This window comes from Vreelandella vilamensis (assembly GCF_031451755.1).
Lineage (GTDB): Bacteria > Pseudomonadota > Gammaproteobacteria > Pseudomonadales > Halomonadaceae > Vreelandella > Vreelandella vilamensis.
This window is the reverse complement of record NZ_JARWAN010000022.1, coordinates 1-57671: the sequence shown is the minus strand read 5'-3', so window position 1 is coordinate 57671 and position 57671 is coordinate 1. Positions and strand designations below refer to the sequence as shown.

General features: G+C 55.3%; 50 protein-coding genes and 1 pseudogene (1 of these 51 running past the window's edge). 14 read left to right on the top strand and 37 right to left on the bottom strand.

Annotation, left to right across the window (positions count from 1 at the left end):
* The 7 genes from QC823_RS12895 to QC823_RS12865 all read right to left on the bottom strand — a co-directional run.
* On the bottom strand, positions 1-343 hold the start of the coding sequence (locus tag QC823_RS12895; protein ID WP_309656760.1) for an enoyl-CoA hydratase/isomerase family protein. 776 nt of this gene lie to the left of the window's left edge; 343 of the gene's 1119 nt are visible here — the first part of the coding sequence; it begins with the start codon at positions 341-343; the stop codon falls past the left edge of the window.
* Positions 344-377: 34 nt separating this feature from the next.
* Positions 378-1532, bottom strand: a complete 1155-nt coding sequence (locus QC823_RS12890) for an acyl-CoA dehydrogenase family protein (RefSeq protein ID WP_309656759.1) — start codon at positions 1530-1532, stop codon at positions 378-380.
* A 195-nt stretch (positions 1533-1727) separates the two neighbouring features.
* A complete protein-coding gene (locus tag QC823_RS12885) occupies positions 1728-2744 on the bottom strand; it encodes a branched-chain amino acid ABC transporter permease (RefSeq protein WP_309656758.1) in 1017 nt (338 codons plus the stop codon).
* A complete protein-coding gene (locus QC823_RS12880; protein WP_309656757.1) occupies positions 2745-3632 on the bottom strand; it encodes a branched-chain amino acid ABC transporter permease in 888 nt (295 codons plus the stop codon).
* 109 nt (positions 3633-3741) lie between these two features.
* Positions 3742-4965, bottom strand: a complete 1224-nt coding sequence (locus QC823_RS12875) for an ABC transporter substrate-binding protein (protein ID WP_309656756.1) — start codon at positions 4963-4965, stop codon at positions 3742-3744.
* A gap of 151 nt (positions 4966-5116) precedes the next feature.
* Positions 5117-5872, bottom strand: coding sequence for an ABC transporter ATP-binding protein (locus QC823_RS12870; RefSeq protein ID WP_422823659.1), 756 nt, complete (start codon positions 5870-5872; stop codon positions 5117-5119).
* Positions 5869-6660, bottom strand: a complete 792-nt coding sequence (locus QC823_RS12865; protein WP_309656755.1) for an ABC transporter ATP-binding protein — start codon at positions 6658-6660, stop codon at positions 5869-5871. The genes QC823_RS12870 and QC823_RS12865 overlap by 4 nt, the downstream gene beginning before the upstream one ends.
* A 322-nt stretch (positions 6661-6982) precedes the next feature.
* Between QC823_RS12865 and QC823_RS12860 the strand changes: the two genes are divergently transcribed.
* The 9 genes from QC823_RS12860 (at position 6983) to QC823_RS12820 (ending at position 17373) form a co-directional block, all read left to right on the top strand.
* Complete coding sequence (locus tag QC823_RS12860) at positions 6983-7447, top strand: MerR family transcriptional regulator (RefSeq protein WP_309656754.1); 465 nt, start codon at positions 6983-6985, stop codon at positions 7445-7447.
* Positions 7448-7477: 30 nt separating this feature from the next.
* Positions 7478-8647, top strand: coding sequence for an isovaleryl-CoA dehydrogenase (locus QC823_RS12855; RefSeq protein ID WP_309656753.1), 1170 nt, complete (start codon positions 7478-7480; stop codon positions 8645-8647).
* Positions 8648-8657: 10 nt separating this feature from the next.
* On the top strand, positions 8658-10265 hold the full coding sequence (locus QC823_RS12850) for a carboxyl transferase domain-containing protein (protein ID WP_309656752.1): 1608 nt from the start codon (positions 8658-8660) through the stop codon (positions 10263-10265).
* A 10-nt stretch (positions 10266-10275) separates the two neighbouring features.
* Entirely contained in the window at positions 10276-11112 is an 837-nt protein-coding gene (locus QC823_RS12845) for an enoyl-CoA hydratase/isomerase family protein (protein WP_309656751.1), read from the top strand.
* Positions 11109-13160, top strand: coding sequence for an acetyl/propionyl/methylcrotonyl-CoA carboxylase subunit alpha (locus QC823_RS12840; RefSeq protein WP_309656750.1), 2052 nt, complete (start codon positions 11109-11111; stop codon positions 13158-13160). Before QC823_RS12845 ends, QC823_RS12840 begins: the two co-directional genes overlap by 4 nt.
* 11 nt (positions 13161-13171) lie before the next feature.
* Positions 13172-14077, top strand: a complete 906-nt coding sequence (locus QC823_RS12835) for a hydroxymethylglutaryl-CoA lyase (protein ID WP_309656749.1) — start codon at positions 13172-13174, stop codon at positions 14075-14077.
* 118 nt (positions 14078-14195) lie between these two features.
* Complete coding sequence (locus tag QC823_RS12830) at positions 14196-15896, top strand: AMP-binding protein (protein WP_309656748.1); 1701 nt, start codon at positions 14196-14198, stop codon at positions 15894-15896.
* Positions 15893-16711: a class I SAM-dependent methyltransferase gene (locus tag QC823_RS12825; RefSeq protein ID WP_309656747.1), complete on the top strand. Its 819-nt coding sequence runs from the start codon at positions 15893-15895 to the stop codon at positions 16709-16711. Before QC823_RS12830 ends, QC823_RS12825 begins: the two co-directional genes overlap by 4 nt.
* 83 nt (positions 16712-16794) lie before the next feature.
* Positions 16795-17373 (top strand): hypothetical protein, encoded by a 579-nt coding sequence (locus QC823_RS12820; protein WP_422823658.1) that lies wholly within the window; start codon positions 16795-16797, stop codon positions 17371-17373.
* A gap of 16 nt (positions 17374-17389) precedes the next feature.
* Here QC823_RS12820 and ppc read toward each other — a convergent pair whose 3' ends face one another.
* The 5 genes from ppc to cysM all read right to left on the bottom strand — a co-directional run bounded on the left by ppc (position 17390) and on the right by cysM (position 25657).
* A complete protein-coding gene (gene ppc, locus QC823_RS12815; RefSeq protein WP_309656746.1) occupies positions 17390-20038 on the bottom strand; it encodes a phosphoenolpyruvate carboxylase in 2649 nt (882 codons plus the stop codon).
* The gene (gene mazG, locus QC823_RS12810; RefSeq protein ID WP_309656745.1) at positions 20035-20892 is read right to left on the bottom strand and encodes a nucleoside triphosphate pyrophosphohydrolase; all 858 of its coding nucleotides are present in this window, start codon (positions 20890-20892) and stop codon (positions 20035-20037) included. The genes ppc and mazG overlap by 4 nt, the downstream gene beginning before the upstream one ends.
* Positions 20892-23168: a GTP diphosphokinase gene (gene relA / locus QC823_RS12805; RefSeq protein WP_309656744.1), complete on the bottom strand. Its 2277-nt coding sequence runs from the start codon at positions 23166-23168 to the stop codon at positions 20892-20894. The genes mazG and relA overlap by 1 nt, the downstream gene beginning before the upstream one ends.
* Before the next feature lie 101 nt (positions 23169-23269).
* Positions 23270-24742 carry a 23S rRNA (uracil(1939)-C(5))-methyltransferase RlmD gene (rlmD, locus tag QC823_RS12800; RefSeq protein ID WP_309656743.1) on the bottom strand — a complete coding sequence of 491 codons (1473 nt, stop codon included), beginning with the start codon at positions 24740-24742 and terminating at the stop codon, positions 23270-23272.
* Positions 24743-25657 carry a cysteine synthase CysM gene (gene cysM, locus QC823_RS12795; RefSeq protein WP_309656742.1) on the bottom strand — a complete coding sequence of 305 codons (915 nt, stop codon included), beginning with the start codon at positions 25655-25657 and terminating at the stop codon, positions 24743-24745.
* A 93-nt stretch (positions 25658-25750) separates the two neighbouring features.
* Between cysM and QC823_RS12790 the strand changes: the two genes are divergently transcribed.
* Positions 25751-28450: an ATP-binding protein gene (locus tag QC823_RS12790; protein WP_309656741.1), complete on the top strand. Its 2700-nt coding sequence runs from the start codon at positions 25751-25753 to the stop codon at positions 28448-28450.
* 2 nt (positions 28451-28452) lie between these two features.
* Here the strand turns inward: QC823_RS12790 and acpS are convergent, their stop codons facing one another.
* From acpS to rpoE, 12 genes are all read right to left on the bottom strand, one after another.
* Positions 28453-28845, bottom strand: coding sequence for a holo-ACP synthase (acpS, locus tag QC823_RS12785; protein ID WP_309656740.1), 393 nt, complete (start codon positions 28843-28845; stop codon positions 28453-28455).
* Positions 28842-29663 carry a pyridoxine 5'-phosphate synthase gene (gene pdxJ, locus QC823_RS12780; RefSeq protein ID WP_309656739.1) on the bottom strand — a complete coding sequence of 274 codons (822 nt, stop codon included), beginning with the start codon at positions 29661-29663 and terminating at the stop codon, positions 28842-28844. The genes acpS and pdxJ overlap by 4 nt, the downstream gene beginning before the upstream one ends.
* A gap of 32 nt (positions 29664-29695) precedes the next feature.
* The gene (recO, locus tag QC823_RS12775) at positions 29696-30424 is read right to left on the bottom strand and encodes a DNA repair protein RecO (protein WP_309656738.1); all 729 of its coding nucleotides are present in this window, start codon (positions 30422-30424) and stop codon (positions 29696-29698) included.
* A 24-nt stretch (positions 30425-30448) separates the two neighbouring features.
* Complete coding sequence (gene era / locus QC823_RS12770) at positions 30449-31348, bottom strand: GTPase Era (RefSeq protein ID WP_309656737.1); 900 nt, start codon at positions 31346-31348, stop codon at positions 30449-30451.
* On the bottom strand, positions 31345-32046 hold the full coding sequence (rnc, locus tag QC823_RS12765) for a ribonuclease III (protein WP_309656736.1): 702 nt from the start codon (positions 32044-32046) through the stop codon (positions 31345-31347). The genes era and rnc overlap by 4 nt, the downstream gene beginning before the upstream one ends.
* 87 nt (positions 32047-32133) lie before the next feature.
* Complete coding sequence (gene lepB, locus QC823_RS12760; RefSeq protein ID WP_309656735.1) at positions 32134-32937, bottom strand: signal peptidase I; 804 nt, start codon at positions 32935-32937, stop codon at positions 32134-32136.
* Between the two features lie 15 nt (positions 32938-32952).
* A complete protein-coding gene (gene lepA, locus QC823_RS12755; protein ID WP_309656734.1) occupies positions 32953-34770 on the bottom strand; it encodes a translation elongation factor 4 in 1818 nt (605 codons plus the stop codon).
* Positions 34771-34975: 205 nt separating this feature from the next.
* Complete coding sequence (locus QC823_RS12750) at positions 34976-36400, bottom strand: DegQ family serine endoprotease (RefSeq protein ID WP_309656733.1); 1425 nt, start codon at positions 36398-36400, stop codon at positions 34976-34978.
* A 111-nt stretch (positions 36401-36511) separates the two neighbouring features.
* Positions 36512-36991, bottom strand: coding sequence for a SoxR reducing system RseC family protein (locus tag QC823_RS12745; protein ID WP_309656732.1), 480 nt, complete (start codon positions 36989-36991; stop codon positions 36512-36514).
* Between the two features lie 5 nt (positions 36992-36996).
* Positions 36997-37968 carry a MucB/RseB C-terminal domain-containing protein gene (locus QC823_RS12740; protein ID WP_309656731.1) on the bottom strand — a complete coding sequence of 324 codons (972 nt, stop codon included), beginning with the start codon at positions 37966-37968 and terminating at the stop codon, positions 36997-36999.
* Positions 37969-38055: 87 nt separating this feature from the next.
* The gene (locus QC823_RS12735) at positions 38056-38835 is read right to left on the bottom strand and encodes a sigma-E factor negative regulatory protein (RefSeq protein ID WP_309656730.1); all 780 of its coding nucleotides are present in this window, start codon (positions 38833-38835) and stop codon (positions 38056-38058) included.
* 247 nt (positions 38836-39082) lie between these two features.
* Positions 39083-39682 carry an RNA polymerase sigma factor RpoE gene (gene rpoE / locus QC823_RS12730; protein ID WP_309656729.1) on the bottom strand — a complete coding sequence of 200 codons (600 nt, stop codon included), beginning with the start codon at positions 39680-39682 and terminating at the stop codon, positions 39083-39085.
* Between the two features lie 332 nt (positions 39683-40014).
* On the opposite strand from rpoE, the gene QC823_RS12725 reads away from it, so the two are divergent.
* Positions 40015-41091 (top strand): 3-deoxy-7-phosphoheptulonate synthase, encoded by a 1077-nt coding sequence (locus QC823_RS12725; protein ID WP_309656728.1) that lies wholly within the window; start codon positions 40015-40017, stop codon positions 41089-41091.
* Between the two features lie 44 nt (positions 41092-41135).
* Here QC823_RS12725 and dinG read toward each other — a convergent pair whose 3' ends face one another.
* Both dinG and rhlB read right to left on the bottom strand, forming a co-directional pair.
* On the bottom strand, positions 41136-43262 hold the full coding sequence (gene dinG / locus QC823_RS12720; RefSeq protein ID WP_309656727.1) for an ATP-dependent DNA helicase DinG: 2127 nt from the start codon (positions 43260-43262) through the stop codon (positions 41136-41138).
* Between the two features lie 5 nt (positions 43263-43267).
* Positions 43268-44542 (bottom strand): ATP-dependent RNA helicase RhlB, encoded by a 1275-nt coding sequence (rhlB, locus tag QC823_RS12715; RefSeq protein WP_309656726.1) that lies wholly within the window; start codon positions 44540-44542, stop codon positions 43268-43270.
* A gap of 195 nt (positions 44543-44737) precedes the next feature.
* On the opposite strand from rhlB, the gene QC823_RS12710 reads away from it, so the two are divergent.
* Positions 44738-44977, top strand: coding sequence for a hypothetical protein (locus QC823_RS12710; protein WP_309656725.1), 240 nt, complete (start codon positions 44738-44740; stop codon positions 44975-44977).
* Positions 44977-45816: an exodeoxyribonuclease III gene (gene xthA / locus QC823_RS12705; RefSeq protein WP_309656724.1), complete on the top strand. Its 840-nt coding sequence runs from the start codon at positions 44977-44979 to the stop codon at positions 45814-45816. The genes QC823_RS12710 and xthA overlap by 1 nt, the downstream gene beginning before the upstream one ends.
* On the opposite strand, the gene QC823_RS12700 is transcribed toward xthA, so the two are convergent.
* The 11 genes from QC823_RS12700 to ltrA all read right to left on the bottom strand — a co-directional run bounded on the left by QC823_RS12700 (position 45788) and on the right by ltrA (position 56294).
* Entirely contained in the window at positions 45788-46885 is a 1098-nt protein-coding gene (locus QC823_RS12700) for a hypothetical protein (protein ID WP_309656723.1), read from the bottom strand. The two genes, xthA and QC823_RS12700, sit on opposite strands and share 29 nt — an antisense overlap.
* Positions 46886-46890: 5 nt before the next feature.
* Entirely contained in the window at positions 46891-47670 is a 780-nt protein-coding gene (locus tag QC823_RS12695) for an energy transducer TonB (RefSeq protein ID WP_309656722.1), read from the bottom strand.
* Positions 47667-48074, bottom strand: a complete 408-nt coding sequence (locus tag QC823_RS12690) for an ExbD/TolR family protein (RefSeq protein ID WP_309656721.1) — start codon at positions 48072-48074, stop codon at positions 47667-47669. Before QC823_RS12690 ends, QC823_RS12695 begins: the two co-directional genes overlap by 4 nt.
* Complete coding sequence (locus tag QC823_RS12685; protein ID WP_309656720.1) at positions 48067-48624, bottom strand: MotA/TolQ/ExbB proton channel family protein; 558 nt, start codon at positions 48622-48624, stop codon at positions 48067-48069. Before QC823_RS12685 ends, QC823_RS12690 begins: the two co-directional genes overlap by 8 nt.
* A 1-nt stretch (position 48625) precedes the next feature.
* Positions 48626-49987, bottom strand: a complete 1362-nt coding sequence (locus QC823_RS12680; protein WP_422823660.1) for a MotA/TolQ/ExbB proton channel family protein — start codon at positions 49985-49987, stop codon at positions 48626-48628.
* Between the two features lie 29 nt (positions 49988-50016).
* Complete coding sequence (locus QC823_RS12675) at positions 50017-50817, bottom strand: DUF3450 domain-containing protein (RefSeq protein ID WP_309656718.1); 801 nt, start codon at positions 50815-50817, stop codon at positions 50017-50019.
* Between the two features lie 192 nt (positions 50818-51009).
* Positions 51010-51966 (bottom strand): class 1b ribonucleoside-diphosphate reductase subunit beta, encoded by a 957-nt coding sequence (nrdF, locus tag QC823_RS12670; RefSeq protein ID WP_309656717.1) that lies wholly within the window; start codon positions 51964-51966, stop codon positions 51010-51012.
* 9 nt (positions 51967-51975) lie between these two features.
* Positions 51976-54084 carry a class 1b ribonucleoside-diphosphate reductase subunit alpha gene (gene nrdE, locus QC823_RS12665; protein WP_309656716.1) on the bottom strand — a complete coding sequence of 703 codons (2109 nt, stop codon included), beginning with the start codon at positions 54082-54084 and terminating at the stop codon, positions 51976-51978.
* Positions 54077-54466: a class Ib ribonucleoside-diphosphate reductase assembly flavoprotein NrdI gene (gene nrdI / locus QC823_RS12660; RefSeq protein WP_309656715.1), complete on the bottom strand. Its 390-nt coding sequence runs from the start codon at positions 54464-54466 to the stop codon at positions 54077-54079. Before nrdI ends, nrdE begins: the two co-directional genes overlap by 8 nt.
* The gene (gene nrdH, locus QC823_RS12655; RefSeq protein WP_309656714.1) at positions 54463-54681 is read right to left on the bottom strand and encodes a glutaredoxin-like protein NrdH; all 219 of its coding nucleotides are present in this window, start codon (positions 54679-54681) and stop codon (positions 54463-54465) included. Before nrdH ends, nrdI begins: the two co-directional genes overlap by 4 nt.
* Positions 54682-55016: 335 nt before the next feature.
* The gene (ltrA, locus tag QC823_RS12650) at positions 55017-56294 is read right to left on the bottom strand and encodes a group II intron reverse transcriptase/maturase (protein WP_309656713.1); all 1278 of its coding nucleotides are present in this window, start codon (positions 56292-56294) and stop codon (positions 55017-55019) included.
* A 579-nt stretch (positions 56295-56873) separates the two neighbouring features.
* Here ltrA and QC823_RS12645 point away from each other — a divergent pair.
* Positions 56874-57580: pseudogene (locus QC823_RS12645) on the top strand (IS3 family transposase); the annotation flags it as partial.
* Between the last annotated feature and the right edge of the window lie 91 nt (positions 57581-57671).

Below are 57671 nucleotides of genomic sequence, written 5' to 3'. Positions count from 1 at the left end.
TGCCGTTACCCCAACAAATCACCGGTTTGGCGTAAGTATGTAAACGGTAATCCAGGCGATACTCGCGTTCAAAAAACTGCTGAGGGAAATCCGGGTCGCCTTCGCCAATAATGGCTTTGTAGAGATTGACCACGTCACCGCCGGCACAAAACGCTTTTTCCCCAGCGCTATCGAGCATAATCGCAACAATTTTATCGTCCTGCTCCCAGCTTTCGAGCCGAGGCAAAATTTCGTCGATCATCTCAAGCGTTAGCGCATTGAGCGAACGTTCAGCGTTGAGCTTAATCTCAGCGATGGCATGACCATCATGGGTCGGATGTTCGGTAAAAATCACACTACTCATTCAGCGCTCCTTATAAATTACGGGTTACCTGAGCTTATAGCTCGGTGGCGCTGTCCGCCAAGACCCGGCGAGAAATGATTAAACGCATGATTTCATTTGTCCCTTCAAGAATGCGGTGCACGCGCGTATCACGCACATAGCGCTCCATCGGGTATTCCTTGATGTAGCCGTTGCCACCGTAAAGTTGTAGCGCCTCATCACAAACATTAAAGCCCACGTCAGTGGCAAAGCGTTTTGCCATAGCACAGTAGGTCCCGGCATCGGCATGGCCGGCGTCAAGCTTGGTTGCAGCTAAGCGTACCATCTGACGCGCCGCCACCAGATCCGTCACCATATCCGCTAGGCGGAACTGCAGTGCCTGGAAGTCAGCCAGCTTTTTACCAAACTGCTTACGCTCCCGCATGTACTCGCGTGCTTTGTTAATCGCTTGCTGGGCCGTACCAATGGAACAAGTGGCAATATTAATGCGGCCACCGTCCAAGCCTTTCATGGCAATTTTAAAGCCGTCGCCTTCGTTACCCAGCATGTTGATCGCCGGTACGCGAACGTCTTCAAAAGTAATCATGCGTGTAGGCTGGCTGTTCCACCCCATTTTGTCTTCTTTGCGGCCATAGCTAATGCCCTCGGCTTTGGCATCTACGGCAAAAGCGGAAACACCGCTGGCGCCTTCCCCACCGGTGCGCGCCATCACCACGAGAAAGTCCGTGCTACCAGCGCCAGAAATAAACATTTTGCTGCCGTTGAGCACAAAGTCATCGCCATCTCGTTTAGCCGTTGTTTTGAGTGAGGCGGCATCAGAGCCAGCGTTGGGCTCGGTGAGGCAGTAAGACCCTAATAGCTCGCCGGTGGCGAGTTTTTCGCCCCACTGTTCCACCACTTCCGGCTGGCCGAAGTCCGCCAGCATCCACGTCACCATGTTGTGAATGGTGAGATAAGCTGTGGTAGAGGTGCAGCCCATGGAAAGCTGCTCAAAAATGATGCTGGCGTCTAAGCGGGATAAGCCTAGCCCTCCAACGCTTTCCGGTGCGTACAGCGAGCAAAACCCCAACTCGCCAGCCTTACGGATCACATCAACAGGGAAGATGGCGTTTTGATCCCACTCGGCCGCGTGGGGTTCTAGCTCATTCTCAGCGAAAGCGCGTGCCATATCGGCAAAGGCGATTTGATCTTCGTTTAGCTCAAAATTCATGAGTGTCTCCGCTTCTATCAGCCAGCGGCTGATCGGTTGCTGTTATCATTGTTGGCATACTTAATTGACGTTTACGTTAACTTATTATTTTGCGCTTCTACAAGCAACGCTTTTGCATCTACGACTTTTGGCGTCTCACCCAATAAAAAAGGCGCCACAAGGGCGCCAACACAACGGACAGACTCGCAATTTTATTTACTTAAAGTTTTTATTGTACATACGCGCTAGCTCACCAATGATGCCGCTACGGAAACTCAACACGCAGACCACAAAGATAACCCCCAAGATCACACTCACCCAGTTACCCAAAGGCGATTGTCCAAGCACGTGCTGCAAACTTACGACGATACCTGCCCCAGTGATCGGCCCCAACAGAGTCCCAACACCGCCAAGCAACGTCATCAAAATCACTTCGCCGGACATATGCCAATGCGCATCAGTCAATGAGGCGAGCTGGAACACCACGGTTTTGGTAGAACCGGCAAGCCCGGCTAGCGCGGCAGACAGCACAAAAGCCACCAGCTTGTACGCATCAGTGTTATAGCCTAGAGACACCGCTCGCGGCTCGTTTTCACGAATCGCCTTCATCACCTGCCCGTAAGGCGAATGCACCGTACGCTGAATCACTGCGAAACCAAAGATAAAGATGGCAAACACAAAATAATACATTGCGAGGCTATTACTTAGGTTGATGAAGCCAAAAAGCTCACCGCGAGGCACGCCGTGCAGGCCGTCTTCACCGCCGGTAAAGGGTGCCTGAATGTAGACAAAGTACACCAGTTGAGAGAGAGCCAAGGTCACCATCGCGAAGTAAATACCTTGGCGACGAATCGATAGAATCCCAAATACCACCCCTATTGCGGTAGCCACTAATGTGCCGGCAATAATCCCCAGTTCTGGCGTGAGCCCTGGATAGCTTGCCAGTAAGTAACCGGTAATGTAGCCGCCGGTAGCGAGAAATGCCGCATGCCCGAAGGAAAGCAAGCCCGCATAGCCCAGTAGCAAGTTAAACGCGCTGGCAAAAAGAGCAAAACACAGCACCTTCATTAAAAATACTGGGTAAGCGACAAAAGGTGCCACAAGCCCAACCGCCACTAAGGCAAGATAAAACAAGTTGCGACGTATCTTAGCGCGACGCTGACGCTCTAAAACAGCAGACGCCTGGGAAGATGCATGTGAAGGTGTTTGCGAAAGAGATTGAGAGTCAGCCATTTAAGCCTCCTTACCGAACAGCCCGACAGGGCGTAATAAGAGCACCAGAATCATCACTAAGAAGATCACGGTATTTGAGGCTTCCGGGTAATACACCTTGGTCAGACCTTCGATAACCCCCATGGCTAAACCAGTAATAATGGCGCCTAAAATTGACCCCATACCACCAATAACGACCACCGCGAATACCACAATCAAAAGACTTGACCCCATGGTAGGTGAAACCGGATAAAGCGGAGCAGCAAGCACACCGGCAAACGCGGCTAACGCCACACCAAAACCGTAGGTCAGAGTAATCAACAGCGGCACATTAACGCCAAACGCCTGCATCAGCTGAGAGTTTTCAGTACCGGCACGCAGATAAGCCCCCAGTCGTGTGCGTTCGATCATAAACCAGGTAAAAAGACACATTGCCAGTGCCGCGACAAGCACCCACGCGCGGTAGGTCGGCAGGAACATAAAGCCTAAATTCAGGCCACCCTGAAACACTTCAGGTGTTGGGTAACGCGCACCGGACACCCCAAAGAAATTGACGAGCGTACCTTCAAGAATGAGTGCCAAACCAAAGGTCAACAGCAGGCCATACAAGTGGTCAAGATGGGCAATACGGCGCAGCAAGTAACGCTCTAGCACCATACCGAAAATCCCGACTACAAGCGGCACCAAAAGCAACGCCAGCCAGTAGTTAATGCCCAGATACTCCAAGCCTAACAGCGCGGCAAATGCCCCAAGCATGTACTGTGCCCCGTGGGCAAAGTTAATGATTTTAAGCAGGCCAAAGATAACGGCCAGGCCCAAGCTGAGCAGTGCATAAAAGGCACCGTTTACTAGGCCCAGTGTTATCTGGCCCATAAACACTGCCAATGGCACGCCAAATATCATCGTCATATTACGACTCTCCTCGCCGTCAAGCAGGAGGCAACAAGGCCTACTGACCTTTATCGCCTCCCTTTGTACTTATGATTTAGTACTTATGACTTATGAATTGCTTTCCGGCTTAGTTCTGCACCAGGTCGCACTGGCTTTCAGACAGCGGACGGTAGGCTTCTTCTGCAGGAATCGTGCTTAGAATCTTGTAAAGATCCCATTCACTGGTGGATTCTTCCGGTGTTTTCACCTGGGCGAGGTACATATCGTGAACCATACGACCATCTTCGCGAATCTGACCGTTGCGGGCGAAGAAGTCATTAATAGGCTCTTCCGCCATCTGCGCACGCACCACTTCAGGGTCATCGGTCCCTGCCGCTTCTACCGACTTGAGATAATGCATGGTGCTGGAGTAGATACCCGCCTGCACCATGGTCGGGCGTGCACCCACTTCTTCGTAATAGCGATCGGCCCAGGCGCGAGCTTCATCATCCATATCCCAATACCAACCGGTTGTCAGAAGCAGGTTCTGGGTTGCTTCCAGACCCAGCGCGTGAACGTCATTCAAAAAGATCAGTAGGCCGGCCAACTGCTGCCCTGATTGCGTTAAGCCAAACTGACTAGCAGTGGTAATGGCATTGACTGTATCTGAGCCAGCATTCGCAAGCCCCACAATCTTGGCACCAGACCCTTGAGCCTGAAGGATGTAAGAGGAGAAATCATTAGTGGGGAACGGGTGGCGAATCGTGCCCACGATCTCACCACCATTTTCTTCCACTACTTTGGTCACGTCACCCTCAAGTGCATGGCCAAATGCGTAGTCTGCGGTCAACATAAACCACGTATCACCGCCCTGCTCGACGACCGCTTTGGCGGTACCGTTAGCCAGCGGGTAGGTGTCATAGACGTAGTGAATATGATTAGGCGTGCAGTGCTCGTTGGTAATACTGGAGGCTGCCGACCCCGACACGATAGCGAGACCGTTGTTTTCCTCAATCACTTTGGTAACCGCAATGGATACCGACGACGCCACTAAGCCCCCGACCATGTCAACGTTATCGCGGTCGATCCATTCACGCACGGTATTGGCACCCACATCAGCACTGTTGCGATCGTCGGCGCTGAGAACACTAATCTGAGCACCGTTAACGCTACCACCGAAATCTTCAATGGCCATTTCCATGGCCGTCAGACCGCCGGGGCCGGCAAGATCACGATACGTGCCCGACATATCGGCCAGGTAGCCAATACGTACCTCGTTATCGCTCATTTGTGCCTGCGCCGCGGTAACCGCGAACGTGGATGCTGCGGCAAGCGCAATGCTGGTGGTAAGTGTTTTTTTGATGAAAGTCATGCTCGTCTCCTACCCGTATGGGTATTTGTTGTTGTATTACGACGCACAAAGCTTCTTGCCAAATCGGCTCGCTCCATGCGCTCTTACGACTTGCGTTCTTACGAGTTTCGTTCTTATAAATTCGCTGCGTGGGCAGCGTTTGCGAATGGCGCTAAACCCCCAACATGGAGTTGAGATGCTCACGCCGAGATGGCAGCTGCGCCGCCGTAATCTCTTCAACAATTTGCCCGTGATCCATGACGTAATGGCGATCGGCTAGAGGAGCCGCAAAGCGGAAGTTCTGCTCCACCAGCACAATGGTCATGCCACGCTCTTTAAGCATCATCAGCACCTCGGCGAGTTTTTGCACAATCACCGGGGCCAACCCTTCGGTAATTTCATCCAGCAACAAAATACGCGCGCCGGTGCGCAGAATACGTGCCATGGCTAGCATTTGCTGCTCACCACCGGAAAGGCGAGTACCCTGGCTTTTACGCCGTTCATACAGATTAGGGAACATGGCGTAAATTTCATCCAGCGTCATGCCATCAGAGCGTACCGTCGGCGGCAAAAGCAGGTTCTCGTGAACATCAAGACTGGCGAAAATACCGCGCTCTTCTGGGCAGTAGCCAATTCCTAACCGGGGGATATGGTGCGGCTTCATGTCGAGAGTTTCGTTGCCGTTTACCATGATCGAGCCAGTACGACGTCCGACCATATTCATGATCGATTTAAGCGTGGTGCTTCGCCCAGAACCGTTACGGCCCAATAGCGTCACCAATTCGCCGCGTTTCACATCAAAATCCACGCCGTGAAGAATGTGCGACTCGCCATAAAACGCATGCAGATCTTGTACTCGCAACATCTCCGCACTCTGCGGCCGCGTGGCGTCTAGCTGCTCCGGCGTCAATTGTTCAGCGGTATTCATGCTTGCGCTTCCTCTTCTTCAGCGGCGTCGCTTCCCATGTAGGCTTCACGCACTAGCGGGTTGCGTGACACATTTTCGTAATCGCCTTCAGCCAGTACAGCGCCACGGGCCAACACGGTAATGCGGTCACACAGACGGCTAACCACACTCAAATTATGCTCAACCATGAGAACCGTGCGCCCCTTGGATACACGCTTGATCAGCTCAACAATGCGGTCGACGTCTTCCGCCCCCATGCCCTGAGTAGGCTCGTCGAGTAGCATCATGGTCGGGTCTAGCGCCAGCGTTGTGGCGACTTCTAGCGCTCGCTTGCGTCCATAAGGCATCTCGACAGTTAGGGTATCGGCGTACTCGCGCAGCCCGACTTCTTCCAATAGCTCTAGCGCGCGTTCATTGAGGTGCTCAAGGGATTTTTCCGATTTCCAAAAATGGAAAGACGTACCCAACTCTCGCTGCAACGCGACACGCACGTTTTCGAGCGCCGTCATGTGGGCAAACACCGCCGAAATCTGAAAGGAACGAACTAATCCCATCCGCGCAATCTCATTAGATTTCATGCTAGTGATGGGTTTGCCACGATAAAGAATCTCACCGCGTGTTGGCGGCAAAAATTTAGTAAGCAAGTTGAATACGGTGGTTTTACCGGCGCCATTAGGACCGATAAGAGCATGAATGTGCCCTTCCTGAACTTGCAGGTTGACGTCGTCGACCGCGGTAAAACCGCGAAATTCTTTGGTCAACCCTCGGGTTTCGAGAACATAGGTCTCTCGAGCTTCGTCTGCACTCATAAAGTAACAAGCCTCTTTGTTGTTATTGTGCTGACTTTTCACCGACCGAGAAATGTTCGCATGCCGGCGCTCTAGCCTTACCTAAACGTAAGCTGTAGATGCAAACTAGCAACGCTTGAGGGGGTGTGACAATTAGAACTTTGGTCTATCAAAAAGAATTAGCACTTTAGATAGACACACTATATCTATAAAAATCAGGGAGTTACCGACTTTCAACGCCAGTCAACATTATACTATTAGCACTTTACGTTAACGTGAACTTGTTTTAGCCTCGTTGACAATGTTCCATAGGGACATATCCCCTATTGCGAGAAACATCATTATGTGCAAAACCTACTCTATTAGCGAGCTGGCCAACGAATTTGACGTCACCACGCGCAGCATCCGCTTTTACGAAGATCAAGAGCTTCTGCACCCCGCACGACGTGGACAAACGCGCATCTACAGCAGTAAGGATCGTGTTCGTCTCAAACTCACGCTGCGCGGTAAGCGACTTGGTTTTTCTCTGGCGGAAATTCGTGAATTGTTTGAGCTATGGGACGAGACCCGTAGCGGCAGTGAAAAGCAGTTGCACCTAATGCTGAGCAAAATCTCTGAGCGCCGAGCGGCGTTAGAGCAGCAGATGAAAGACATCACCATGGTGCAACTAGAGCTTGAAAGCGCTGAAATTCGCTGCCGTCAGGCGCTAGAAGAATTGCATCAAAAACTCGAAGAAGAAGACCGCGCAGCGGATAACAACAAAACAGCCAGTCCTAAACGCGCATCAACCTCCGCGACCATGCATTAACGCCTACTAACCCAAGCAAAGGTGATCGACATGTTTACCCATTATTCAGAACTTAACTTCGGCCTTGACGACGAACTCAATATGCTGCGTGAGCAGGTCAACGCCTTTGCTCGCGACGAAATCGCCCCGCGCGCCGCTGAAATCGACGAGAAAAACGAATTCCCCAATGACTTGTGGCAGAAGTTTGGCGACATGGGGCTTCTGGGCATCACCGTTTCAGAAGAAGATGGCGGCACCGGCATGGGGTATCTCGCCCACTGCATCGCCATGGAAGAGATCTCGCGGGCCAGCGCCTCCGTTGCGCTTTCTTACGGCGCGCATTCAAACCTTTGCGTGAATCAATTAAAAATCAACGCAAGCCCTGAGCAGAAAGCCAAGTACTTACCCAAACTGATCAGCGGCGAGCACGTGGGTGCGCTAGCGATGTCCGAACCGGGCGCCGGATCGGACGTTGTTTCCATGCAGCTGCGGGCACGCAAAGAAGGCGACAAGTACATCCTCAACGGCAACAAAATGTGGATTACTAACGGCCCGGATGCCGATGTTCTGGTGGTTTACGCCAAAACCGACCCGGACGCCGGCTCCAAAGGCATCAGCGCCTTTATTATTGAAAAAGGCATGCCAGGGTTCTCCACTGCGCAAAAGCTCGACAAATTGGGCATGCGCGGCTCCAACACTTGTGAGCTGGTGTTCCAAGATTGCGAAGTACCAGAAGAGAATATCCTAGGTGAGCTCAACCGTGGCGTTAAGGTGCTGATGAGCGGCCTAGACTACGAGCGCGCCGTGCTGGCGGCAGGCCCCATTGGCATTATGCAAGCCGCCATGGACGTGGTATTGCCCTACATTCACGAACGCAAACAGTTCAACCAATCGATTGGTGAATTTCAGCTGGTACAGGGCAAAATCGCCGATATGTACACCACCATGAACGCTTGCCGTGCTTACCTTTATGCCGTAGCTGGCGCCTGCGACAAGGGCCAAACCTCGCGCAAAGACGCCGCCGGTGTGATTCTTTACTGCGCCGAAAAAGCGACGCAAGTCGCGCTCGATGCCATTCAGCTGCTTGGTGGCAACGGCTACATCAACGAGTACCCCACCGGGCGCTTACTGCGCGACGCCAAGCTGTATGAAATCGGCGCCGGCACCAGCGAGATCCGCCGCATGCTAATTGGCCGTGAACTCTTCAACGAGTCGAAATAAGGGGTTCGCCATGAGCACATTAACCACACAAGTGAATCTCAGAAGCGACGTTTTTCAAGCCAACGAAGCCGCGATGCGCGCCGAGGTGATGAAGCTTCGCGAGCTCACCGCCGCCATTAGCCAAGGTGGTGGTGAGAAAGCGCGCGCCCGTCACGAGTCACGCGGCAAGCTTTTCGTCCGTGACCGTATCGACCACTTGATCGACGAAGGCTCGCCGTTTCTGGAGTTTTCCGCGCTGGCCGCGCACAACGTCTACGAGTCTGATGTACCCGCCGCGGGTGTGGTCACGGGCATTGGCCGCGTGAGTGGCGTGGAGTGCGTCATTGTCGCCAATGACGCCACCGTCAAGGGCGGCACCTACTTCCCGATGACGGTGAAAAAGCACATTCGCGCCCAAGACATCGCCCGCAAACACCGCCTGCCGTGTATTTACCTAGTCGATTCCGGCGGCGCCTTTTTGCCCCGCCAGGATGAGGTCTTCCCCGACCGCGACCACTTCGGGCGCATCTTCTATAACCAGGCAACCATGTCTGCCGAAGGCATTCCGCAAATTGCCGTGGTGATGGGCTCCTGCACCGCTGGCGGCGCCTACGTGCCCGCCATGGCGGACGAATCCATCATCGTTAAAGAGCAGGGTACGATTTTCCTCGGCGGGCCGCCCTTGGTGAAAGCCGCGACCGGCGAATCCATCAGCGCGGAAGACCTTGGTGGCGCCGATGTTCACACCAAAAAAAGCGGTGTGGCCGATCACTACGCCGAAAACGATGCTCACGCCCTGCAGCTGGCGCGCGCGTGTGTCTCGCGCCTGAATTGGCAAAAGCGCGGCGAACTCAACATGCAAGCCCCCAAGCCGCCCAAGCTCGACCCTAACGAGCTCTACGGCATCGTGGGGACCGATCTGAAAAAGCCGTATGACGTGCGCGAGGTCATCGCTCGCACGGTCGATAACTCCGACTTCGATGAGTTCAAACGCTACTACGGCGATACACTCGTCACCGGCTTTGCCCATATTCACGGCTACCCGGTGGGCATTGTCGCCAATAACGGCGTGCTGTTTTCGGAAAGCGCGGTGAAAGGCGCGCACTTTATTGAACTCTGTGCGCAGCGCAAAATCCCGCTGATCTTTTTACAGAATATCACCGGCTTTATGGTCGGCTCCAAGTACGAGCATGAAGGCATCGCCAAGCACGGCGCCAAACTGGTTACCGCGGTGGCGTGCGCCAAAGTCCCCAAGTTCACCGTACTGATCGGCGGCAGCTTCGGTGCCGGCAACTACGGCATGTGCGGTCGCGCCTATGACCCGAACCTATTGTTCATGTGGCCCAACGCACGTATTTCCGTGATGGGTGGCGAACAAGCAGCCGGCGTGCTCGCCCAAGTCAAACGCGAGCAGATCGAGCGCGAAGGCCGCGAGTGGACCGACGCCGAGGAAGAAGCCTTTAAACAGCCGACGCGTGAGCAGTACGAGCACCAGGGCCATCCTTATTACGCCAGCGCCCGCCTCTGGGATGACGGCGTGATTGACCCGGCCCAAACCCGTGACGTGCTTGGTCTCTCGCTTGCCGCCGCCATGAATGCCGAAATCGAAGAAACACGCTTCGGCGTGTTCCGGATGTAAGGAGCAACCCATGGCTTTTTCATCTCTTGGTATCGATACCAACGGCGTTGCCTGGCTGACGCTAAACCGCCCAGACGTTCACAACGCCTTTGACGATCACTTGATTGCCGAGCTCAACGCGCACCTCGATGAGCTACACACTTTGGCACAGCAAGGCGAGGTGCGTGCCGTCGTACTGGGCTCGGAGGGCAAAAGTTTCTCGGCGGGCGCGGACCTTAATTGGATGAAGCGCATGGTCGATTACGACCTTGACGACAATCTCGCCGATTCGCGCAAGCTATCACAACTAATGCATAGGCTCGACACGCTGCCCTGCCCCAGTGTTTGCCGCGTCCAAGGCGCGGCTTTTGGCGGCGCGGTGGGGCTAGCGGCATGCTGTGATGTCGTGGTCGCTTCCGAAAAGGCCAAGTTTTGCCTCTCAGAGGTCAAGATTGGCTTATCTCCTGCTGTTATCAGCCCTTACGTTCAGCGCGCCCTTGGCGAGCGCCAAATGCGTCGCTACGCGCTGACCGCTGAGGTCATGGACGCCCCCACCGCCTTGGCGCTTGGCCTCGCGCATCAGGTCGTCGCCGCTGAAGAACTCGACGTTGCGGTTGACGCAATGCTGACCACGCTCCTTGGAGGCTCCCCGCAGGCCCAGCGCGCCACTAAAGCCTTACTGGCCAGTGTCGCCAAAGCGCCTGACGCGGATGCCACCCGTGAGCACACCTGCCAGGTCATCGCGCGCCTACGGGTAAGCGATGAAGGCCAAGAGGGATTGGCCAGCTTCTTCGATAAACGCCGCCCGGCCTGGGTAGAACAAGACTGGGCTGCACGCAATAACAACGCCACGGAGCCCCGTTCATGACCACTAAAATGAACAAGTTCGACACCCTATTGATTGCCAACCGTGGCGAAATCGCCTGCCGCGTCATGCGCACCGCCCGCCGCATGGGGCTAAAAACCGTGGCGGTCTATTCAGACGCCGATGCCAACGCCCGTCACGTGCGCGAAGCCGATGAAGCGGTGCGTTTGGGTCCTGCCTCGGCGCGCGAGAGCTACTTGAATGTCGACGCCGTGATTGAAGCGGCTAAGCGGACCGGCAGCGGCGCGATTCATCCTGGCTATGGCTTTCTTTCCGAAAACGGCGCCTTTGTTAAAGCCCTAGACCAAGCCGGCATTACCTTTGTTGGCCCACCTTCTTCGGCGATTGCCGCGATGGGCGATAAATCCTCGGCCAAAGCACGGATGCACAACGCCGGCGTACCGCTGGTACCGGGCTACCACGGCGACGAACAAGGTGATGATTTGCTGCGCGCCGAAGCCGATAAAATTGGCTACCCGGTGATGCTCAAAGCCAGCGCTGGCGGCGGCGGCAAAGGCATGCGCGTGGTCGAATCGGGTGATGCCTTTCAAGCGGCGCTCGACGGTTGCCGCCGCGAGTCCAAGGCGGCCTTTGGCGATGACCGAATGCTGATTGAGAAGTACCTGGTTCAGCCGCGTCACGTTGAGGTTCAGGTATTTTGCGATAGCCACGGCAACGGCGTTTACCTATTCGAGCGCGACTGCTCGGTACAGCGTCGCCACCAGAAAGTGCTTGAAGAAGCCCCCGCGCCGGGCATGACGCCTGAGCTTCGCCGCGAGATGGGCGAGGCCGCTGTTCGCGCCGCCCAGGAGATCCACTACGTCGGCGCGGGTACGGTTGAGTTTTTGCTCGACGTCGATGGCTCGTTCTTCTTTATGGAGATGAACACCCGCCTACAGGTCGAGCACCCCGTCACCGAAATGATCACCGGGCAAGATTTGGTCGAGTGGCAGCTGCGGGTGGCCATGGGCGAGCCGCTTCCGCTGAACCAGGAAGAGCTCACCATTACCGGCCACAGTTTTGAGGCGCGCCTCTACGCCGAAGATCCCGAGCAGGACTTCCTGCCCGCTACCGGCACGCTTGAACGCTTCGCGCTGGATTTGGCTGGCGCTGGGTTAGCGTCCGACCAAGTGCGTTTGGATAGCGGCGTGGAGAGCGGCGATGTGGTCTCCATGCACTACGACCCCATGCTCGCCAAACTGATTGTTCATGGCATTGATCGCGATGCGGCCCTCGCCACTCTCAACCGCGCCCTCGCCGCATTGGACGTGCAAGGTGTGGTGACCAACCGCGCGTTTTTACAGCGCCTGGCAACACACCCGGGCTTCAAGAACCTCGACCTTGATACGCGCTTTATCGAGCGCAACGAAGCGACCCTTTTTGCCCCCAAAGCATACCGCTTGGAAGAGTACGCCAGTGCGGCGCTCATCGGCCTTGGTCAGCTCGCCCGCGAATGCGAAAGCGACTCACCTTGGGATCGACACGACGGCTTTCGCTTGAACGCGCCGCACACCATTCGCATTGCCCTATGCGACCCGGCACGCGTCCAGGATGTCGATAGCGACGCCGTGGTCGTCGTGGAAGGCACCCGCGAAAGCGACGCCGACCCGTGGAACCTAACGCTTCACGGCGGCAACGTGGAGGGCGCCACCCTGACGGCTCGGCTTCAGCAGCTGGATGGCGACGCGGTCGCGGTCACGCTCAACGGCCATCGTCGCCGCTTGCAGGCACGCCGCGACGGCCATGTGGTGGTGCTGTCTGACCCGGCGGGCGAAACGCGCCTTTTCTGGCGGCGCATCGATGCCATCGATCATGGTCACCACGAGGCAGAATCCACGCTTACCGCTCCCATGCACGGCACCGTGGTAACGCTTTTGGTCGCACCAGAGCAGCGCGTCGAAAAAGGCATGCCGCTAATGGTGATGGAAGCAATGAAGATGGAGCACACCATGACCGCGCCGGCGGATGGTTTTGTTGAGGTATTTCACTTCGCCGCTGGCGATACCGTTGGCCAAGGTGATGTGCTCTTGGACTTCGCCGCAGACGCGTAAGGAGATCAACCATGACACTGCCCTCTTCCGTACGGCTTTTCGAAATGTCACCGCGTGACGGGCTGCAAAATGAGCCCGGCGCGCCGGTGCCCACGGCAACCAAAATCGAGCTTATCGAGCGCCTGGCAAACGCCGGTATGTCCCACATCGAAGCGGCGAGTTTCGTCTCGCCCAAGTGGGTACCGCAAATGGGCGATGCTGGTGGCGTCATGGCCGGCATCAGCCGACGCCCTGGCGTGGTGTACTCCGCGCTTACCCCCAACCTAAAGGGCCTGGAAAACGCCCTAGAGGCCAAGGCCGATGAAGTCGCGGTGTTCGGTGCGGCCTCGGAGGCGTTTTCGCAGAAAAACATCAACTGCTCGGTGAGCGAATCGCTTGCACGCTTTGAACCGGTGCTCGCGCGTGCCCGCGACGCCGGTTTACGGGTGCGCGGCTACGTCTCTTGCGTGCTCGGCTGCCCCTACGAAGGTGAGATTTCGCCGGCCAAAGTGGCGGAAGTGGCCAAAGCGCTTTATGACATGGGCTGCTATGAAATATCCCTGGGCGATACCATCGGCGTAGGGACGCCGCTGGCAGCCAAGCGCATGATAGACGCCGTAAGCCGCGAGGTACCCATGGAATGCTTAGCGGCGCATTTTCACGATACCTACGGGCAAGCGCTGGCCAACCTCTACGCCGTGCTGGAAGAAGGCGTGAGCGTGATTGACGCCTCGACCGCGGGTCTTGGCGGCTGCCCCTACGCCAAGGGCGCCTCGGGCAACGTCGCCACCGAAGATGTGCTTTACCTGCTAAAAGGTTTAGGTATTGAGACGGGTATCGACCTACAAGCCGTAATCGATACCGGTTACTGGATCACCGCCCAACTTGGCCGCACGCCGAGTTCCAAGGTCGCGTTAGCCATGGGCTGCCAGCAGTAGGCAGCGCCCGAGCAAGATATTGCAATCATAATAAAAAACGACGCAACGAACGTTACGCGGACAACACCAGCTTTTTACATCAGCATTACGAAGACAACAATACGTTGGAGAGACACTCATGGCTTTACAACCACAAGCGCCTATTTTACCCAGCTACACCAGCAGCACGGCGGATAAGCCGCTGCTGGGTATGACCATCGGCGATAAGTTCGACCAGATTGTCGCCCAATACCCGGACAATGACGCGCTGATCGTACTCCACCAGGACATCCATTGGACTTACAAACAGCTGCAAGACGAAGTCAATCGCGTGGCGCGGGGCCTTCTCGCGCTGGGCGTGCAGGCCGGTGATCGCGTCGCAATATGGGCGCCCAACTGCAGCGAGTGGACATTAACTCAGTTCGCTACCGCCAAGATCGGTGCCATTTTGGTTAACATTAACCCGGCTTACCGTACTCATGAACTGGAGTACGCGCTAAATCAGTCCGGCGCACGCTTTCTCATTACCGCCGACAGCTTCAAGTCGTCAGACTACCGCGGCATGCTGGTTGAACTCGCGCCAGAGCTTAAAGCCAGCGCCGAAGGCAAACTTAAATCGCAAAAGCTGCCAGAGCTTGAAGGGGTGATCAACTTAAGCAGCGAGAAGTACGACGGCATGTGGCGCTGGCAAGACCTGCTCGACCACTCCAACCAGATTAGCCAAACCGACGTTGACGACCTGCAAGCCACCCTGCAGTTCGACGACCCGATTAACATTCAGTACACCTCTGGCACCACCGGCTTCCCCAAAGGCGCGACCCTTTCGCACCACAACATTCTCAACAACGGCTTTTTTGTCGCCGAAAGCATGGGCTTTACCAGCGAAGATCGTCTGGTTATTCCTGTGCCGCTCTACCACTGCTTCGGCATGGTAATGGGCAACCTTGGCTGTGTAACGCATGGCGCGGCGATGATTTATCCTGGTGAAGGCTTTGATCCAGAGTCAGTGCTAAAAGCCGTTCACTCCCAGCGCGCCACCGCCCTTTATGGCGTGCCGACGATGTTTATCGCCGAGCTTGATCATCCGGATTTCTCAAGCTTCGATCTTTCTAGCCTGCGCACCGGCATCATGGCCGGCTCCATTTGCCCCGCGGAGGTCATGAAGCAGGTCATCGATAAGATGAACATGAAGGGCGTCCAGATCGCCTACGGCATGACCGAGACTAGTCCGGTTTCCACCCAGACCGGCGCTGACGACAGCATCGAAAAGCGTGTTTCTACCGTGGGGCGTACCCAGCCACACCTGGAAAGCAAAATTGTCGACCCGGGCAGCGGCGGTATTCTTCCGCGTGGCGAAATTGGCGAGCTCTGCACCCGGGGTTATAGCGTGATGCTCAAGTACTGGAGCAACGAAAAGGCGACCGACGAAGCCATTGACGAAGCGGGTTGGATGCACACTGGCGATTTGGCCACCATGGACGACGAGGGTTACGTGCAAATTGTGGGCCGCATCAAAGACATGGTGATTCGCGGCGGCGAAAACGTCTATCCCAAAGAGATCGAGGAGTTCCTCTATACCCACCCGGCGGTTTCGGAAGTCCAAGTCACCGGCGTACCGGACAAAAAGTACGGCGAGGAGTTGATTGCCTGGGTCAAGCTTAACGGCAAACAAGACGTAACCGACGAAGAGCTGCGCGAATTTTGCAAAGGCAAAATTACCCACTTCAAGATTCCGCGCTACTTCAAATTTGTCGATGAATTCCCGATGACGGTGACCGGCAAAATTCAGAAGTTCAAAATGCGTGAAATCTCCATCGAAGAGCTAGGACTTGAGAAGTGAACACGCTGACGCATCATTACCAGCAACATTTACGCGTGAATGACGTGCTCGGCCAGGTGGCCGAGCATTACCCGTCTGGTCCGACGCTTTTTGAGCTGGCCCCACTTGATCAACTGCATATTGGCGGGATTAAGGCATCTGCCAAGCTAATTCAGCTACTCGACGCCAAAACCCATCCCCGCGTTTTGGATATCGGGGCCGGCGTGGGCGGACTCATGCGCCAAGCAGCTGAGCTGGGGTTTGTGCTGGTGGGGTTGGATATCACTCACGGGTTTAACCGCTTAAACCAAGGGCTCTCGGTGCTTTCTGGATTAGAGGAACGAGCGCAATGCGTGACCGGCGATGCCACCCACCTGCCATTTGCCACTGCCAGCATGGACGCGGTGCTGTTTCAACACAGCTTTCTTAATATGCCCGACGGACAGGCAGTACTGAGTGAATGCCGTCGCGTTTTGCGTCCTGGCGGAAAGCTCGTCATGCATGAAGTGGTCAGCGGCCCTAACGCTCTGGCGATGCGCTATCCGGTACCTTGGGCCTCAGATGCCGCTCACTCACACTTAGAAAGCGCCGCCTCGCTCAAAACACGCCTACGCGACGCCGGTTTCTACCTAAATCACTTTAACGACTGGAGCGAAGACGCCCTTGCCTGGCGAAAGCGCCAGCGCCAGCGCGAAAAAGAGACGCAAAATCAACGCCAAGCACACCTTTCTCCGCAACTGGTATTTGGCGAACGTTTCCTCACCATGGGAAAAAACTTGGTTGCCAACTTAGCCGATGAGGCCATTAAGGTGGTTGAAATCGAAGCGAGTTGCTAAGCTATTTCATGGTAATCAAATAAAAATCCTGATTGATGGGATTGTCACTGTGCGTCACGCAGTACGCACTTGGAGCCATCAACGTGAAACGCATCGCTACCAGCCTGTTTTGTTGTCTGCTGCCATTAGGCGCCAGTCATGCAGATGATAAAGACGACAATGCGCCCATTGCCTCGCCTTTAGCCTACACCGCCCCGGACAGCGAGCTGCTGCAGCTCAACAACGGCGTGATTCTCGAAGGCAGTGATCTAAGTGGGTTGGATACTTATTCATCAGGCTTTCGTGTGACCGCTGGCTATTCGCCTGTTTATTTGCCCCAATTTGATATCGGTGCGGAAATTGCTTATCGCGAAAGCGACGAAGTGCCTATTGCCTCGGGCCCCAATTCCATGCTGATAAATACCATGAGCCTAGGGGGTGCCTTAGTCGCAGGCATACGCATGGGCACCTTCAGCGTTTATGCGAAATCAGGCCTAACGGAGTGGCGTGGCGAAACCTACTCACCACATAATCTCGATGACAGCGGTACATCGACGCTGCATGGGTTTGGCGCCAGCGTTCGCGTTAATCGCTTGGTCAGTCGTTTAGAGTATGAACGCATTGATGCATCAACTCTCAACCACTTAAACCAGCTAAGTGCTTCCCTGCACCTGCCTTTTTAAGCGTTAACGTTACGCGTTACCCGGTGTTACGCAGTCCGGCGGCAATCCCTGCCATGGTCACCATAAGCGCACGGGAAAGATCGGCGCTAATCGCCCCATCAGCATCGCGATTACGTTGCAAAAGCTCTGCCTGTAACCCGTGGAGTGGGTCAATATAGGGGTTGCGTACCTCGATTGCTTGACGAATCAGCGGTGTGTTCTCCAATAGCGTCTCCTGCTTCAGCACTTCTAACACGGCCTCTTCCAGACTCTCGAAACGCTCACGCAGCTGCTTGCCCAACGCCTTAAGTGACGGCTCATCCACCAAGCGGTGCTCGTAGTAAGCGGCAATACCCACGTCCGCTTTGGCTAACAGCATTTCCAGCATATCCAAATACGTGCCGAAAAAAGGCCACTGATTACGCATCTCTTGCAGCACTTCGCGTCCACCGGGCTGCGCCAACCGCCGGGAAAATGCCTCCCCGCTTCCTAGCCACGCCGGCAGCATCAAACGTATCTGCGTCCAGGCAAAAATCCAAGGGATAGCTCTTAACGTTTCCACCCCGCCGTCTTGACGTCGCTTGGTGGGCCGCGAGCCAAGCGGCAACCTACCTAGCGCGCTTTCTGGTGTCACCGAGCGAAAATAAGGCACAAAATCGGGATCTTCGCGTACCACTTTGACGTAAGCAGCATGGGCAATGTCAGCAAGTTGATCCATCTCTTCACGCCAGTGCGGCTCGGGCGCCGGCGGTGGCAACAGCGTCGCTTCGAGTACCGCACACGCATAAATTTCCATTGAGCGTAGCGCGATTTCCGGCTGACCAAACTTAAAGCGAATCATCTCGCCTTGCTCGGTAACCCGCAGGCTGCCATTTACCGACCCCGGCGGCTGAGAAAGAATCGCGGCGTGCGCTGGGCCGCCGCCGCGCCCGACCGTGCCACCGCGGCCATGAAAGAGCGTTAAATCCACGCCGTGTTGTTCGCAAACATTCACCAGCGCTTCTTGGGCACGATACTGCGCCCAAGCGGCCGCAAGCTGCCCGGCATCTTTCGCTGAGTCCGAATAGCCAATCATCACTTCCTGGCGATCGCTAATGAGCGCTCGATAGCCGGGAAGCGACAGCAGTTGATTGACCACATCGCTGGCGTGATCAAGGTCGTTGAGTGTTTCAAACAGCGGCGCAATAGGTAAGGCTACCTTTCCGCCGACCTCTTTCATCAATAGGGCAACCGTGAGCACATCAGAAGGCTCAGCCGCCATGGAAATAATATAGGTACCCAGTGCTTCGCGATGCTCTTCAGCCACAACCTTGAAGGTATCTAACACCTCACGAGACTCGGCGGAACACTCCCAGCGGCGCGGAATCAACGGCCGTTGAGAATCAAGCTCGTCGAGCAAAAAGCGTTGACGCTGCGTTTCATCCCACTGCTGGTAGTGCCCAAGCCCCAACGCCTCGGTGAGCTCTTCCATCACCTGCGCGTGGCGGCTCGCCTCCTGGCGCAAATCAAGCTTGGTGAGGGTGACGCCGAACACCGCGACGCGGCGCAAGGTATCCAATAGCGCGCCATTGGCGATGGTGTCGAGCCCCACATCGCAAAGCGAGCGGTAACACGCTAAAAGCGGCGCGTAGAGCTGATCACGGGTTTCGATAATCGGGCCACCCTCAAAGCTGCACCCATCGAGTCGGGCCTTGGCCCAATCGCGGGTTGCTTCAACGCGAACCAACAACCGCTTTAATAGCTCACGATAAGGCTCGTTCACATCGCCCACTTCCGCTTTCAGGGCGCTATTGGCCTTCCACATCGAGAGTTCGGTTTTAAGCTGCTCCAAATCACGTAGGTAGAGATCCGCTGCCATCCAGCGGCCTAACAGCAACACTTCACTGGTCACCTTGGCGGTGACATTGGGGTTGCCGTCACGATCCCCGCCCATCCATGAAGCATAGCGAATCGGCGCAGCATCCAACGGCAGGCGCTCGCCCGCGGTTTCCACCAGTAGGTTATCCAGGTCACGATGAAAATCGGGCACCGCTTGCCATAGCGAGTTTTCAATCACGGCGAAGCCCCATTTGGCTTCGTCCACCGGCGTGGGGCGCTCGTGACGTATTTCGTCGGTATGCCATGCTTGGCTAATCAGCTCTTCCAAGCGCCCCTGAGCGCGAGCACCGCGCTCGGGGTAATCCTCCGAGTTTTCGATAGCGGTCAAGCAGCCATCGATGGCATCGTACTTTTGAATCAGCGTACGGCGGATAACTTCAGTCGGATGGGCGGTGAGCACCAATTCCACGCGCATCGTGGCGAGTGTTTCCACCAGTTTGCGCGGCGAATTGCCGGCCTGTTTGGCGCGCGAGAGCAAATCCCCAAGCGCCGGCTGCGTACCAGGTTTGTAATCCTCTACGTGGCGAAAACGGGCACGATAGTGCTGCTCGGCAATATTCGCCAGGTTCAAAAACTGGTTGAACGCGCGGGTGACGGGTAAAAGGTCACGCTCAGGTAGCTCGCGCAAATACTCGATCAGTTCACGCTGGCGCAGCGTATCCCCCTGGCGCCCCTGCTTGGCGTGAGCGCGTATCGCTTCGATTTTATCCACGAAGGATTGCCCCAAATCATCGGCGATGGTCCGGCCTAAGCTATCACCAAGAATGCGCACATTGTCGCGCAGCGATTCATGTAAATCGTGACTCATGACGTAGCCTCCTTGCAGGGCTCGTGTGCTGCATCAACATTAACTTTCGCCGCTTGCCAATGGGCTTCCATCTCGTCGAGCGACGCCTGCGTAATTGACCGACCTTTTACTGCCAATCTTTGCTCGACGTAATGAAAGCGGCGCTCAAACTTGCTATTGGTGGCACGCAAGCATTGCTCGGGGTCGGCGTTTAGCGTGCGAGCTAGATTGGTCACGGCAAACAGCAAATCACCCACTTCGTCTAGCGCGTGGCGCTGATTGCCGGCCTCAAGTGCCGCGTCAACTTCGTCGATTTCTTCGCGAATTTTGGCCAGCACACCGCGCGCGTCCGGCCAATCAAAGCCTACGCGTGCGGCACGTTTCGAGAGCTTGGCTGCGCGCGAAAGCGCCGGCAGTGTGCGCGGCACATCGTCTAACGCTGAAGCCGAATTGGCAGTTCGCGCGTCACGCTCTTCGGCTTTTAGCGCCTCCCAACGCTGCTTGACTTGCTGCGTCTGAACCTCATCGGCACTCACGCCGGGCGGACGGCGCGACGCCAACGTGCCATCCGGAAAGACATGCGGATGGCGGTGCAGCATCTTTTTCACCAGCGTATCGACGATATCGGCAAAGTCAAAGCGCTGCTCCTCAGCGCCGAACTGCGCGTAATACACGACCTGAAAAAGCAAATCCCCCAGCTCGCCAGGCAGCTCATCAAAAGCGCGGCGCTCGATAGCGTCGGCAACCTCATACGCTTCTTCAAGCGTGTGCGGCACGATACTGTCCCAGTCTTGTTTGATATCCCACGGGCAACCTTGGTCAACGTCGCGTAACACTTGCATCAGCGTGAGCAGATCTTCCAGCTGGTAACGCATTATGAGCCTCCTTGACGAGTGCTTTTTTCCGGATCGGCATTGCGCAACCGCCGCACTTCCGTGACGTTGGGCAGCTGCTGAATACGCGAGAATAGCCGCCCGAGGGCTTCCAGCCCTTCGACTTCCAGCGTAATGCGCAGACGGGCAATGCCTTCGTCGGTATCGGTGAGCGTGTTGACAGCCAGCACGTTGACTTTCTCATTGCCCAGCAGACCGGTCACATCGCGCAATAGTCCCGAACGGTCCCAGGCTTGAATTTCGATGGTCACCGGGTAGCGGGTTTGCGCTCGCTCGCCCCACTCGACTTCGATAATGCGTTGCGGCTCATCGCCACGCAATTGCAATATATTGGGGCAATCTTCCCGGTGAACCGTTACCCCACGCCCTTGCGTGATGAATCCGACGATAGGCTCTCCCGGCACCGGCCGGCAGCAGTTAGCCATGCTGGTTTTTAAGTTGCCTACGCCCAGCACGGTAATCTCACTTTTGGTCGCCTTACTCGACTGGCGTTTGGGCTTAGCCAGCAAACGGCCAAGTTGCTCCTGATCGTCGGTTTCACCAAACAGGTGCTGGGCTTGGTTTAATACTTGACCGATGCGCAGATCTCCGGCCCCGAGCGCGGCATACATATCTTCAGCGCTAATGTAATTGACCGCCGCCGCCAGGCGTTTACGGTCAAGCCCCTCAACATCTAGGCGCTTCATTTCGCGTTCAAAGAGCGCTTGCCCCTCTTCGACGTTTTGATCCCGCGCTTGGTGTTTAAACCAGGCTTGAATCTTGGCCCGCGCGCGGGACGTACGCACATAGCCAAGGCTAGGATTGAGCCAATCGCGACTCGGCCCGCCTTTGCTTGCGGTGAGGATTTCGACTTGCTGCCCGGTTTTGAGCTTATAGGTCAGCGGCACGATACGGCCGTTGATCTTGGCCCCACGGCAGCGGTGGCCGATTTCAGTGTGCACGCGATAGGCAAAATCGATGGGCGTGGCGACCCGTGGCAGGTCAATTACATGGCCATCCGGGGTGAACACATAGATACGATCCGGTGCTACGTCGCTTGAGAGCCCTTCGCGCAGGTCGCCAAAATCGCCCACTTCGTCTTGCCACTCCAATACTTGGCGTAGCCAGGCAATTTTCTCTTCGTAACTGCGGCTTTTGGCGTTGGTATCGTGGCCTTTATAGCGCCAGTGAGCGCAGACTCCCAGTTCGGCTTCATCGTGCATGGCAAAGGTGCGAATCTGGATCTCCAGGACCTTATTTTCTGGCCCGATGACCGCTGTGTGCAGCGACTGATAGCCATTACGCTTAGGGTTGGCAATGTAATCATCAAACTCACTAGGGACGTGATGCCAGCGCGAGTGCACAATCCCCAGCACGGTATAGCAATCGGTGATTTCAGGGACCAGCACCCGAACGGCGCGGATATCGTGGACCTGCGAAAAGTCGATTTTCTTGCGCTTCATTTTGCGCCAAATAGAGTAAATATGTTTGGCGCGGCCGCTGACGTCGTAGTGATGTATGTGCTGCGCTTCCATCAGCTGCTTAAGCGTTTCCACGACTTCATGAATATAGTGGTCGCGGTCAAGACGCCTTTCCGCCAAAAGCTTGGCGATGGTTTTATACTCGGCTTCATGGAGGTAGCGAAAGGCCAGATCCTCAAGCTCCCATTTAATCTGCCCAATCCCTAAGCGGTGTGCCAACGGCGCATAGATATCAACGACTTCCCGCGCGACCTGCAGGCATTTTTCCAGCGGGGCGTCTTTGACTTGACGTAGCGCACAGGTGCGTTCAGCGATCTTAATCAGCGCCACGCGCACGTCATCAATCATATTCACCAGCATTTTGCGCAGGTTTTCCTGCTGATTATGCTGGCCCATGCCGTGATTGGGCGCTTGCGGATGACTGATCGCCGCCATCTGTAGCACGCCATCAATTAATCCCGCGACTTCAGCACCAAAGCGCTTGGTCACAACGTCTAAACCTAACCGCCCCTCGCGCACGGCCCGGTAGAGCACTGCCGCTTCCAATGCCGGCTGATCCAACTTGAGTTCGCCGAGAATATCGGCCATTTCCAGCCCCATGCGAAAACTCGAACCAGGCGCAAGCCAGGCGCGATGGCCCTTTTTGGCCTCATTCTCAAGCGACTGCGCCAGCTCGCAAGCTTGCGCCAGACGATCAGGGTCGCGTAGGCGCACATCCTCTTGCAGACGCGCTAACCACTGCGGAATATCAACCCAACCGCTCGGGGTGAGCGGCTGGTCTTCTCGCACTTTGACCATGGTAATTACTCACCTTTCTCGATGCGACGTTGACAGCGACGCACCCTACAAAAATAGCGCGAACGGGTACGTTTGACTTCTTGACGACAACGTTTGACCCGTTATGCCGGCGGTTCCAAAAGCATCAGCGTTTCCATATGCGCGGTATGCACAAACATATCCGCCATAAACACATGTGCAATACGATACCCTCCATGCACAAGGTATGCCGCATCACGCGCTAGTGTCGACGGATCACAAGAAATATAGGCAATACGCGGGCGCGGATGGGTCTTAGTGGAGATCGTCGCTAACGCCTGACAAACGCTCTCTGCGCCGCCCCTTGGCGGGTCGAGAATGACCGCTTCGGTTGGTGTCTCTTTCAGCAATGCATCAACGCTCTTTCGCGAATTCAGGTTAGCTTGCTGAGCCATTACCGGCAGATCGTGGTGGTGAGCGTTCGCGGCGAGTTGTGCCACCATGGCGGGATTACCCTCTACCGCCTGCACCTTCGCCCCAGCGGCGGCCATCGGTAGACTGAAGTTACCAATGCCGGAATACAAATCCAGCAGTTGCTGCCCTTTTTGCGGCGCGAGCCACTGCATCACCTGCGCCACCATTTGCTGGTTCACAGCGGCGTTCACTTGAAGAAAATCGCCCGGGGAAAATGCTAGGGTTAGCGGTTCAAACCCAGACAGCGCCAGCGTATCGTTAAGCATCGGTGGCGCACCAACCCAGTGCAATTCAGGGGCATCTGCCTGGCTTTTTGCCCGTTCCGGGTTATCACGGTTGAGGCTGTCGCGATCAATGCTATCTCGCCCTGAACGCATTCCTAACGCCACACCCTGCTCTTGAGCAAAGGCTTTCCAACGTTCGACATCTTTCGGCTGGTCTTTGAGTTGCCTGACGACAACCACCTGGGTATCTGACGTGGACAGCAGCTCAATGTGCCCGACGTCACGCGGCGACTGAAGCGTGCCCAACAAATCGCGCAGCGGGGTGATCAATGCCTGCAATTCGGGCACCAGCACGCAACAACTCGCAATATCCACCAGGCGGTGGCTGCGCTGAGCGCGAAAGCCCATCAATACATGCCCTTCACGATCGACGTTTACCCCCAAGCGCGCGCGACGGCGATAAGCGTCAGTGTCGCTTTTAAGCGTACCGATATCGCCCTGCCAGGTCAGCCCTTGGGCCAGCAAGTCACGCACGACTTCGCGCTTGTGCTCACGCTGCGCGGGCACACTCATGTGCTGTAAATCGCAACCGCCGCAGTGACCAAAGTGCGGGCACGGAGGGGTTACCCTCTCGGCAGCAGTGGAGAGTCGCTCGCGTATATGCGCCTCGTCAAAGCGTTTACGCGTTACGTGCGTGGCGATTTCAACGTGCTCACCCGGCAGCGCCTGATCGACAAATACCGCCTTGCCCGACGGTAGATGCCCCACGCCACGGCCATCATGCGCGAGGCGTTCAATGGTGAGCGCTTGCTCGCGGGCGGTTTCCGCGTTAGGCGTTTGTTTTGCACTTTCTTGACGCGCCAAGCCCGACTTATTCGAGGCGGGACGTGACGGGCGCCGCTTGCCCAACATGGCCATCTATCCTTCCACCTCTGGGGCAAACAGTCCCGTGGAGAGATAACGATCCCCTCGGTCGCAAACGATAAACACGATGGTCGCATTTTCGGTTTGCTCTGCAATACGCAGTGCTCCGGCGAGGCATCCACCAGAAGAAACGCCAGCCAGAATACCCTCTTCGCGCGCTAGGCGACGCATGTGCGTTTCGGCTTCTTCCTGACGGATATCCAATGTGACATCCACCCTTGGCGACTCAAAGATGGCCGGAAGGTATTCCTCAGGCCAACGGCGAATCCCCGGAATGCTGGCGCCATCCGCGGGTTGCAAACCGACGATCTGAACAGCGGAGTTCTGCTCTTTGAGATAGCGCGAAACGCCCATGATGGTGCCTGTCGTCCCCATGGAGCTCACAAAGTGAGTCACCTCACCACCGGTTTGTTGCCAGACTTCTGGGCCGGTCGTGCGGTAATGCGCCAGCGGATTATCAGGATTGGCGAACTGATCCAGCGGCTTGCCTTCTCCCCGTGAGATCATCGCATTGGCGATATCGCGCGCCTCTTCCATGCCGCCCTCTTTACTCGCCGCTACCAGCTTCGCGCCATAAGCCGCCATCGCTTGCTTGCGCTCGGCTGAGGCATTCTCCGGCATCACGAGCACCATGTTGTAGCCTTTGATCGCCGCCGCCATGGCAAGCGCGATGCCGGTATTACCCGAGGTTGCTTCTATCAGGGTATCGCCGGGGACAATATCGCCGCGCGCTTCGGCTTCGGTAAGCATCGACAGAGCCGGACGATCTTTCACCGAACCGGCGGGATTATTGCCTTCAAGCTTGGCCAACAGCGTATTGTTGCGCCCCGCCGTGATACGCTTTAAGCGCACCAGCGGTGTATTGCCCACCACGTCTTCGAGCGTGGGATAGCGTGTGGAATCGTTCATCATGCGTTCCTTATCATTACCGTTATGCGGCATTATATCGGCGCAAGCCAAGGCTTTATAGGCAACCACTTTGAATCACCGGGCGTTTTTTTCATGTCTTTGAATACTCGACTTCTCTTCGCGTTGATGGGCATTCCGTTATGCGTCTACGCGGCCATGGCGGTTTTCCTTGTGGTGAACAGCGATCACGCTTCACGCCAAGCGCTTCAAGAGCGCTTGCAAGGTAACAGTGAACTTATTGCGCCAAGCCTTGGCCAAGCCCTCTCAACGGCTAACCCTGAGGTGCTAACGCAACTCACTCGACGCCTATTTGAACAAGATGAATTTCGCGCCGTGGCGCTTTATAGCGCTGGCGGCGAGCGTTTGATTTCCCTTGGGCATGCGATGCCTCCCACGCCCGTGACACAAGCCCCCCATGAGTTTCAGTTAAATACCAACAACGGTGTTTGGCAACTTCGCCAGCCGCTGCCTGCCGACAATGATGCCTCACGCCACGGCTGGCTAGAGGCTGAAGTGGAGACCCGCACACTAACACTTGGGTACTATCGCTGGGTTGCCACCTTAAGCTTAGTGGGCATGCTACTGGGTATTGCACTTTTTTTAGTTGCTTTTGCGATTAGCCGCTTCACCACCCGCCCGCTAGAAGAGGCAAACCTTGCTTTATATCGCCTATCACGTGGGGATTATCGCCTTCATCTTGCCGATGCCTCGACTCACGAACATCAACAGTTAGCGAATAATATCCAGGCGTTGGCGCAGACCATGCAGCGCGCTCAGCATGAGATGCAAGCCCAGATTGAACAAGCCACAAGCGAGCTGCAAGAGTCGATGGAGACCATAGAAGAGCAGAATATTGAACTTGATATGGCTCACCGCAACGCATTGCGCGCCAACGCGGTCAAATCAGAATTTTTGGCCAATATGAGTCATGAAATTCGCACGCCGCTTAACGGGATTATTGGCTTTTGCCGTTTACTCGGTCGCTCCAAGCTCGAACCGCGCCAGCAGGAATGGTTGCAGCACGTACACCGTGCTTGCGATAACTTGCTTATGTTGGTCAATGACGTGCTGGATTTCTCCAAACTAGAAGCCAACCGCCTGACGCTTGAAGAAGCGGATATCGACATGGTCACACTGATAGATGAGGTAATAGGGCTCCACGCGCCGGAAGCGCAGCGTAAAGAACTGCAGTTGGTCGCGATGGTATACGACGATGTCCCCACGCCGGTGCGCGGTGACCCGTTGCGTCTGCACCAAGTGTTAAGCAACCTGCTCAGCAACGCCATCAAATTCACCCATGAGGGTGACGTCATTGTGCGGGTGATGTTGGATAGCGATGATGACGCTCAGCCTCAAAGGGCACAGCCCGTGCTACGTATCAGTGTCAACGACACGGGAATTGGTTTAAGCCATAAGCAACAAAAACAACTCTTTAGCGCATTTTCTCAGGCCGAACCCAGTCACTCGCGGGAGTTTGGCGGCAGTGGCTTAGGCCTTACCATTTGCCAGCAGCTGATTCAGCGTATGGGCGGTGAAATTAGCGTCGAAAGCGAACCAGGAAAAGGCGCTACGTTTGCTTTCACCCTACCGCTGCTCGCCCCCAACGTACAAGAAAGGCCGGTGGAGCTCACGCTGCCCTCCCCCACGATTTGCTTGCATGAGCCACACGAGCCGACCCGCTTTGTACTGTCTCATTTAATCGAGCGCTGGGGAGGAAAATCACGCTCTTTGGCCGCGCTAGAAACGAGTCAGTTATTCGTGCTTGGCGTTACAGCAAAAGAACTCCACGGCTCGGCTATTGATACGCTACAAACCACCATTGATGCCGCGCACTGTCCCGTACTGGTACTTGCCAACGTTCCCAACCTCGATGCACCAAGGCTGACATTTCCTTGTGGTGGTGAGATTTTAGCCAAGCCAGTCACCCGCGCCACATTGGCCAATGCACTCAAACGCCAACTGCTTAACACACCGTCAACAGCGCTCGCTGCCCCTGCAGAGACGCACAGCAAGACACACCACCTTCACATATTGGTTGTCGATGATAATACGTCCAACCGTGAGCTCCTCAAGGCGATGTTAGAGCGCGACAACATGGTCGTTACCACGGCAGAAAGCGGACAGCAAGCACTGGCACTCGCCAAAGACGCCCCGATACCTTTTGACATGGTGCTCATGGATATCCGTATGCCCGGCATGGATGGCGTACAGACCACTCAGGCACTGCGCCGCTTGGGCGGCCCGTGGGCCTCCTGCCCAGTGATAGCCGTCACCGCTCATGCGCTTAACAACGAGCGCCAACAATGGCTTAACGAAGGGCTGGATGAAGTGCTCATAAAGCCTATTGACGAGGCGAAGTTGCACCAACTGTTACAGCGTTTTTTAGGCGTAACAGTCGAAACGCTCAGCGCTAAAGCCGCCGCACCCAGGCCAACTCATGCGCCGGAAACGCTTGCGATTGTCGATTTAACGTTAGGGGAACAGCTGGCAGGTGGGAGTCTAGCGCGTGCGCATACACAGTTGATCGCCCTGATCGATAGCCTTGACGCCAGTGAAGCCCACATTCGCCACGCGATGGATGCTCAAGATGAAACGGCACTGCTGGATGCCGTTCATCATCTTAACGGCGCTAGCCGTTACTGTGGTGCGCCGGAACTTGCCTTATTGGTGGAAACCTTAGAAACGCGCCTGCGAACGCGTGGAATGGCGCAAGCCAAAACGCTGGTGAACGACTTATATGCGTCAATGACGCGTCTAAGGAAAGAACGTCAGCGCTTAACGGGCGTTTCTTAAGTTTATCCCTTGTGGTCTGCTTGCTCTAACACGACAAAAGCGATGGCATACTCAGCCTCATCGCTGAGGCTTACGTGGCTTTTGTCCACCCCTAAAGCAGCCGCGTGCTGCGCCGCTACGCCATGTAATTGAAGATAAGGTTTTCCCAACGACTCGTTAAGAACTTCAATTTCGCCCCACTGTATGCCCAAGCGAAGCCCTAGCCCCAAGGCTTTGACAAACGCTTCCTTGGCAGCAAACCGTTTCGCAAGAAATGCTGCCGGCTGCGGATGCCCAACAAAACGGCTTTGCTCATTCGGGCCCAGTATGCGCGCTGCAAAGCGCTCCCCATGGCGGGTCATTGCCGCGTCAAAACGCGCTACCCGCGCGATATCGGAACCAATGCCGACAATCATGCGTGCCCGCAGCAGCCGTGGTGTTCGTCGTGTTGATCATGCTCGTGATCATGGGCATCGAGTGCCGCCATTAGCCCTGCCTCTTGGCCAGCGACAATCAGTCGTTTCATTTCCACCACTGCCTCTTTCAAACCGACAAACAGCGCGCGCGCCATAATCGCATGACCAATATTGAGCTCATTCAAGCCGGGGATGGCCGCAATAGCCTCGGCGTTATGGTAATGCAAGCCGTGGCCAGCATTAACCACTAACCCTGCGTCATTGGCCAGTGTCGCGGCTTGGGTCAAGCGGTGATACTCTGCATTGGCTGCATCGCTTCCTGGTCTGGCTTCAGCGAACGCGCCAGTGTGTAATTCAATCGTGGGCGCGCCCGCACGCACAGCTGCCTCAATTTGTGCTTCATCGGGGTCAATAAATAAAGAGACGTCGCAACCAACGGCGGCCAGACGCTGACAGGCTTTAGCAATAACATCAAAGCCACCCACTACATCGAGGCCGCCTTCGGTGGTCAGTTCTTCGCGCTTTTCTGGCACTAAGCACACATTCGCCGGGCGAATTTCCTCGGCAAGGGCCAGCATGTCTTCAGTGACGGCCATCTCAAGGTTCATACGCGTATTGAGCACCTCGGCAAGCAGGCGCACATCGCGAGGTTGAATATGGCGGCGGTCTTCACGTAAGTGCACGGTAATACCGTCAGCGCCAGCCTCTTCCGCCACCAGGGCAGCTTGGACCGGATCGGGATAACGCGTGCCACGCGCTTGGCGCAGCGTCGCAATGTGATCAATGTTAACGCCTAACAAAATACGGGGGGGATGCATAACACCTCCAAAATAAAACACATCGGATAAGGCTAAGAAGAGGGAAACGGGCCAACAGATGTAGGTGCTGAAACGTGACGTCGCCGCGCTAAATCCAACATTAAGTGCCGCGAGCGTAGCTCTTGTGACCCTAAAAAAGGCGCCAACGCCGCCCGCATCAACGCTTTGAGTGCGTTAGCAAGGCCCGGGTGATGCCAGTTACCCTGCTCAATATAGCGAAGGGTGCGCCCTTCCCATCCTCGCTCAGCGGGAACGAAAGCGCGGTTAAGCGCATCGAATTGATAGCGCGCGTGCGGGTCAAGCGCGGAACCGTTGGGGGTAGTAAAACGCGGTGTCGCCCCCAGCGCCTCTAGCAGTGCCCACTCATAGCGGCGCAGCGCATGTGCTCGCTCGGCAGGTAGTGGCAATTCCTCCATCAAGGCGGTGTAGAACGCAAAAGTGTCATCTGCCGGCATCTCTAGGGGTAGCAGCCGTGTCGCAATTTCATTGGCATACAACCCACACAGCAGCCCCTCACCCACGAGCAGTGCCGTATGTCCACGCGACTCCATCAGCATCAGCCGCTTGAGCTCGCGCTCGCCCCGCCAGGTAACAAACAAGGGGGTAAACGGCTGAAGACGCTGGCGCGACTTAGACCCCGGCCGCTGCACGCCATGGGCAACGGCACGGACTCGTCCGTGGTTGATCGTCAATAGATCGACCAGCGCACTGGTTTCGCGATAGGGGCGCCGATGGAGCAAAAAAGCCGGCTCGGGAGTCATAAAGCTCTCAATGACAAACGTCGCTTAGTCGAGGTCGTAACCTAAGCTTTTCAAGGCGCGCTCATCGTCCGACCAGCCACGTTTTACCTTAACCCACAGGTTCAACATTACTTTGGTACCTAGCACGCGCTCGATATCCAGGCGTGCTTCACGGCCGATATTTTTGATCCGCTCGCCATTATCGCCAATCAAGATCACTTTCTGCCCTTGGCGTTCCACCAGAATCAGCGCGCTAATATGGGTCACACGCTCCGTTTCCCGGAATTCCTCAATCTCGACGGTCACCTGGTATGGCAGCTCATCGCCGAGCTGGCGCATGATTTTTTCCCGCACCAATTCCGCCGCCATAAAGCGCAGACTTTTGTCCGTAATTTGATCTTCAGGAAAGAAGTGCACACTTTCTGGCAGGTATTTAGCCACTTCTTCTTCAAGCGTATCCACTTGCGTGCCATGCTTGGCGGAAATTGGCACAATGGCCGCGAAGTCACGGCGGGCACCCACTTCTGATAACCACGGCAACAGCGTCGCCTTGTCCTGCAAGCGATCCACTTTATTGACTGCCAAAATAACCGGCGCTTTAACGTGCTCTAAGCGTTTTAATACCGCTTGATCTTCGTCACTCCAGCGGGTGCGATCAATAATAAATACGACACAATCGACATCACGCAGCGCCTGAGTGGCAGCCTGGTTCATAAAGTGATTGATGGCTTTATTGCGATCTTTCGACATGATGTGCATGCCGGGAGTATCGACATAGATAAACTGCGCATCGTCTTCGGTTTTAATACCCATCACCTGATGGCGTGTGGTTTGTGGACGCCGGGAGGTGATCGAGACTTTTTGCCCCAAAATACGGTTCATCAACGTCGATTTGCCAACGTTGGGGCGCCCAACGATCGCCACGAATCCGCACGTCTGGCTCATTGGGTTTCTCCATTTTCTTCAGATGAGGGTTCTAAATAGTGTAGCGCTTCGTTAGCCGCTTGCTGTTCAGCGTGACGGCGACTTGGCCCTTTGCCGGTTGTATGCTGATCAAGCAAATCAATATGGCATTCAACCGTAAAAGTTTGCGCATGGGCTTCCCCTTTGACGGTCACGACTTCATAGCGTGGAAGTGCTGCCTGACGCGATTGCAAAAATTCCTGCAAGCGGGTTTTGGGGTCTTTTTGCGTGTCTTGCAGGGAGATATTCGCCAGCCGCTGGGTGTACCACGCGAGTACACGTTCACGCACGGCATCCATTCCTGCATCCAAGTAAATAGCACCAATGACGGCTTCAACGGCGTCTGCCAAAATGGATTCGCGCCGATGGCCGCCGCTTTTCATTTCACCCGATCCTAATCGTAAGCACTCTCCAAACGCCATCTCACGGGCTAGCTCGGCAAGCGTTTGTCCCTTCACCAAGCGGGCTCTCAAGCGCGAGAGCTGTCCTTCCCGAGCTTGAGGAAAGCGTTCAAACAGCGCTTCGGCAATCACAAAATTAACAATTGAGTCACCTAAAAATTCCAAGCGCTCATTATTGCGGCCACCATAGCTGCGGTGAGTCATGGCCAGCTCTAACAGCAATATATCGTTAAACTCATAGCCGATACGTCGGCAAAAAGCATTTAAGGGATTACTCACGGAGCTCCTACGTCATCGACGGTTAACATGGGGGTTACAGCCATTTTTACACTATTGTTGTCAGTCACGTGAGTTGTCAGTCACGTGTTACTCAATGCGTCGCATGCTGGTAAAGCTGGGTAAACCGCCATCCCAATGCATCCACACAGCGAAGGCACGGCCAACGATATTCTCTTCAGGGACGAAGCCCCAGTAGCGGCTATCGTTGGAGTGGTCGCGATTGTCACCCATCGTGAAATAGTGGCCTTCGGGTACCACAACGGTGCGAAGCTGAGGGCCGGGGTCCAGCGGATTGTTATAAACTTGATACTCAGCGCCTCCCATCTCTTCTGCCAATAACAGCTGTTGAGGAGAGGTCTCAGGGCCTTCTTCTAGTAGCGCCTTGGGTACCGCTTCACCATTGACATAAAGCTGTTTCCCTTCGTAGCGAATGGAATCGCCCGGCAAGCCGACAACGCGCTTAATAAAGTTAACAGAAGGCTCATTAGGGAAGCGAAATACCATCACATCGCCCCGCTCAGGCTCGGAGACATCCAGTATCTCTGTATGCACTACCGGCAATCGCAGGCCGTAGGCAAACTTGTTCACCAGAATAAAATCTCCCACTTCTAATGTCGGACGCATGGAGCCAGAGGGAATTTGAAAGGGCTCAACGATAAAGCTACGCACCACTAGCACCACTAGCAGTACCGGGAAAAAAGAGCGTGCATAGTCAACCGGCCACGGCTCTTTCAGCAGTTTTTCACGACTTTGGGGGTCAAGTCCCTCCGTCGTGGCTGCTTCCGCCGTTTCAGTGCGCTCACGGCGCCGCCGACGCCAAAAAAGCGCATCTAGCAGATAAACAATGCCGGAGAGCGCTACGGCAATGACCAGAAGTAGTGAAAAATCCATGGTGGGGTCTCTTCCCTAGTCGTTGACCTTGAGCACGGCAAGGAAGGCATCCTGGGGGATTTCCACACGCCCGACTTGCTTCATCCGCTTTTTACCGGCTTTTTGCTTTTCAAGCAGTTTCTTTTTACGCGTGATATCGCCACCGTAACACTTCGCCGTCACGTTTTTACGCAGTGCTTTAACGGTAGAGCGCGCCACCACTTGCCCCCCAATGGCTGCCTGAATCGCAACGTCGAACATCTGGCGCGGAATCAACTCTTTCATTTTTTCTACCAGAATGCGTCCGCGTGAATGGGCATGATCCCGGTGAATAATCACGGCAAGGGCGTCGACTTTATCGCCATTAATCATGACATCGAGGCGCACCAGTTTCGCCGCTTCAAAGCGCTCAAAGTTATATTCTAAAGACGCATATCCTTTAGAAATCGACTTCAGTCGATCAAAGAAATCCATCACCACTTCAGACATCGGCAGCTCATAGGTGAGCTGAATTTGGTTACCCAAAAACTGCATATCGAGCTGAGTACCACGGCGTTGCTCGCACTCGGCGATTACGTTACCGACAAATTCTTGTGGTACCAAAATACTGGCGCGCACCACAGGTTCACGCATTTCTTCGATGTCGGCTAAATCCGGTAACTTTGAAGGGTTGGAGACGTACTTAACGTCGCCATTTTTCATCGCTAACTCATAAACCACCGTAGGAGCGGTGGTCAAAAGATCGAGATCATATTCGCGCTCTAAGCGCTCCTGGATGATCTCCATGTGCAGTGTGCCCAAAAAGCCCACGCGAAATCCAAAGCCAAGCGCATCCGAGTTTTCCGGTTCATATTCCAGGGAGGCGTCGTTTAGGGCCAATTTTTCCAGTGCATCACGAAAGTCTTCGTAATCATCGGCACTAACCGGGAACATACCCGCATAAACCTGCGGCTTCACTTTTTGGAAACCGGGCAAACGCTCGACATCAGGCGTTTTAGCATGAGTAATGGTATCGCCAACGGGGGCACCATGAATGTCTTTAATGCCAGCGACCAAAAAGCCCACTTCGCCGGCGCGCAGAATGTTGGTTTCTTTACGCAGTGGGGTGAAAATCCCCACTTCCGTTGCGCCCCAGTCGCGACCGGTAGATTTAATCCGTACTTTATCCCCCTTACGCAAGGTGCCATCAAACAAGCGAATGAGCGACACGACGCCTAAGTAGTTATCGAACCAAGAGTCGATAATCAGCGCTTGTAATGGCGCATCTGGGCTGCCTTTGGGCGGGGGAATATCACGCACTAAACGCTCTAACAGCGCATCAATACCAACCCCGCTTTTTGCCGACACTTGACAGGCATCGGTCGCGTCAATGCCGATAATTTCTTCGACTTCTTGCGCTACCCGGTCTGGATCAGCTTGTGGGAGGTCAATCTTGTTGAGTACTGGCAGCACTTCAAGCCCCTGCTCAACGGCGGTGTAACAGTTGGCCACCGACTGGGCTTCCACTCCTTGCGCCGCATCCACAACCAACAACGCCCCCTCACAGGCATAAAGCGAGCGCGACACTTCGTACGAGAAATCGACGTGGCCTGGTGTATCGATGAAATTAAGTTGATACAGCTGACCGTCGGGCGCCCTGTAATCCAACGTCACCGACTGCGCTTTAATGGTAATCCCACGCTCGCGCTCAATATCCATCGAGTCGAGTACCTGCTCTTTAAGCTCACGCTCAGTAAGGCCGCCACAGGTCTGAATCAACCGATCTGATAGCGTGGATTTACCATGGTCGATGTGCGCAATGATAGAGAAGTTGCGTATGTGCTTGAGCTGTTCATTGGGGTCGTCGTGGGACATCGAATGTATTCTGCCTTATGAAAGTCGTACGCAGGTGCTCGTAAATGCCACTGCGAAAAAACAACGCTCGAAAATAACCAAAACGGTGAACGGGCTATTCCGACAAGAAAGATAGGCGCTATTGTAGCGATATGAGAGAGAGAGGAACAGCAGTCCGGCTTTTTAGCCGGACTGTTTGAAGGGATCAGGTACGAAAAGTCCTTCGTTATTGTAAGCGAAGCGCTACGAAAAGCGAGCGCCCGTCGCGGTAGACCCGCAGCGGAATGGCGCGGTCTTTTGGTAACTGTTCGACGACCTCGGCCAACTCTTGGCTGGATGAGACACTTTTCTGGTCAATACTGACCAAGATATCCCCAGGGCGAATACCCGCCTGCGCTGCAACGCTTTGCGGTTCAACGTTAGTCACCTCAACTCCTCCTTGGATATTGAGCTTTTGGCGGACAGCGTCATCGACTTCACGGACCGCGACACCCAGACGCACTTGGCTGTTATCGGGCTGGCTCGGGCTGGCTTGCTCACTGTTGGGCCAGCGACCCAGTTCGACTTGCTCATTAATCTCGCGGCCGTCACGTAGCACACGCAGCTCCACCTCATCGCCCGGGGCCACACGACCAATCAAACGTGGCAACGTGCTTGAGCGTTCGACGTCTTCGCCATTGACCTCAAGAATCACATCACCGGCTTCTAGGCCGCCACGTGCCGCAGGGCCTTTCGGATCAAGGTCAGCGATCAGGGCACCCGTCGGGGTTTCCATACCAAACGATTCCGCCAAGTCACGCGACACTGGCTGGATCATTACGCCTAGCCAGCCGCGGTTAACCCGTCCGTCATCGCGCAACTGATCCGCCACATCCATTGCTACGTTGATAGGGATCGCGAAAGAAAGCCCCATAAACCCGCCGCTACGGGTAAAGATTTGCGAATTAATCCCGACAACTTCGCCATCCAAGTTGAAAAGCGGCCCCCCAGAGTTACCTGGGTTGATCGCCACATCCGTTTGAATAAAGGGAACGTAAGCGTCGCGTGGCAGTGTACGGTTAATGGCACTAACAATCCCCGCCGTGACGGAGTAATCAAAACCAAACGGTGAGCCAATCGCGGCTACCCACTCGCCGACGTTCAAGTCATCCGAATCGCCGAGGTTAAGCGTAGGAAGGCCACTGGCATCAACTTTTAACAACGCGATGTCGGTTTGTGGATCACTGCCGACAATCTCAGCCTCTAATTCGCGGCGATCATTAAAGCGCACCAATATCTCGTCGGCATCTTCGACAACATGTGCATTGGTCAATACATAGCCGTCTTCACTGATCACAAAACCAGAGCCCAACGATTGCCGTTCTTCATTCCGGCCTTGGCCTGGACCTTCTCCTTGGCCAGGCGGAACCGGGAAGCGGTCACCAAAAAAGTGACGAAAAATCTCGGGGATGTCTTCTTCACCAAAGCCGTGAAAAGACGAACTGCTACGGCTGGGCACCGTTCGACTCGTGGAGATATTCACCACGCCCGGCGCGGCTTTTTCAACCAAAACGGTAAAGTCAGGCAACTGTTGCGCTTGGGCATGGCTACTGAAGACCAATACTGCAACCAAGCAGAGCCACAACGTCGAGGGGAAAATCAGGCGCTTCATATAAGAGCTCCTAAATTGACAATAAGGCCAACACCGGCCGTGGATGAACTATGATTCCTCAGTGCAAAATGAGCCTTCAGCACATAGAGTCATGCGTATTAAAAAACCGAATTAATTGACAAGATAAGGCCGGAAGCGTTCCGCAACATGTCGATTGTTGAATCTAAGGAAAACAGTCGTGGCGATCACGGTAGCAAAAAAAAGCGCAGGCGCACTCCAACTAGAGGCTAAACCCAAAGCAGATAAAAGCCCCACGCACCCCATCGCTAACAGTAACGGCAGCGCGTAAACCCAAAGCGCCAAACGCGTCAACGAACGCCGCGGCATACCTATAAGCACATGGCTTCCAAGCGGAAAAAAAACTTCTAGTTTGCGTTGTTTTTGGGCTTCTAGGTTATGGCCAACAGGCACATCCACTTGCCAGCGCCGGGGGCGCTCTAAAAGCCCTGCACCGCATCCCCCTCCGTTTTGACAACGCTCGCAACCAGCATCGGCTTGCACTTCAACGCGCAAACCAGTTGCGCTATACCCCACCACCGTGGCATCACGGCATAAATCCGGCATCGCTGACGTCAGAGATGATAGCGCCATGGTATTTACTCCGAGACGTTATCCACGCGTTCGACTGAACGCACAACACGGCGCAAGACTTCTGGTGGCACTTCCCCAATCGCCACCACTTGGTGAACCGCATTTGAATCTTGGTAACGTTCAACCGCCACGGCTGACACCCCCAGCCGATGCACGCCAGGCAAAAACGACGAGGCGGAAACAGGCTCAACAAAAACGCTGACGGTGGCTAACCCATCGCTGTAAAGCTGCTGGACGCGCCCATCAGATAATTCTCGCGATACGCCGGACTGCAACTGGAACCCTCTGGGCAGCCAGTTCACTTGCCAATCAGTGCTTGGGGCGCTCTCTGGATAGCCAATGTCAACATTGCCGCTAAAACGTTCAGGGTCTTGTAGCTGGGTCACTTGAAACGTTTCTAAAATGTCGTCATCGGTATTGCGCAAAACATGCTTCAGCACAAGCCCCGTGGCAGCGTCTAGCCACCACTGGCGTGGATAGCGATCCGTATCATGAGGATCAAAGGTGATTTGCACCGCATCTCGACCGGCGACTCGTTTATCACCTTCCAGCGAAATTGCATAAATATCGCCCAAGTGTTCTGCCCATTGAGTCGGAATGGATACATCAGCCTCTGGGGCGCTCATCCATCCCCAATGTCCGACTCGGACGTGGCGCTCAATGCTCATTGAGGGACCGTCTAAATATTGGACCACCTGCTGGCGAATACCATCTTGAATACGGTGTGAAAGGGCAAGCGTACTAATCTCGGATTCGTCAATCGTCACAGCACGCGCTTGATAACTGTAACAATGGCTGGCCCACAAACTCATGCTCAACCACTGCTGAGCATTTGTCGGTGATTGCCCTTCCAACGCAGAGCAGTTCAGCGTCTTTGTACCAAGCCATGGCTCATCGGCTGATACCGGATAAGCAAACAGCAGTACTGAGTAAAGCGCATAGGTCAAAGCAATGGTGGTGAAAACATTACGAGTCATCAACTGTGGCATCGTCTACGTACTGGGTATCAAAGGCACACACTATTTTTCATACATCCTCTGCGTGCACTCTTTATATTATATGTGCTACTGCCCTAGCGAACTCGCTGACATGGCAGAGCGTGTTAGCGGTAACCAACTATCGCTATTACCATACGCGGCGCCGTGAGCATGCTGTTCAAGGTATGAACGTAATAAACGAACTTGTTCAACATCAAGTGCTGAATGTTGCACATTGCTTGTGCTTGCTGCACTTGGCGGAAGTTGAGAAGTCGAAAAGCCTCCTTCGCTAACGTTCATAAGGCCGCTATTTGTTGACTGACCATTGAGGCGAAAGGGAGTAGGTTCAAACATCGGCATGTTTCTCCCCGCCACGCTGGCACGAGAAGACTCTGAACTAGCAAGGCTTACAGGCTGCACTTGCTGAGCCGCATTCGCCGGCATTGAGGGCGCATTAGCCACGCTGTTAGGGCGATCCACCGCAGGATTACCATTACCGTTATCAAACCCCGTATTGAAGTATTGCGCACCGGTAATCACCATTAACGACACCGCAGCAGCGACGCCTGCACCACGGGCAAAAGAGACGGTGGGCGCCTTACGCGATTTGCCTTTCAAAACCTCCGAAGCAGTATCTGCTAACGGCACTGACTCTTCTTGCAGTCGAGCCATAACACCAGCGGAGAGGTCGACAGTGACATCAACACCTAGCTCACGCTGCATCACACTGCGCGCCAGATGGTAGCGCCGCCAAGTATCCGCTGCGTCGGCATTATCAGGTAGTGACTTCAACACTCGGCGTAGTTCGAACTCTTCACTTTCCCCGTCCATTAAGGCTGAAAGCGACTCCCGCGTGTTTTGACTCATACTTCACACCCTCACACTGATTATAAGAAGCTCACTAACAACGTTAATACATCACTGCTTCATTAGCCGCAGCGCTCATTACTCATAACGTTATGTCGTTTCACTTCTCTTTGGCCAAGACCTTGTCGTCATCATTTATCCTATGATGTCGAAACATCGCTACCTTTAAGGCAGTCTAAAGTGTATGACGATGAATGTAGCGGACAGTTCAATACGTTTGCGAAACAACGCATAAAAAAAGATGCGCTCATTCTTCTCGACTGTTGCGCGCTGTCGTCACTAACGGGCGAATATGCTCGTCAACAGCTTCCCTTGCACGAAAAATACGCGAGCGCACTGTACCGACCGGGCACTGCATCACTTGGGCAATATCTTCATAAGCAAGACCGTCAAATTCCCGCAGTGTAATCGCCGTGCGTAAATCATCAGGCAGTTTTTCAATGGCTTCGAACACAGCCGCTTCAAGTTGATCTCTGGCAATCGCCGCTTCCGGCGACTCGCTATCCGCTAACCGCCCGCTTTGGTCAATGACCTCAGCATCCGATACATCCATATCACTCCCTGGTGGGCGCCGTCCGCGCGACACAAGATGGTTTTTGGCCGTATTAATCGCGATGCGGTACATCCAGGTATAAAAGGCGCTTTCCGAACGAAAATTCGCCAATGCCCGATAGGCTTTAATAAAGGCCTCTTGCGCAACATCCTGCACTTCAGCGTGATCGTGCACATAGCGGCTAATTAAACCGATAATTTTGTGTTGATACTTCTTAACCAAGAGGTCAAATGCGCGGTTATCACCTTTTTGAGCACGCTCAACAAGCTGCTGATCGGTTTCACGGATGCCCATTCACACACCTCTCCTGCTCATCAGACGGAGAGCATGCTTAAATCGATTACGTCCCCATTGCGCGTGGGCATTAACAGCAAGCAGCATAGCGTCCCTTGGGAGTTTGGTTAGTCTAAAAACTGATGACCTAAAATAAAAAACTGTTAGGCCAAAATAGTGTTACGCGTTCTGCTCAAGGCATCAAGCGTTTACCTGCATGAAAAAATCAAAGCCAAAAACTTTCGCAAGGACATTTTGCGTTATCCAATAGTTCCGTAACAATTGATTTTTACTACCTTAGCGAGCGATAGTAGGCGTCTCTTTTCGACCACTGCGCAAGCACAGGTAACACGATGTCAGAACAGCAGGTGAATAACCTTAATGTCCTCGCCCAGGATGTTCTTATTACTCCCGAGACGCTAAAAAAAGCGGTTCCTCTTACCGAAAAAGCCGAACGCTCGGTGATTGATGGTCGTCAAACCATCCAAAATATCCTTGATGGTAAAGACCCTCGACTTTTGGTAGTAGTCGGTCCATGTTCCATCCATGATGTGGATGCCGCCATGGATTACGCCCGCCGCCTGCGTGAACTCGCCGATAACGTCAGCGACAGTCTATTTATCGTGATGCGCGTCTATTTCGAAAAACCACGCACCACGGTTGGGTGGAAAGGCTTAATCAACGACCCACACTTAAATGGCTCATTTGAGATCGAAGAGGGCTTGCATATCGCGCGTAAGCTACTAGTGGATCTCGCTGAACTGGGGTTACCGCTTGCCACCGAAGCGCTTGATCCTATTTCGCCTCAGTATATTCAAGACTGCATCAGCTGGTCAGCCGTGGGTGCGCGTACGACTGAATCACAAACTCACCGTGAAATGGCCTCAGGGCTTTCTGGTCCGGTGGGTTTTAAAAACGGCACCGACGGCAGCCTTGATGTGGCGATTAACGCACTTCAATCCGTTGCAAGCCCGCACAATTTCTTGGGCATTAACCACGAAGGCCAAGTTGCGATTATCCGCACGCGGGGAAATGCCTACGGCCACGTGGTACTGCGTGGCGGCAATGGCAAACCCAACTACGACAGTGTCAGCGTAGCACTCGCAGAGCAAGAGCTGAAAAAAGCCGACCTATCCCCCAACATTATGATCGATTGCTCTCACGCCAACTCCAACAAAGATCCGGCGCTTCAACCGCTGGTACTGGAAAACGTGACCAACCAGATTTTAGACGGCAACACCTCAATTATTGGCTTAATGGTCGAGTCCAATATCAGCTGGGGCAACCAGAAAGTGCCCGAAGATATCAGCCAGCTTACGTATGGAGTGTCTATTACTGACGCCTGTATCGATTGGGATGCCACTGTCGAAGCTTTTACCCGCATGAACGAAAAGTTAGCGGATACATTGGCGAAACGCATCGCCAAGTAAGTCTTTAAAGCAAGCACTTGAATACAAGCGCTTGAAAACCGGCCCTAGGCGATTTCGCGCCGAAACGGCGGCAATGCATCCAGCAACGCCTTCCCGTAGCGGCGCGTTAATACACGACGGTCGAGTAGCGTGATACGACCGCTATCGCTCTCCTTGCGAATTAAGCGCCCGCAGGCTTGCACAAGCTTGATGGAGGCATCCGGCACGCTGATGCGCATAAACGCGTTCCCACCCTGGCTTTCAATCCATTCGGCTAATGTCGCGCCCACCGGATCATCCGGTACCGCGAACGGCAGCCGGGTAATTACCACGTGGGTAAGATACTCCCCCGGCAGGTCAATGCCTTCGGCAAAGCTTGCCAGGCCAAAGATCACGCTTCCCTCATCGCGATCCACTGCGGCGCGGTGTCGCTCCAAAAGTTCACGCTTGGGCAGCGCATCTTGCGCCAGCACGCGTGCTTTCACTGCGTCGGGTAACGCCTTCTCTACCGCACGGAGCTGCGAACGAGAAGAAAACAGCACCAAAGCCGCTTCCCGGTCGGCAAGCTCAATCACAAAATCAATAATTGCCTGCTCGTGGGCCTCTCTATTACTGGGGTCCGTCGCCGCTTGAGGCACGCTGAGCACTGCATTCGCGTAGTCAAACGGGCTTGGCAATGCCTGATAACGGTAACGCCCGGCGAGCCCGGCACGCTCTTGCAGGCGATCAAAACGCCCCAACGCAGTTAACGTCGCAGAGGTCACCACGGCCCCATGACACCGGCCCCACAAATGCTTGGCCAGCGTATGCGCTGCCGATACCGGACTTGCCGAAAACTCCACTTCGGGCTCACCGCCTACGCGACTTAAGGTAACCCAGCGCGCGCTGGGCGGCGCATCATTTGGGTCGACAACACTGACCGCCTCCCAAAGCGCGAAGGCTTCCAGTGCGCGCCCGTGTAGCAACGCCACCAGCGGCAGCCAGCTTTCCGCCTGTTCGCGGTCCAACCCTGTCTGTTTATCAGGGTCGAGGCTTTCGCGCAGGATATCGGCAATACTTTCAAGACTACGTGACAGCTCAGCAAACATTTTCATGAGCTGCCCTGCTTGCTCACGCAAGGCTTCAGGTGTCTGCCCTTTGGCAAACCGCGTTTGCTTAAACGCCTCCTCATCGCCTAACCCATTGGGTCGCTCAGCGAGTTGATGCCCAAGGGTAAATACCTCCTGAAGCGTCGGCTCTAACGCCTGAAGCATCTCGGGAAGCTTAGCCAGTAACTGACGGACCGTCGGCTGTATCGCCAACGCCTGGTGCAGCTCAGTCAGGCTGTTTTTCAGTGTTTTAAGCCAACGCAGGCAACCATGAACGGCAAAACGGTGCGCAAAGTGCGAAAGCGCTTTATCTGGCAGGTGATGACCTTCGTCAAAGACGAAAATACAATCGGCAGGATCGGGCAGGATCGCACCTCCGCCCAGCGCTAAGTCAGCCAGCACCAGGTCGTGGTTTGCCACAATCACATCGGCTTCTTCCAGCTCTCGGCGCGAGCGGAAAAACGCGCAGGCACCAAAATGGCCGCAGCGCCGGCCTGTGCACTGGCGGTGGTCGACCGTTAAACGCCGCCAAGTCGCATCCTCGATGGTGGTTGGCCAGCTATCGCGATCCCCCTCCCATTCACCTTGGCCATAGGCCGTGGCCATATCGCTAGCAAGCTGAGAGAAATCGCTGCTGGTGGCGATCAACTCCTGTTCGAAAAGCGACATGGTGGGATTCGGCTCGCTGCCTTCCAGCGCTTGGTCCAGACGCGCCACACACACATAGCGCCCGCGCCCTTTCGCTAACGCATAACGAAACGCAATGCCGCTATGCTGTGCCAATGTCGGCAGATCGTGGCCTAGCACTTGCTCTTGCAGGGCAATTGTGGCGGTGGAAACCACCAAACGCTTGCCCTGAGCCTTGGCAATCGGCAAGGCGGCAAGCAAATAGGCCAAGGTTTTTCCCGTCCCCGTACCGGCTTCTAGCACGCAGACATGGTGGTCGTTCTGGCGTTTGCCCTCGTCGTCCATAACGATTCCGCCAAGCGTTCGAGCAATCTCGGCAATCATCAGCCGCTGGCCATAGCGCGGCGTCAGATTGAGTCGTTCAACGACTTGGCGATAGGCGTTTTGGATATCACCTTTTAGCGCATCATCAAGCATGGTGCTTAGAGCAAGCCTTCCGGCGGATGCTCACACGGCAGTTTATCGCCGATATAACGCTCGATTTCCGGTAGTGAGAAGGCATCCTCTTCGCCGACGAAACTGATCGACACACCTTTTGCACCGGCGCGACCGGTACGTCCAATACGGTGGACGTAATCTTCCGGATCTTCCGGCAGCGTGTAGTTGATCACATGGCTCACGTCATCGATGTGGATACCACGACCGGCAACATCGGTGGCCACCAGCACTTGAATTTCGCCTTCACGGAAGCGTTCCAGTGTGGTGATACGCTGAGCCTGTGGCACATCGCCCGACAGCATCGCTGCGCTGATACCCGCTTTCTTGAGCAAGTCATCCAGCTTGCGCACCAGATCACGGCGGTTGCCAAACACCATCACTCGCTCAAAGCTTTCCTGCTCCAACAGCTTCACTAGCAAGCGCTGCTTGTCGTCGTCGGAGACTAAATAGACGCGCTGATCGATATCCGCCTGGTTCTCGACGGTAACCTCGATCTCGACATGGGCCGGATCAAGCGTCCACTGGCTGGCAAGATTGAGAATATCGTCGTTAAACGTGGCCGAAAATAGAAACGTCTGGCGCTCCTCTTTTTTCGGCGTGTAGCGAATAATGCGCTTCACATCGGGAATAAAGCCCATCGATAACATGCGATCGGCTTCATCCAACACCAACACTTCAACTTCGTTCAAGTCGATATCGCGCTTTTGGTGGAAGTCGAGCAATCGCCCTGGGGTAGCCACCAGGATATCGATCTTCTTGCCCAGACTATCGCGCTGCTTCTGGTAATCCATGCCGCCGACAACGCTTGCCACATTAAGCTTGCTGAAACGCGCAAGCGCTTTAGCATCTTTCTCAATTTGCAGCGCAAGCTCTCGTGTCGGGGCGATTATCAGCGCTCGTGGGGCGCCTTGCTTTTGTCCATCGGGCGTGGGCTCTTCGAGGAAGTACGCCAGCATGGAGATCAAAAACGCCGCCGTTTTACCCGTGCCTGTTTGCGCTTTACCCACGATATCGCCGCCGAGCAGCGTATGACGCAGCGCTTCCGCCTGAATCGGCGTGCAATACTCAAAGCCTTGAGCATGAATCGCACGCATCAGCGGCAACGGCAGATCGAAATCATGAAAACGCCATTTACCCGCCACGGCGGGTACCTGAAACTGGCGAAGATCCCAGTTTGACTGGCGACGACGCGGCTTACGACGACGGCGCTTGGGCTTGCGGTTCTGGGCCGATGCGGGGGTTTGTTCCGGCTCGCTCATAGGCTATGTATTCGTCCGTTACGGTGAATGTTAGGCATGACAAAGGCCATATTGTATCAGGGCTTCGCGCTTAGGGCGCCCTTCCTTGCTTTCTTCTCATGCGGCAAGTCCCATGTGGCAATTCTTATGTGCCAAACAGATGAGACTGATAGAATACGCGTTAACGCAATAAACGCACTGTATTGAGATCACGCTATGACACGTAGAAAAAAGAGCCGCTCGTTGGCGGACAAAGTCACCATCCGTACCGGCCGTCGTAAAGATTACAAAAAGTGGCGCCATGATAACCCTGAACAAGTGGCACCATCGCGTCGCTTTGTGGCGAAAAAACAGCAGCAACGCAAGCTTCAGGCAGCACGCAAGATGGCACGCCAAGAAAGCGGCCAACCGATTTCCATCCACCCTGATAAGCAGGATAAGAAAGAGGATTCATAATGCGGTTGGTCTCGTTCAATATCAATGGCATTCGCGCACGCCTGCATCAGCTACAAGCGCTGATCGATCACCACCAGCCAGATGTCATTGGTTTGCAGGAAACCAAGGTACAAGATAGCGAGTTTCCGTTAGAAGCCGTGGAAGCGATGGGGTACCACGTATTTTATTACGGCCAGAAAGGCCACTACGGCGTCGCTCTGCTCTGCCGCCAGAGGCCGGAAAGCGTATTTTACGGCTTTCCCGACGATGAGGAAAATGCCCAACGTCGCATGATCGGTGCGCGCTTGCGCAGCGAAGACGGTGAAACGGTCACGGTTTGGAACGGCTACTTCCCCCAAGGCGAAAACGTCACGCATCCGACTAAATTCCCGCACAAGGAGCGCTTTTACACCCAGCTTTCTCAGCTTCTGCAGCACTATCATCGCCCCAATGAACTCGTCGCGGTGATGGGTGATTTCAATATTTCGCCGGAAGACCAGGATATCGGCATTGGCGAGGCTAACCGTAAACGCTGGCTGCGCGAAGGCAAAACGAGCTTTCAACCCGTTGAGCGCGAGTGGTTAACGTCCATTAAAGCTTGGGGGCTAAAGGACAGCTATCGCGTTTGTCATCCCACGCGCGATGACCATTTCAGCTGGTTTGATTACCGCTCAAAAGGCTTTGACCGCGACCCTAAGCGCGGGCTTCGCATTGATTATATTTTGGTCACCGAGCCGTTAGCGCGCCTAATGCGTGACGCCGATATTGACTATGAATTGCGCGCGATGGAGAAACCCTCCGATCACGCACCAACATGGTCAACCTTTGACCTCACCCTGACGACGGTAAACGCAGGCTAGCGAGCCACTGCTGCGCTTTATCATCGCCTAGCGCCACGGCACGTTCAAAAGACGTCACTGCTATCTCATTGCGGCCCCAGGCGAAGGCATGCTGCCCTAGCAAACGCCACTCGTCGGCGGCACGCGTTAGCTGCGCTAAGGCGTGTTGGCTAGCGAGTGCCTGGTCGATATCGCGCGCCTGCAGCCAGCTCTGGGCCACTAGGCGCAGCGCCATTTCACTATAAATGACACGCCCTGATGCCAACGCCGCCTCCAGATACTCAGCCGCGCGAGCGGGCGTGCCGGCAAGCCGGTGCAGCGCGATAAGCTGCCAAAAATCGTCGGCGGTGGTGAAAATCCCTAGCTGCCAGGCGGTATCCCAAAGCGCCGCGGCCACCTTTAGCTTGCCTGCGCGCTGAGCGAGGCGAGAAGCTCGCCGCCATTGAGACGGCGCAGGCGTTTCGCCAAGCGTGGTTAAGAGTCCGTCAAGCGCGCGCTCCGGCTGACCGGCGTTAACATAGACCGCCAGCGCCAGCTCGCGCTGTTCGTCGCTTTTTACCGACTCATTTATCCCCTCTAGTCGCTCGGCGGCGGCTTGCCACTGTTTATCTTGGGCAAGCCAACGCACGAGCCGCCAACGCTCTGCTTCTGTATCAAGCTTACTTTCGCTTTCGTGCGCATTCACCCAACGGGAGAGCAAATCCACCGCGCTTTGTCGCTGGCCCGCTGCGCGGCGTAGTTTAGCCTCTTGCAAAAGCCAGCGCTTTACCGTGTCTGCGTCATTGATACTTGGACGCGCTGCCGCTAACTGGTCTGCGGCTGCTGCGTAACGCTCGACGCTTGATAGCGCACTTGCCGCCAATTGACGATACAGCGCACTGGCAAAGCGATCCGTCGTGTTGCCGCCTGCAAAAAACTGCGCTTGCGCCAGCGCACGCTCAATCACCGCGTCGTACTGCTGCGCCTCCAAGCGCTCCTCCACCGCATTGAGATCGGTTATCACATCTTGCGGCAACGCCGGGCTCGCCCCAACAGAGGCACTGCATAACAGTAAAATAGCGAATAAACAGGCGTGCGCTCGGTTCATCATGCGTATTACCTCAGCTGAAACTCGATGCGCTGGGTGGCCAGCCTGCGCTGCTCGCTAGGCGCAAATTGCCACTGCGCAATGGCCTCGCGGGCGGCGCGATCAAACACCTGCCGCGGCTGCGCTCGAGAGACTTCGATAGAGGACGCTTCAACGCGACCGTTGCGGCGGATAATAAAGCGCACCTCGACAAAACCCTCTAAGCCACGCCGCTGGGCTCGCGAAGGATACACGGGGTTAACCCGGTTGGCGGGTGAGACTTGGCCTACGCTCACCGGCTCATCTGATGCGGTCTCGGCGGAGACGTCTGGACTCGTCGTCTCCCCCTGGTTGATATCTTGCGATGCCGAAGCGCTCTCCTCACTCGCTTGCTCACTGGGCGCCTCCCTCGGCGTCGGCTCGGGTGTTGGCTCTGGAGTTGGTTCAGGCTTGGGCGTCGGCTCGGGTTCAGGTGTTGGCTCGGGCGCCACCTCTAGCGCCGGCAGGCGGCTGTCAAGTTCAACGGGAGGCTCAGGTGTATCAGGAACCTCAAGCGACGGCATGGCGATCTGGCTCTCGGCAACGGGCGAAACAGGCGGCGCCGGTGGGGGTGGCGTCTCAGCCACTGGCGTCTCGGGCTGTGTGGCTGGCACCTGCGCGGCGGGTGCGGGCGGCTCTACCAGCGTCATGACCATTTCTTGCAGTGGTTCGGGCTCGGCCTCCGGAGGCGCAACCAGCATTGCCAGCAGCCACAAAAGCCCCAGCGCCAGAAACATTCCCGACAGCAGCGAAAGCCCACTACGGATCATCGCTCGCCTCGGCTAGCCGCCACCGCCACCTGATCGACGCCAGCGCTCTGTAGTCGGTCCATGACTTCGATCAACACACCGGTCGTGGCATCACGATCGGCTTGAATAACGACCGATCCCTCACCGGTCAAGATATCAGCCACGGTCTGCCCAACGCGGTGCAGGTCAACCGGGCGACCATCGACCCAGACCGCTCCCTCTGGCGTGACCGCCACTAGCACTTGTGCATCGGGCTGGGGGCTTGCGGCACTGGATTCAGGGCGTTCAATTTCCACGCCACTTTCTTTAATAAAACTGGTGGTGACGATGAAAAAAATCAGCATGATGAACACCACATCCAGCATCGGCGTGAGGTTAACCTCGGTGCTTTCAGCGGTGGACTCCATGGAACGGCGTCTACGCATGATCATCCTCCAGCGCTTTTGCCAAACGGTCGTGCAGGCGCTGATCCTCGCGCCGAATCACATGCTCAAGGCGACTGATAAATAGCAACCCGACGACAGCAATCGCCATGCCGGTCAGCGTTGGCAGCGTGGCACGCGCTACACCATCGGCCATCGCACGCGCCTGATGTGTATCGCTAAGCGTTAGGCTATCAAACACGGTGATCATGCCGGTCACGGTGCCCAAGAGCCCTAACAGCGGACACAGTGCGACTAACAGCTTGAGCCATGGCAATGGGCGGCGCAGGCGGGCAACGAGCTCTTGCGCCCAGACATCGCGCAGCGTATGGGCGCTCCAGCTGCGGTGATCCCGGCGCGCGGCCCAGCGGCGCACCAGCCGCCGACGCGCTATCCGCCAAGTGATGCGGTAGAACCACCAGCGCTCAATGGCTAGCGCAAACACTACCACCGCCACCACCCCCAGCAGCACCAGTACCGGGCCGCCAGCGTCTATTAGCCGCTCAACCGGCTCAGGTTGAAGAGTCTCAAACCAAGGAGGCAGGGCGAGCATCTTAAGCCTCCGCGTTTATCAGGGTTTCGTTTGCATCAAGGTGATCCGCCAAGGCAGCACTGGCCTGTCCTTCGATCACCTGCGTAAGTGTTCGGCTACGGCTGGATAGCGCCGTTTGTGCAAACAGCAGCGGTACCGCCGTTACCAAACCCAACACCGTGGTCACCAGCGCTTGGCTAATACCGCCCGCCATCAGCTGCGGATCACCGGTGCCAAACACAGTGATCGACTGAAAGGTCACAATCATACCGGTGACGGTACCGAGAAGACCCAATAACGGCGCAATGGCGGCCAGCAGCTTCACCAACGGTTGCCCACGCTCAATACGCGGGAGCTCTGCCAATACCGCTTCATCTAAACGCGCCTCTAGCGCCTCAGGTGCCAAGTGTTTGTCCAGCCCCGCAAAGCGTAGCAACACGCGTCCGAGGGGGTTATCTGCCGATAAGGTGTCAGGCTCACGGCGTTGGCGGCCTACTTTCATGCTAACCCCTACCAGATAGAGATATTGCACAAGTGCCACCAGCAAACCAAGCCCCCCCAACGCCACCACGATATAACCAACATAGCCCCCTTGGTGAAAACGCTCTATCAGCGAGGGGCGCTGCTGTAGCGCAGCTAAAACACTTCCTTGCGTCGGGTCAACCGCCATCGTGCGGCTGTCTCCCGCCGCGAAAGGCGCTAGCCACTTTTTCACTTCCGCAGGGGTATCCGCCTGCAGTGCCAAATGATCCGGGTCGTTACCGGGCTGCAGTAGCGCTTGAGGGGTAAACGCGGCAAAATCCCCTAGCCGGATAATATCTCGCTTGGCCACCTCGCCACTGGCATCCGCTACCGGCAGCGACAGCTTCTGCGCTTGCCCACTGGCTGCCGTAAGGGCAGCAAGGCTATCCACCACGGTTTCAACGTGCTGGCGCTCCAATACATCGGCCTCTTCCAACCGGGGTGGCAAGGGGGAATCACCTAGGGCGAGCCAGCTGTCTTCCCCCAGAGCATTTCGAACTTCGCTGGCATGGCGTTTTAGTTCATTCAAGAAAGCCGCAATAGCCTCATCCTGCTCGCCCTGCCGGGCGGACAAGCGCGCCTCTACCATGGCCTGTGCGCTTTCTTGAACGCGCAGCGCCTGCTGCTTCTGTTCGGCCACCTTATGCGCCTCACGCGCCTGCTCAAGCTCGCGCGTCAACGCCTCATCACTCTCCAGCAGACGCATGAGCCTCTGCTGATCGCGCTGCTGCGCTTCTTCGCGCGCTTCTCGAAGTGATACGATTTCATTCCTGTCTACGTGACCCTGAGACGACGTCCGATCCTGGGTCTGAGCATGAAGGGTAGCGCTAACCGAGAGCCCCAACACCAGCGCCAGCAGCATTTTCGTGACACGAGCTGTTTTGTTTACGTTCACTGCTCGCCTCCCGCTTCGCTTTCAGACGCTGAGGCGCTAGTGGATTGATCGGCAACGGTGACGGAGAGCGGCAATGTCAATAGCGCGGGGGCACGCTGATCATTGGCCATGCGTAGGCCATGGCGAACATCACGCCGTGCCGACTCGTCCAATGACTGCCAGCGCGACGCTTCGGCCAGCCAAACACCGCCCTCTTGCCCATCGGGACTCAAGTAATAGAAGCCAATGCGCCCGATACGCAGAAAATCCACTTCACGCTCACCACTCTTGGCAGCCAAGCGTCCGCGCCAAGTATCTACCTCGCGCCCATAGGCAAATTCTTGGCGCCATACGCCCAATAATTCACTAATGCGCTCAACGCTTTCAAGCCCCTCGCTATCGATTAAAACGACACGGGCCATCCGCTCGTTTTGCAAAAACGGTAAATCACGCTTGATCCACTGCGTTAACTGACGCGTCATGTCGGCTTCTATTTGCGGTAGTGCCGCACGCGTTTCTTCCAGTGTATCGAGGGCATTCGACATACGCTGCTGGCGGGTTGCTTGCGTAGTTAAACGCGCGGATAGGGCACTATTTTCCCGCGTTAACAGACGCGTTTCGCGTTCAAGCTGGCGCAGCTCTTCCAACGTGGCACGCGTCTGTTCGTCCGCAGCATCAATCTGGGTTTGTAACGCTGCCTGAACTTGCTGTGCTTTCACACCGTCGAGGACAATATCCTCGTTCGCCATTAAAGGTGCACTGAGTACGCTGCACGTAATAGCCGTGCTCGATAGCGCTACGCAAAGCCTACTGATCACGTCCACTCTCCACCCCAATGTCAAAGTAAAGAAGTTATCAAAAGCGGGCCGGCAGCTAATGTTAGCTGCCGGCTATTTAATAACGCCTTAGATTCGATAACGATTTTCGTTTATCGCTACAGAATACCATCCCCTTTATAAATGACAATATTTATCATTAGCGCTACTTTATCATTGACACCATAGGCGGCGTTAAAACGCCCAGTCTTCATCTTCCGTAGCCACTGCCTTACCGATGACATAGCTGGAACCGCTGCCCGAAAAGAAGTCGTGGTTCTCGTCGGCGCCCGGTGACAGGGCGGCCATGATGGTGGGGTCGACGTCCGTGGTGTTCTTGGGGAACAGCGGCTCAAACCCTAAGTTCATTAAGGCTTTATTGGCGTTGTAGTGCAGAAATTTTTTCACGTCTTCCGTCATGCCGACTTCGTCATAGAGCGACTGCGTGTAGCGCACTTCGTTTTCGTAAAGCTCGAACATCAGATCGAACGCAAAGGCTTTAATTTCTTCTTGGCGATCCGCACTGGCCTCTTGATACCGCTGCTGAAACTTATAGCCAATGTAATAGCCATGCACCGCTTCATCGCGAATGATCAACCGAATCAGGTCAGCGGTATTAGTGAGCTTGGCATGACTCGACCAATGCATCGGTAGATAAAATCCTGAGTAGAATAAAAAGCTCTCCAAGAACACGCTGGCAATCTGCTGTTTCATCACGTCATCAGCGTCGTAACGCTCAAGGATGAGATTGGCTTTATTTTGCAGCTGCGGGTTCTCTTCGCTCCAGCGAAAGGCGTCATCGACCTCCCGAGTCGAACACAGCGTGGAGAAAATCGAGCTGTAAGACCGGGCGTGAACCGACTCCATAAAGGCGATGTTGGTGTAGACCGCCTCCTCGTGAGGCGTTCTGGCACTTTTCATCAGCGTGGGTGCCCCCACGCTGCCTTGGATGGTGTCTAGTAGGGTGAGCCCGGTGAATACCCGGATTGTCAGCTGCTTTTCGGCGGCGGTAAGGGTCTGCCACGACGGAATATCGTTGGACAGCGGCACCTTCTCGGGCAGCCAGAAATTGCTGGTCAGGCGGTTCCACACTTCGAGGTCTTTGTCGTCCTCGAGGCGATTCCAGTTAATGGCGTTAACTCTTGATAACATGATTTCTCCTTACAAGCTGCACGACACGCAACCTTCGACTTCGGTGCCTTCCAGCGCACTTTGGCGCAAGCGGATGTAATAAAGCGTCTTGATGCCTTTTCTCCAGGCATAAATCTGCGCCTTGTTGATGTCCCGCGTGGTGGCGGTATCAGGGAAGAACAGCGTCAGCGACAGCCCTTGGTCGACGTGCTGCGTGGCCGCGGCATAGGTGTCGATGATCTTCTCGGGGCCGATCTCATAAGCGTCCTTGAAGAATTCAGCGTTTTCATCGTCGAGAAACGGCGCCGGGTAATAGACGCGGCCCAGCTTGCCCTCTTTACGTATTTCAATTTTGGCCGCGACCGGATGGATACTCGCCGTGGCGTTGTTGATGTAGCTGATCGAGCCGGTGGGCGGCACGGCCTGGAGGTAGCGGTTGTAGAGGCCATCAGCCTGTACATATTGCTTCAAGGTGTGCCAATCATCCGCGGTGGGTATGTGGATTCCGCTCTCATCAAACAGGTTGCGAACGCGCTCCGTCTTGGGCTCCCACACCTGATCGGTATACTTATCAAAGAAACTGCCATCGGCGTAGTTTGAGGTTTCGAACCCTTCAAACGAACGGCCACGCACTTTAGCCAGTTTATTTGAGGCTTTCAGTGTGTGGTACGCCATGCAATAGAAGTACATATTGGTGAAGTCGATGCCTTCTTCACTACCGTACTCGATGTGCTCGCGGGCCAGGTAGCCATGCAGGTTCATCTGCCCTAACCCGATGGCATGTGCCTTGTCGTTACCGTTGACGATGGACGGCACGCTCTCCAGGTTGCTCATCTCAGAGACGGCAGTAAGGCCTTGCACTGCTGCATCAACCACTTTTTCAAGGTTACCGCTGTCCATCACGTTGGCGATATTCAAGCTACCCAGATTGCAGGAGATATCCTCGCCGGGTTCTTTCACGCTGAGGTCAGGATGATAGGTTGTCGGCTTGTTGACCTGAAGAATTTCGGTGCAAAGGTTGCTCATGTTGACCCGCCCTTCGATAGGGTTGGCCCGATTGACGGTGTCCTCGAACATCACATACGGATAGCCTGACTCAAACTGCAGCTCGGCCACCGTCTGAAAGAAGGCGCGAGCATTGATCTTGGTCTTGCGAATGCGCGAGTCATTGACCATTTCCGCGTATTTTTCCGTGACGCTGATATCGGCAAATGGCACGCCGTAAACGCGCTCGACGTCATACGGCGAGAACAGGTACATATCGTCGTTATTGCGGGCCAACTCAAAGGTGACATCGGGGATGGTCACGCCCAACGACAGCGTCTTGATGCGGATTTTCTCGTCCGCGTTTTCCCGCTTAGTATCGAGAAAGCGCATGATATCGGGGTGGTGAGCGTTGAGGTAAACGGCCCCAGCCCCCTGACGAGCGCCCAGCTGATTGGCGTAAGAGAAGGCGTCTTCGAGCAGTTTCATAATCGGCACGATGCCGGAAGATTGGTTCTCGATGTACTTGATCGGCGCGCCCACCTCGCGGATGTTACTGAGCACAAAGGCCACGCCACCGCCGCGCTTAGAAAGCTGTAGCGCTGAGTTAATCGAGCGGCCGATGGACTCCATGTTGTCCTCGATACGCAGCAGAAAGCAGGAAACGTGCTCACCGCGCTGCTTCTTACCACAGTTGAGGAACGTCGGGGTCGCTGGCTGAAAGCGGCCGGTAAGCATCTCATCGACAAGGGCGCTGGCTAGCGTCTGGTCGCCATTCGCCAAGGTCATGGCTACCATGCAGACGCGGTCCTCAAAACGCTCCAAGTAGCGCCGACCGTCAAATGTCTTCAGCGTGTAGCTGGTGTAATACTTAAAGGCACCCAAGAACGTGGGGAAGCGAAACTTATAAGCATACGCCTGCTTAAATAGTTCTTTGATGAAATCAAAGCCGTACTGCTTGAGCACCTCGGTTTCGTAATAGTCATTCTCAACCAGATAATCGAGCTTCTCTTCCAGCGAGTGGAAGAACACGGTGTTTTGGTTAACGTGCTGCAGGAAGTATTGGCGGGCGGCCTCTTTGTCCTTGTGCAGTTGCAGCTTACCCTCGTCGTCGTAGAGGTTAAGCATAGCGTTAAGGGAGTGGTAATCAGACACGATCTAGCTCCTGATAAATGATGGCGACGTCTTCTGGCGTGCCGAGTAGCTCAAAGCAATGGAGAAGCGGCACCTGGCATTTGCGGGCCACGATGTGGGCCCCCAGACAGTACGCAGTACCGAAGTTAGTGTTGCCAGCCCCGATCACGCCGCGAAGGTGGCGGCGATTGCGTTCGTCGTTGAGAAAGTGGATCACCGGCTTGGGTACCGCACCTTTGACTTCGCCACCTCCGTAGCTGGGAAAGATCAGCACATAGGGCTCGGTGGCTACCGGTAGGGATTCCCCAGACTCAAACGGGATGCGCTGGGCATCACGTTGGAGCTTCTCAACCAAGCGTCGGGTGTTACCGGACTTCGTAGAGAAGTAGACGATCTGGGTCATAGGGCTTTAATGCGATCCGGTTGAAAACCTGACCAGTGCTCGTCACCGGCCACGACGACAGGGAGTTGGCGATGACCTAGTTGCTTTAATTCTTCTCTCGCTGACGGTTTCTCATCTATATCAATAACGGTATAAAAAATCCCCTGTTTATCCAGCGCCCGGTAGGTGGCAGAACACTGGACACACGCTGACGCGCTATAGACGGTAATAGACATAACTTCCCCTGAAACATGAAAACGCCGACTCCCGGCAACGGGCAGGCACAATATGTAGTATTAACCTGCAACTCAAAACGCAACACACCATATATATAGTACCCATTATTTTCAATAGCACACTATGTGGTATTAAGATGAGTTTTTTTCATCATCAGCGAAAGCAGTCCTCAAGATCCGCCATGACGTGCGAGGAGACGTGCGAGCAAAGGAAGGAGAGATGGATAGCCAAGCGTGCCTTAGCCCCTGTTCAGCAATATCGAGTAGGGTGAGGCGTTACCGCCTCGTCCCTCTCACAGAACCGTACATACGGGCCACGTATACGGCTCATGCCATTAACTTACCCCGAACTCGGGGACAGTAATGCCCGTTTTGACCTTGGTTAAGTCCATCAACCTCAGATCGTCATGCAGGTAGGCATTGGGTATCGCCAGATGAGCCAGCGGTGACGCCGCGTTTCGCCAGCTTTGCATCTTGATGAACTGGAACGGCGGGCGGTAGCCCAACTGTTTCAGTCTTCGATGCAGCCGACCCGGCTTCTTCCACTGCTTGAGCTGGATGCAGCGCAGTCGACGTCTGACCCAGCTCATCACCTGTTTCAACACCCGTGCGCAGTTTGCTACCCGGAAGTAGTTGGCAAAGCCCCGTAGCACAGGGTTCAGCTCGCGGATAATCGCCGCAAGACCCGCACCTCGATTACGCTTCGTCAACGCTTTCACCTTCTGCTTGAGTTTCACCACCTTCTTTTCCTGGATGCGGGTGTACTTGGTGTGGATCACCACGCCCAGGAACTTGATCCCCTCATCGCTGTGCGCGATGTGGGTTTTGGTGGCATTGACTGTCAGCTTCAGCGCACCTTCCAGATACCCTTGAGCCACCCTCAACGCATTCTCCGCTCCAGACCGTGAGCAGCATAGGATCAAGATGTCGTCCGCGTAGCGGACGATTCGATGACACCGCGCTTTCATGAACTGGTCGAAGGCGTCCAGGTAGACGTTGGCAATCAGCGGACTGATCACGCCACCCTGTGGGCTGCCCAGTGCCGTCTCTTCAAGGTGGAACCCCACCATCACGCCGCTTTCCAGGAACTGGCGCAGCAGCGACAAGACACTGCCGTCCGTGATCCGTTGTCGGAACTGGCGGATGATCAGGTCGTGGTTTAACGTGTCGAAGCATTTCGACAAGTCCATATCCACTACCCACTCACGCCGGTAACGGCGGACAAACAGCTCCGCCTTGCCGATGGCATGGTGACCACTGCGTCCCGGACGATACCCGTAGCTTGATGGGTGAAAGTCCGGCTCGAAGATCGGTTCAAGGATACGGCGCAACGCCTGTTGCACGACTCGGTCTCGAACCGTTGGAATACCCAGCAGACGTTCTCCGCCGTCGTCTTTGGCGATGGCAACGCGTCTGACGGGCTGCGCTTGGTAGCGCTTTTCCTTCAGTTCAAGTAACAGGCACGACAGCTCCACCTCCAGATTCGCCTCGAACGCACCTAGGCTCTGCCTGTCAATTCCAGCCGCACCTTTGTTGCGCTTGACGTGTCTGAAGGCTTCATACAAGCGCTGCTTTGACAGCAATTGCCCGTAAAGACTGTAGTATTTCCTCATGCCTGCTCATCTCTGTGATGACGGCTTCGATCGTCGGTCTGGCTGCTGGTCTGTTTCAAACGACCCGTCCGGGTACTAGCGCTCTGGCAATCTGCCGCCACGGTGTCGTTCTACTCCCTCGTTCGGTGAGAGCCAAAGCGACTGCGTTCCCGCAGCACCTCAACTCACGTCCCTGCCCCGTCGGGCAGCTTGTGAACGCAGCGTCGACCTTCTCTCGTCGTCCGCCACTCTCGTTAATGACTTCCGCCCTTCGCATCCGACCAAGGCTTTTGACCCTGCCCGGTCCGCTGAACCTCCGCCAGCGGTCGTTCCGGTTTTCTCCTCCACGCTGTTACCAGGCTTCACAGGCCGGAACTTCGTCACTACTACGGCTTCATCTGCCACCTCACACCCGACACGCCCTTGGCTTTCACCTTGCAGCGTGCCTTCCAGCCAAACTGGATACGGTGTCAGGCTTCCCCGGTTACTGCACCGGCTCCCTGTCAACGATGCCACCCTCAAACACAGCACAGTGAAGTGGCTTAATGGATGTGACCAACCCAGTTAAGGAATAATACCCTCAACTGGAGACTGTGCTACATGACTGCAAAAAAGAAGTATTCAAAGGAATTCAAGCTGGACGCCATTAGCCTCGTGTTAGAGCAAGGCTACAGCCGAGCGGAAGCCGCACGCAGCTTAGGCATCAATGCCAACATGGTAGGTCGGTGGATCAAAGAGCAAGAGCAGGCGACCGACGACGGGCAAGTATTTCGCGGTAACGGCAAGTTAACGCCGGAGCAGGCTGAGATTCGCCAGCTGCGTGAAGAAGTGCGACGTCTGAAGATGGAGAAAGATGTCCTAAAAAAGGCGACGGTCTTCTTTGCCAAGGAAACGCGGTGAAATACGCGTTCATCACCCAACATAAGAAGACCTGGCCGATCGCTTTAATGTGTCGATTACTGGGTGTAAGCCGCAATGCCTACTATAGGCACAGACGGCGCTATCAAAGCCAACCGCCAGCCCCTGAGCACCAAGCGTTGTTGGCTGCGGTCAAAGATATCGCTGAAGCGAGTGGCTACAGCTACGGAGCGCGGCGAATGAAGGGAGCACTCAATGCCCTGGGCTACCCAGTGGGCCGTAGGAAAGCCCGGTCGCTGATGCGCGAGGCCGGCGTAAGCGCGCGCTACCGCAAGAAATACAAGGTGACGACTAATAGTCACCACCAACAACCGGTATTTGCAAACGTGCTGAAGCGAGCGTTTACCGTGGCGGCGCCGGATCAGGCGTATGTATCTGATATTACGTATAGTGTGCCTCGACCCTGACGGCTGCGGGAGGCAGTTGAACGGGCACAAGCATGACTGGAATACCTTCGTGTCGAACAGGGTGTTCCCAACG

Bases quoted from the DNA above. Each gene is read 5' to 3' on its own strand.
- QC823_RS12710 (WP_309656725.1), top strand. From the start codon at position 44,738: ATGACACGTAGAAAAAAGAGCCGCTCGTTGGCGGACAAAGTCACCATC.
- QC823_RS12865 (WP_309656755.1), bottom strand. From the start codon at position 6,660: ATGAGTGCAGACGAAGCTCGAGAGACCTATGTTCTCGAAACCCGAGGG.
- QC823_RS12880 (WP_309656757.1), bottom strand. From the start codon at position 3,632: ATGACGATGATATTTGGCGTGCCATTGGCAGTGTTTATGGGCCAGATA.
- QC823_RS12845 (WP_309656751.1), top strand. From the start codon at position 10,276: ATGGCTTTTTCATCTCTTGGTATCGATACCAACGGCGTTGCCTGGCTG.
- rhlB (WP_309656726.1), bottom strand. From the start codon at position 44,542: ATGAGCGAGCCGGAACAAACCCCCGCATCGGCCCAGAACCGCAAGCCC.
- rlmD (WP_309656743.1), bottom strand. From the start codon at position 24,742: ATGGCCATGTTGGGCAAGCGGCGCCCGTCACGTCCCGCCTCGAATAAG.
- dinG (WP_309656727.1), bottom strand. From the start codon at position 43,262: ATGCTTGATGATGCGCTAAAAGGTGATATCCAAAACGCCTATCGCCAA.
- QC823_RS12725 (WP_309656728.1), top strand. From the start codon at position 40,015: ATGTCAGAACAGCAGGTGAATAACCTTAATGTCCTCGCCCAGGATGTT.
- QC823_RS12850 (WP_309656752.1), top strand. From the start codon at position 8,658: ATGAGCACATTAACCACACAAGTGAATCTCAGAAGCGACGTTTTTCAA.
- xthA (WP_309656724.1), top strand. From the start codon at position 44,977: ATGCGGTTGGTCTCGTTCAATATCAATGGCATTCGCGCACGCCTGCAT.
- nrdH (WP_309656714.1), bottom strand. From the start codon at position 54,681: ATGTCTATTACCGTCTATAGCGCGTCAGCGTGTGTCCAGTGTTCTGCC.
- lepA (WP_309656734.1), bottom strand. From the start codon at position 34,770: ATGTCCCACGACGACCCCAATGAACAGCTCAAGCACATACGCAACTTC.
- era (WP_309656737.1), bottom strand. From the start codon at position 31,348: ATGAGCCAGACGTGCGGATTCGTGGCGATCGTTGGGCGCCCCAACGTT.
- QC823_RS12690 (WP_309656721.1), bottom strand. From the start codon at position 48,074: ATGCGTAGACGCCGTTCCATGGAGTCCACCGCTGAAAGCACCGAGGTT.
- QC823_RS12735 (WP_309656730.1), bottom strand. From the start codon at position 38,835: ATGAGTCAAAACACGCGGGAGTCGCTTTCAGCCTTAATGGACGGGGAA.
- rpoE (WP_309656729.1), bottom strand. From the start codon at position 39,682: ATGGGCATCCGTGAAACCGATCAGCAGCTTGTTGAGCGTGCTCAAAAA.
- pdxJ (WP_309656739.1), bottom strand. From the start codon at position 29,663: ATGCATCCCCCCCGTATTTTGTTAGGCGTTAACATTGATCACATTGCG.
- nrdF (WP_309656717.1), bottom strand. From the start codon at position 51,966: ATGTTATCAAGAGTTAACGCCATTAACTGGAATCGCCTCGAGGACGAC.
- QC823_RS12875 (WP_309656756.1), bottom strand. From the start codon at position 4,965: ATGACTTTCATCAAAAAAACACTTACCACCAGCATTGCGCTTGCCGCA.
- mazG (WP_309656745.1), bottom strand. From the start codon at position 20,892: ATGCGTTACCAGCTGGAAGATCTGCTCACGCTGATGCAAGTGTTACGC.
- QC823_RS12790 (WP_309656741.1), top strand. From the start codon at position 25,751: ATGTCTTTGAATACTCGACTTCTCTTCGCGTTGATGGGCATTCCGTTA.
- acpS (WP_309656740.1), bottom strand. From the start codon at position 28,845: ATGATTGTCGGCATTGGTTCCGATATCGCGCGGGTAGCGCGTTTTGAC.
- ltrA (WP_309656713.1), bottom strand. From the start codon at position 56,294: ATGAGGAAATACTACAGTCTTTACGGGCAATTGCTGTCAAAGCAGCGC.
- QC823_RS12680 (WP_422823660.1), bottom strand. From the start codon at position 49,987: ATGCTGCTGGCGCTGGTGTTGGGGCTCTCGGTTAGCGCTACCCTTCAT.
- QC823_RS12745 (WP_309656732.1), bottom strand. From the start codon at position 36,991: ATGGCGCTATCATCTCTGACGTCAGCGATGCCGGATTTATGCCGTGAT.
- QC823_RS12700 (WP_309656723.1), bottom strand. From the start codon at position 46,885: ATGATGAACCGAGCGCACGCCTGTTTATTCGCTATTTTACTGTTATGC.
- lepB (WP_309656735.1), bottom strand. From the start codon at position 32,937: ATGGATTTTTCACTACTTCTGGTCATTGCCGTAGCGCTCTCCGGCATT.
- QC823_RS12855 (WP_309656753.1), top strand. From the start codon at position 7,478: ATGTTTACCCATTATTCAGAACTTAACTTCGGCCTTGACGACGAACTC.
- QC823_RS12840 (WP_309656750.1), top strand. From the start codon at position 11,109: ATGACCACTAAAATGAACAAGTTCGACACCCTATTGATTGCCAACCGT.
- QC823_RS12860 (WP_309656754.1), top strand. From the start codon at position 6,983: ATGTGCAAAACCTACTCTATTAGCGAGCTGGCCAACGAATTTGACGTC.
- QC823_RS12835 (WP_309656749.1), top strand. From the start codon at position 13,172: ATGACACTGCCCTCTTCCGTACGGCTTTTCGAAATGTCACCGCGTGAC.
- QC823_RS12890 (WP_309656759.1), bottom strand. From the start codon at position 1,532: ATGAATTTTGAGCTAAACGAAGATCAAATCGCCTTTGCCGATATGGCA.
- relA (WP_309656744.1), bottom strand. From the start codon at position 23,168: ATGGTCAAAGTGCGAGAAGACCAGCCGCTCACCCCGAGCGGTTGGGTT.
- QC823_RS12870 (WP_422823659.1), bottom strand. From the start codon at position 5,872: ATGAATACCGCTGAACAATTGACGCCGGAGCAGCTAGACGCCACGCGG.
- ppc (WP_309656746.1), bottom strand. From the start codon at position 20,038: ATGAGTCACGATTTACATGAATCGCTGCGCGACAATGTGCGCATTCTT.
- QC823_RS12830 (WP_309656748.1), top strand. From the start codon at position 14,196: ATGGCTTTACAACCACAAGCGCCTATTTTACCCAGCTACACCAGCAGC.
- QC823_RS12695 (WP_309656722.1), bottom strand. From the start codon at position 47,670: ATGATCCGTAGTGGGCTTTCGCTGCTGTCGGGAATGTTTCTGGCGCTG.
- nrdI (WP_309656715.1), bottom strand. From the start codon at position 54,466: ATGACCCAGATCGTCTACTTCTCTACGAAGTCCGGTAACACCCGACGC.
- QC823_RS12740 (WP_309656731.1), bottom strand. From the start codon at position 37,968: ATGACTCGTAATGTTTTCACCACCATTGCTTTGACCTATGCGCTTTAC.
- QC823_RS12685 (WP_309656720.1), bottom strand. From the start codon at position 48,624: ATGCTCGCCCTGCCTCCTTGGTTTGAGACTCTTCAACCTGAGCCGGTT.
- cysM (WP_309656742.1), bottom strand. From the start codon at position 25,657: ATGAACGATTCCACACGCTATCCCACGCTCGAAGACGTGGTGGGCAAT.
- QC823_RS12750 (WP_309656733.1), bottom strand. From the start codon at position 36,400: ATGAAGCGCCTGATTTTCCCCTCGACGTTGTGGCTCTGCTTGGTTGCA.
- recO (WP_309656738.1), bottom strand. From the start codon at position 30,424: ATGACTCCCGAGCCGGCTTTTTTGCTCCATCGGCGCCCCTATCGCGAA.
- QC823_RS12885 (WP_309656758.1), bottom strand. From the start codon at position 2,744: ATGGCTGACTCTCAATCTCTTTCGCAAACACCTTCACATGCATCTTCC.